This is a genomic window from Methanobacterium congolense (assembly GCF_900095295.1).
Classification (GTDB): Archaea; Methanobacteriota; Methanobacteria; order Methanobacteriales; family Methanobacteriaceae; genus Methanobacterium_C; species Methanobacterium_C congolense.
The window spans coordinates 1-57,671 of the sequence record NZ_LT607756.1 but is presented as its reverse complement, the minus strand read 5'-3'; the positions used below and the strand labels follow the sequence as shown (position 1 = coordinate 57,671).

The 57,671-nt window shown below is 40.0% G+C and carries 59 protein-coding genes, 1 tRNA gene and 2 pseudogenes (1 of these 62 running past the window's edge); 34 read left to right on the top strand and 28 right to left on the bottom strand.

Annotated elements, in window-relative coordinates:
* The 7 genes from MCBB_RS00295 to MCBB_RS00265 form a co-directional block, all read left to right on the top strand.
* Nucleotides 1–382, top strand: partial view of a sugar phosphate nucleotidyltransferase gene (locus MCBB_RS00295; protein ID WP_071905734.1) — the end only. 626 nt of this gene lie to the left of the window's left edge; 382 of the gene's 1,008 nt are visible here — the last part of the coding sequence; its start codon lies off the left edge, out of view; its stop codon occupies nt 380–382.
* Nucleotides 383–482: 100 nt separating this feature from the next.
* Nucleotides 483–1,091, top strand: coding sequence for an imidazole glycerol phosphate synthase subunit HisH (hisH, locus tag MCBB_RS00290; RefSeq protein WP_071905733.1), 609 nt, complete (start codon nt 483–485; stop codon nt 1,089–1,091).
* 279 nt (nt 1,092–1,370) lie between these two features.
* Nucleotides 1,371–2,732, top strand: a complete 1,362-nt coding sequence (locus MCBB_RS00285; RefSeq protein ID WP_071905732.1) for an AIR synthase-related protein — start codon at nt 1,371–1,373, stop codon at nt 2,730–2,732.
* A gap of 166 nt (nt 2,733–2,898) precedes the next feature.
* On the top strand, nt 2,899–3,336 hold the full coding sequence (locus tag MCBB_RS00280) for a hypothetical protein (protein WP_071905731.1): 438 nt from the start codon (nt 2,899–2,901) through the stop codon (nt 3,334–3,336).
* Nucleotides 3,337–3,500: 164 nt separating this feature from the next.
* Nucleotides 3,501–4,166 (top strand): PAP2 family protein, encoded by a 666-nt coding sequence (locus MCBB_RS00275; protein ID WP_231916375.1) that lies wholly within the window; start codon nt 3,501–3,503, stop codon nt 4,164–4,166.
* 48 nt (nt 4,167–4,214) lie between these two features.
* Nucleotides 4,215–4,679 carry an HIT family protein gene (locus MCBB_RS00270; protein ID WP_071905729.1) on the top strand — a complete coding sequence of 155 codons (465 nt, stop codon included), beginning with the start codon at nt 4,215–4,217 and terminating at the stop codon, nt 4,677–4,679.
* Nucleotides 4,680–4,841: 162 nt separating this feature from the next.
* Nucleotides 4,842–4,913: transfer RNA gene (locus MCBB_RS00265), tRNA-Arg, on the top strand.
* A gap of 87 nt (nt 4,914–5,000) precedes the next feature.
* On the opposite strand, the pseudogene MCBB_RS00260 reads toward MCBB_RS00265, so the two are convergent.
* The 3 genes and pseudogenes from MCBB_RS00260 to tfrA all read right to left on the bottom strand — a co-directional run.
* Nucleotides 5,001–5,522: pseudogene (locus MCBB_RS00260) on the bottom strand (DUF1697 domain-containing protein); the annotation flags it as partial.
* Between the two features lie 157 nt (nt 5,523–5,679).
* Entirely contained in the window at nt 5,680–6,714 is a 1,035-nt protein-coding gene (locus MCBB_RS00255; protein WP_071905727.1) for a geranylgeranyl reductase family protein, read from the bottom strand.
* Nucleotides 6,715–6,905: 191 nt separating this feature from the next.
* Nucleotides 6,906–8,579, bottom strand: coding sequence for a fumarate reductase (CoM/CoB) subunit TfrA (gene tfrA / locus MCBB_RS00250; RefSeq protein ID WP_071905726.1), 1,674 nt, complete (start codon nt 8,577–8,579; stop codon nt 6,906–6,908).
* Nucleotides 8,580–8,800: 221 nt separating this feature from the next.
* On the opposite strand from tfrA, the gene sepS reads away from it, so the two are divergent.
* The 3 genes from sepS to ribB all read left to right on the top strand — a co-directional run bounded on the left by sepS (nt 8,801) and on the right by ribB (nt 12,088).
* Nucleotides 8,801–10,399, top strand: coding sequence for an O-phosphoserine--tRNA ligase (sepS, locus tag MCBB_RS00245; RefSeq protein ID WP_071905725.1), 1,599 nt, complete (start codon nt 8,801–8,803; stop codon nt 10,397–10,399).
* A gap of 425 nt (nt 10,400–10,824) precedes the next feature.
* Nucleotides 10,825–11,202, top strand: coding sequence for a DUF120 domain-containing protein (locus MCBB_RS00240; RefSeq protein ID WP_071905724.1), 378 nt, complete (start codon nt 10,825–10,827; stop codon nt 11,200–11,202).
* A 190-nt stretch (nt 11,203–11,392) separates the two neighbouring features.
* A complete protein-coding gene (ribB, locus tag MCBB_RS00235) occupies nt 11,393–12,088 on the top strand; it encodes a 3,4-dihydroxy-2-butanone-4-phosphate synthase (protein ID WP_071905723.1) in 696 nt (231 codons plus the stop codon).
* 114 nt (nt 12,089–12,202) lie between these two features.
* Here ribB and MCBB_RS00230 read toward each other — a convergent pair whose 3' ends face one another.
* From MCBB_RS00230 to MCBB_RS12220, 6 genes are all read right to left on the bottom strand, one after another.
* On the bottom strand, nt 12,203–13,693 hold the full coding sequence (locus tag MCBB_RS00230) for a nucleotide-binding protein (protein ID WP_071905722.1): 1,491 nt from the start codon (nt 13,691–13,693) through the stop codon (nt 12,203–12,205).
* A gap of 322 nt (nt 13,694–14,015) precedes the next feature.
* The gene (gene gatA, locus MCBB_RS00225; RefSeq protein ID WP_071905721.1) at nt 14,016–15,404 is read right to left on the bottom strand and encodes an Asp-tRNA(Asn)/Glu-tRNA(Gln) amidotransferase subunit GatA; all 1,389 of its coding nucleotides are present in this window, start codon (nt 15,402–15,404) and stop codon (nt 14,016–14,018) included.
* 210 nt (nt 15,405–15,614) lie between these two features.
* Entirely contained in the window at nt 15,615–16,115 is a 501-nt protein-coding gene (locus tag MCBB_RS00220) for a hypothetical protein (protein ID WP_071905720.1), read from the bottom strand.
* 156 nt (nt 16,116–16,271) lie between these two features.
* Nucleotides 16,272–16,412 (bottom strand): hypothetical protein, encoded by a 141-nt coding sequence (locus MCBB_RS12005; protein WP_171899050.1) that lies wholly within the window; start codon nt 16,410–16,412, stop codon nt 16,272–16,274.
* Between the two features lie 88 nt (nt 16,413–16,500).
* A complete protein-coding gene (locus MCBB_RS00215; protein ID WP_071905719.1) occupies nt 16,501–16,983 on the bottom strand; it encodes a hypothetical protein in 483 nt (160 codons plus the stop codon).
* 150 nt (nt 16,984–17,133) lie between these two features.
* Entirely contained in the window at nt 17,134–17,505 is a 372-nt protein-coding gene (locus tag MCBB_RS12220) for a DUF4013 domain-containing protein (RefSeq protein WP_231916441.1), read from the bottom strand.
* Here MCBB_RS12220 and MCBB_RS12215 point away from each other — a divergent pair.
* Entirely contained in the window at nt 17,447–17,698 is a 252-nt protein-coding gene (locus MCBB_RS12215) for a hypothetical protein (protein WP_231916448.1), read from the top strand. The genes MCBB_RS12220 and MCBB_RS12215 overlap by 59 nt on opposite strands.
* A 90-nt stretch (nt 17,699–17,788) precedes the next feature.
* Here the strand turns inward: MCBB_RS12215 and MCBB_RS00205 are convergent, their stop codons facing one another.
* From MCBB_RS00205 to MCBB_RS00195, 3 genes are all read right to left on the bottom strand, one after another.
* Nucleotides 17,789–18,607, bottom strand: a complete 819-nt coding sequence (locus tag MCBB_RS00205) for a DUF4013 domain-containing protein (protein WP_071905717.1) — start codon at nt 18,605–18,607, stop codon at nt 17,789–17,791.
* Between the two features lie 174 nt (nt 18,608–18,781).
* Nucleotides 18,782–19,546 carry a heparan-alpha-glucosaminide N-acetyltransferase gene (locus MCBB_RS00200; RefSeq protein ID WP_071905716.1) on the bottom strand — a complete coding sequence of 255 codons (765 nt, stop codon included), beginning with the start codon at nt 19,544–19,546 and terminating at the stop codon, nt 18,782–18,784.
* 61 nt (nt 19,547–19,607) lie between these two features.
* On the bottom strand, nt 19,608–20,243 hold the full coding sequence (locus MCBB_RS00195; RefSeq protein WP_071905715.1) for a VTT domain-containing protein: 636 nt from the start codon (nt 20,241–20,243) through the stop codon (nt 19,608–19,610).
* 217 nt (nt 20,244–20,460) lie between these two features.
* Here MCBB_RS00195 and ala point away from each other — a divergent pair, with 217 nt between their 5' ends.
* The 3 genes from ala (at nt 20,461) to MCBB_RS00185 (ending at nt 22,524) form a co-directional block, all read left to right on the top strand.
* Nucleotides 20,461–21,453, top strand: a complete 993-nt coding sequence (gene ala, locus MCBB_RS00190) for an alanine dehydrogenase (RefSeq protein WP_071905714.1) — start codon at nt 20,461–20,463, stop codon at nt 21,451–21,453.
* Between the two features lie 52 nt (nt 21,454–21,505).
* Nucleotides 21,506–21,682 (top strand): hypothetical protein, encoded by a 177-nt coding sequence (locus tag MCBB_RS12000; RefSeq protein ID WP_171899048.1) that lies wholly within the window; start codon nt 21,506–21,508, stop codon nt 21,680–21,682.
* A gap of 209 nt (nt 21,683–21,891) precedes the next feature.
* Nucleotides 21,892–22,524 carry a LysE family transporter gene (locus MCBB_RS00185; RefSeq protein ID WP_071905713.1) on the top strand — a complete coding sequence of 211 codons (633 nt, stop codon included), beginning with the start codon at nt 21,892–21,894 and terminating at the stop codon, nt 22,522–22,524.
* Nucleotides 22,525–22,610: 86 nt separating this feature from the next.
* Here MCBB_RS00185 and MCBB_RS00180 read toward each other — a convergent pair whose 3' ends face one another.
* Nucleotides 22,611–23,138 (bottom strand): hypothetical protein, encoded by a 528-nt coding sequence (locus MCBB_RS00180; RefSeq protein WP_071905712.1) that lies wholly within the window; start codon nt 23,136–23,138, stop codon nt 22,611–22,613.
* Between the two features lie 363 nt (nt 23,139–23,501).
* On the opposite strand from MCBB_RS00180, the gene MCBB_RS00175 reads away from it, so the two are divergent.
* Nucleotides 23,502–24,290, top strand: coding sequence for an HAD family hydrolase (locus MCBB_RS00175; protein WP_071905711.1), 789 nt, complete (start codon nt 23,502–23,504; stop codon nt 24,288–24,290).
* Nucleotides 24,291–24,562: 272 nt separating this feature from the next.
* On the opposite strand, the gene MCBB_RS00170 is transcribed toward MCBB_RS00175, so the two are convergent.
* On the bottom strand, nt 24,563–25,669 hold the full coding sequence (locus MCBB_RS00170) for a DUF362 domain-containing protein (protein WP_071905710.1): 1,107 nt from the start codon (nt 25,667–25,669) through the stop codon (nt 24,563–24,565).
* Nucleotides 25,670–25,757: 88 nt separating this feature from the next.
* Nucleotides 25,758–26,504: a sugar phosphate isomerase/epimerase family protein gene (locus MCBB_RS00165; protein WP_331709809.1), complete on the bottom strand. Its 747-nt coding sequence runs from the start codon at nt 26,502–26,504 to the stop codon at nt 25,758–25,760.
* Nucleotides 26,505–26,766: 262 nt separating this feature from the next.
* On the opposite strand from MCBB_RS00165, the gene MCBB_RS00160 reads away from it, so the two are divergent.
* From MCBB_RS00160 to MCBB_RS00140, 5 genes are all read left to right on the top strand, one after another.
* Nucleotides 26,767–27,036: a hypothetical protein gene (locus tag MCBB_RS00160; protein WP_071905708.1), complete on the top strand. Its 270-nt coding sequence runs from the start codon at nt 26,767–26,769 to the stop codon at nt 27,034–27,036.
* 496 nt (nt 27,037–27,532) lie between these two features.
* Entirely contained in the window at nt 27,533–27,961 is a 429-nt protein-coding gene (locus tag MCBB_RS00155; protein ID WP_231916373.1) for a PadR family transcriptional regulator, read from the top strand.
* A gap of 2 nt (nt 27,962–27,963) precedes the next feature.
* Entirely contained in the window at nt 27,964–29,037 is a 1,074-nt protein-coding gene (locus tag MCBB_RS00150; protein WP_071905707.1) for an ATP-binding cassette domain-containing protein, read from the top strand.
* Nucleotides 29,038–29,056: 19 nt separating this feature from the next.
* Nucleotides 29,057–30,229, top strand: coding sequence for an ABC transporter permease (locus tag MCBB_RS00145; RefSeq protein WP_071907933.1), 1,173 nt, complete (start codon nt 29,057–29,059; stop codon nt 30,227–30,229).
* A 126-nt stretch (nt 30,230–30,355) separates the two neighbouring features.
* The gene (locus tag MCBB_RS00140) at nt 30,356–31,594 is read left to right on the top strand and encodes a beta-alanine-activating enzyme beta-propeller domain-containing protein (protein WP_071905706.1); all 1,239 of its coding nucleotides are present in this window, start codon (nt 30,356–30,358) and stop codon (nt 31,592–31,594) included.
* Nucleotides 31,595–31,959: 365 nt separating this feature from the next.
* Here MCBB_RS00140 and albA read toward each other — a convergent pair whose 3' ends face one another.
* The 6 genes from albA to MCBB_RS00110 form a co-directional block, all read right to left on the bottom strand.
* Entirely contained in the window at nt 31,960–32,235 is a 276-nt protein-coding gene (gene albA / locus MCBB_RS00135; RefSeq protein WP_071905705.1) for a DNA-binding protein Alba, read from the bottom strand.
* A gap of 318 nt (nt 32,236–32,553) precedes the next feature.
* Entirely contained in the window at nt 32,554–33,300 is a 747-nt protein-coding gene (locus tag MCBB_RS00130) for an ATP-binding response regulator (protein WP_145975974.1), read from the bottom strand.
* A 75-nt stretch (nt 33,301–33,375) separates the two neighbouring features.
* Nucleotides 33,376–34,893 (bottom strand): 2-isopropylmalate synthase, encoded by a 1,518-nt coding sequence (locus tag MCBB_RS00125; protein ID WP_071905703.1) that lies wholly within the window; start codon nt 34,891–34,893, stop codon nt 33,376–33,378.
* A 67-nt stretch (nt 34,894–34,960) separates the two neighbouring features.
* On the bottom strand, nt 34,961–35,746 hold the full coding sequence (locus MCBB_RS00120; protein ID WP_071905702.1) for a DUF63 family protein: 786 nt from the start codon (nt 35,744–35,746) through the stop codon (nt 34,961–34,963).
* Between the two features lie 84 nt (nt 35,747–35,830).
* Nucleotides 35,831–36,478, bottom strand: coding sequence for a PHP domain-containing protein (locus MCBB_RS00115; protein WP_071905701.1), 648 nt, complete (start codon nt 36,476–36,478; stop codon nt 35,831–35,833).
* A 200-nt stretch (nt 36,479–36,678) separates the two neighbouring features.
* Nucleotides 36,679–37,704, bottom strand: coding sequence for a DUF1786 domain-containing protein (locus MCBB_RS00110; protein WP_071905700.1), 1,026 nt, complete (start codon nt 37,702–37,704; stop codon nt 36,679–36,681).
* A gap of 311 nt (nt 37,705–38,015) precedes the next feature.
* Between MCBB_RS00110 and MCBB_RS00105 the strand changes: the two genes are divergently transcribed.
* From MCBB_RS00105 to MCBB_RS00080, 6 genes are all read left to right on the top strand, one after another.
* Nucleotides 38,016–39,308, top strand: coding sequence for a TrpB-like pyridoxal phosphate-dependent enzyme (locus MCBB_RS00105; protein WP_071905699.1), 1,293 nt, complete (start codon nt 38,016–38,018; stop codon nt 39,306–39,308).
* A 175-nt stretch (nt 39,309–39,483) separates the two neighbouring features.
* Complete coding sequence (locus MCBB_RS00100) at nt 39,484–40,704, top strand: bifunctional 5,6,7,8-tetrahydromethanopterin hydro-lyase/3-hexulose-6-phosphate synthase (RefSeq protein WP_071905698.1); 1,221 nt, start codon at nt 39,484–39,486, stop codon at nt 40,702–40,704.
* Between the two features lie 317 nt (nt 40,705–41,021).
* The gene (locus MCBB_RS00095) at nt 41,022–41,720 is read left to right on the top strand and encodes a nucleotidyltransferase domain-containing protein (protein WP_197668941.1); all 699 of its coding nucleotides are present in this window, start codon (nt 41,022–41,024) and stop codon (nt 41,718–41,720) included.
* A 343-nt stretch (nt 41,721–42,063) separates the two neighbouring features.
* Entirely contained in the window at nt 42,064–42,789 is a 726-nt protein-coding gene (locus tag MCBB_RS00090; protein ID WP_071905697.1) for an SAM-dependent methyltransferase, read from the top strand.
* A 279-nt stretch (nt 42,790–43,068) separates the two neighbouring features.
* Nucleotides 43,069–43,395, top strand: coding sequence for a YbjQ family protein (locus tag MCBB_RS00085; RefSeq protein ID WP_071905696.1), 327 nt, complete (start codon nt 43,069–43,071; stop codon nt 43,393–43,395).
* A 28-nt stretch (nt 43,396–43,423) separates the two neighbouring features.
* Entirely contained in the window at nt 43,424–44,251 is an 828-nt protein-coding gene (locus MCBB_RS00080; protein WP_231916372.1) for a YbjQ family protein, read from the top strand.
* Nucleotides 44,252–44,329: 78 nt separating this feature from the next.
* On the opposite strand, the gene MCBB_RS00075 is transcribed toward MCBB_RS00080, so the two are convergent.
* The 4 genes and pseudogenes from MCBB_RS00075 to MCBB_RS00060 all read right to left on the bottom strand — a co-directional run.
* Nucleotides 44,330–44,800 (bottom strand): hypothetical protein, encoded by a 471-nt coding sequence (locus MCBB_RS00075; RefSeq protein WP_071905695.1) that lies wholly within the window; start codon nt 44,798–44,800, stop codon nt 44,330–44,332.
* 413 nt (nt 44,801–45,213) lie between these two features.
* Complete coding sequence (locus MCBB_RS00070; protein ID WP_071905694.1) at nt 45,214–45,999, bottom strand: tetratricopeptide repeat protein; 786 nt, start codon at nt 45,997–45,999, stop codon at nt 45,214–45,216.
* A 147-nt stretch (nt 46,000–46,146) separates the two neighbouring features.
* Nucleotides 46,147–46,995, bottom strand: coding sequence for a tetratricopeptide repeat protein (locus tag MCBB_RS00065; RefSeq protein WP_071905693.1), 849 nt, complete (start codon nt 46,993–46,995; stop codon nt 46,147–46,149).
* A gap of 48 nt (nt 46,996–47,043) precedes the next feature.
* Nucleotides 47,044–48,081 (bottom strand): annotated as a pseudogene (locus MCBB_RS00060) (right-handed parallel beta-helix repeat-containing protein); the annotation flags it as partial.
* A gap of 146 nt (nt 48,082–48,227) precedes the next feature.
* On the opposite strand from MCBB_RS00060, the gene MCBB_RS00055 reads away from it, so the two are divergent.
* The 8 genes from MCBB_RS00055 to MCBB_RS00020 all read left to right on the top strand — a co-directional run bounded on the left by MCBB_RS00055 (nt 48,228) and on the right by MCBB_RS00020 (nt 53,690).
* The gene (locus MCBB_RS00055) at nt 48,228–48,812 is read left to right on the top strand and encodes a flavodoxin family protein (protein WP_071905691.1); all 585 of its coding nucleotides are present in this window, start codon (nt 48,228–48,230) and stop codon (nt 48,810–48,812) included.
* Between the two features lie 315 nt (nt 48,813–49,127).
* Nucleotides 49,128–49,823: a TOBE domain-containing protein gene (locus MCBB_RS00050; RefSeq protein ID WP_071905690.1), complete on the top strand. Its 696-nt coding sequence runs from the start codon at nt 49,128–49,130 to the stop codon at nt 49,821–49,823.
* A gap of 173 nt (nt 49,824–49,996) precedes the next feature.
* Nucleotides 49,997–50,230 carry a 4Fe-4S binding protein gene (locus MCBB_RS00045; RefSeq protein WP_071905689.1) on the top strand — a complete coding sequence of 78 codons (234 nt, stop codon included), beginning with the start codon at nt 49,997–49,999 and terminating at the stop codon, nt 50,228–50,230.
* On the top strand, nt 50,196–50,771 hold the full coding sequence (gene hisB / locus MCBB_RS00040) for an imidazoleglycerol-phosphate dehydratase HisB (protein WP_071905688.1): 576 nt from the start codon (nt 50,196–50,198) through the stop codon (nt 50,769–50,771). Before MCBB_RS00045 ends, hisB begins: the two co-directional genes overlap by 35 nt.
* 58 nt (nt 50,772–50,829) lie before the next feature.
* Nucleotides 50,830–51,645, top strand: a complete 816-nt coding sequence (locus MCBB_RS00035; RefSeq protein WP_071905687.1) for a potassium channel family protein — start codon at nt 50,830–50,832, stop codon at nt 51,643–51,645.
* 127 nt (nt 51,646–51,772) lie between these two features.
* Complete coding sequence (locus tag MCBB_RS00030) at nt 51,773–52,252, top strand: flavodoxin family protein (RefSeq protein ID WP_231916371.1); 480 nt, start codon at nt 51,773–51,775, stop codon at nt 52,250–52,252.
* A 28-nt stretch (nt 52,253–52,280) separates the two neighbouring features.
* Nucleotides 52,281–53,027: an MBL fold metallo-hydrolase gene (locus MCBB_RS00025; protein ID WP_145975973.1), complete on the top strand. Its 747-nt coding sequence runs from the start codon at nt 52,281–52,283 to the stop codon at nt 53,025–53,027.
* 339 nt (nt 53,028–53,366) lie between these two features.
* A complete protein-coding gene (locus MCBB_RS00020) occupies nt 53,367–53,690 on the top strand; it encodes a hypothetical protein (RefSeq protein ID WP_145975972.1) in 324 nt (107 codons plus the stop codon).
* Nucleotides 53,691–53,777: 87 nt separating this feature from the next.
* Here the strand turns inward: MCBB_RS00020 and MCBB_RS00015 are convergent, their stop codons facing one another.
* From MCBB_RS00015 to cfbB, 3 genes are all read right to left on the bottom strand, one after another.
* Complete coding sequence (locus MCBB_RS00015) at nt 53,778–55,007, bottom strand: HD domain-containing protein (RefSeq protein ID WP_084789717.1); 1,230 nt, start codon at nt 55,005–55,007, stop codon at nt 53,778–53,780.
* Nucleotides 55,008–55,217: 210 nt separating this feature from the next.
* Nucleotides 55,218–56,048 carry a F420-dependent methylenetetrahydromethanopterin dehydrogenase gene (locus MCBB_RS00010; protein WP_071905684.1) on the bottom strand — a complete coding sequence of 277 codons (831 nt, stop codon included), beginning with the start codon at nt 56,046–56,048 and terminating at the stop codon, nt 55,218–55,220.
* 252 nt (nt 56,049–56,300) lie between these two features.
* The gene (gene cfbB / locus MCBB_RS00005) at nt 56,301–57,671 is read right to left on the bottom strand and encodes a Ni-sirohydrochlorin a,c-diamide synthase (protein ID WP_071905683.1); all 1,371 of its coding nucleotides are present in this window, start codon (nt 57,669–57,671) and stop codon (nt 56,301–56,303) included.

Sequence of the window (57,671 nt, the reverse complement as noted above, 5' to 3'; positions counted from 1 at the left end):
CTTCTGGATGGCAATAGACACTACCAAGGAACTTGAGCAGATAAGGAAGGAGTACCAGAACCGTGAGGACAAACCATGGGGATACGAGAAGATTTTAATAAACACCGAGAAGTACCTGACCAAGGAGCTCTTCATACGTGAGGGGTACCAGACATCCTTCCACTACCACGAGAAGAAGGATGAAACCATGTACATAGTAAGCGGTGCAGGCTACATCGAATTCGAGGACCGTAAGGAGTACTTCGGTAAAAACGACACCATAAGAATAGAGCCTGGTGAGGTTCACTCCATAGTGGCCATGGAAAACACAGTGCTCCACGAGGTTTCAACCCCACACCTTCAGGACACAGTGAGGGTCAAGGATTACTACCCTGCAAGGTAGATCCTTTAAAACTTTTTTTTATCAATTGATATCCGTTCATTTTACATATAATCAAATAATATAAATTTAAACAATAAATAAATCCCAGTTGAGGCATCAAATGATAACCATAATAGACTACGGCTCAGGAAACCTTAAAAGTATTAAGAACGGCTTTTTGAAGGTGGGTGCAGAGGTTTCCATCTCCAGTAACGTGGATGAGATGAGGGATGCTGAAGCACTTGTTCTTCCAGGGGTTGGTGCCTTTGGAAATGCCATGACCCAACTTAAAGAGTATCGTGAAGTCATAAACAAACATGTAGAGGATGAAAAACCTTTTTTAGGCGTTTGTCTTGGACTTCAAGTTCTCTTCGGAGAAAGCCAGGAGAGTCCTGGTGTTGAAGGATTAGGTGTTTTTGAGGGGGATGTTCTGCACTTTCCAGATTCCATGAAAGCCCAGGGACTTAAAATACCACATATGGGCTGGAACAAACTTCAGATGGAAAATCCCTGCCCATTGTTTGAAGGGGTTGGCCCTGAGTACATGTACTTCGTGCACTCCTACTACGTGAACCCCAGTGACAGGAACATCATAGCTGCAACGGTTGACTATGGAGTTGAGGTTCCAGCTGCAGTCTGCAGGGGTAACACATTTGCAACCCAGTTCCACCCTGAAAAAAGCGGCGAACCCGGACTTAAAATCCTTAAAAACTTTGTTGAATTGATTTAAGCTCTAATTCATCCAGAATTTGAATAGAATTGGAACTTATCTAATAATTATAATTAATTTGAATCAACATTTTTTTGTTGTTAATTTTTTTATTTCTTTTTTAAATGCAAAAAATCATTGATTTTAATCATTATTAATCTTAACTCAAAAAGTATTAATAACTGTGGCGGTCAAAATATGATCAAGCTTATACCTCCAGCCCACGCATATTAATACAATAACTTCTAGGGAAATCTTAAACCTAATTGAAATTAACAGATGAAAAAAAAGGTGTATCACGTGGACATAGAAGGCTTTGTAAGGCGCTCAATGAAGGAACAAGACGAAAAATCCATTCAAGAGGACCTTAAAAACAAAATACTTGAATACAAAGAAATAAACCCTGAAAGAGCCGGTCAGATGGCTCAGGCAGTGATTGAAGAGGTTAAAAACACCCTGAAAATCGATGAATGCAGTGATGAATCATTGAAGGACATCATAAAGTACCCTCAATCCAACGTAGGAATGGGTGAGATAGGCGTTGGATCAAGGGGTGCAGGAGACTTCTTCGTTCACAGGAAGATTGCAGAGATAGTTTCAAGCACCAAAAGCAGTGCACTCATAAATCCAACAGCCCAGGACGATGGAGGTGTTGTCAGGGCCAACGTTGGATCCGACGACGTCTACATAACAACTGCAGTGGACGGAATACACTCACGCCTCAGTGAATATCCATTTCTTGGAGGTTTCCATGTTGCAAGAGCCACCCTCCGTGATGTATGCGTCATGGGAGCAGATCCAGTTGCAATGCTCAGTGACCTACACCTTGCAGATGATGGAGACGTTGGAAAACTCTTCGACTTCACTGCAGGGGTCTGCGCAGTTTCAGAACTCGTTGATGTGCCCCTAGTGGCTGGAAGCACCCTCAGGGTTGGTGGAGACATGGTTCTTGGGGACAGGCTTGTGAGTGCAGTGGGTGCCGTTGGAGTGTCCAAGTACCCACCAACAGCAAGGAAACGGGCAGAATCAGGCGACGTTATACTCCTCACAGAGGGTTCTGGAGGAGGTACCATAAGCACCACAGCCCTCTACCACGGACTCTTCGATGTTGTCTGGGAAACCATGGACATAAGCTTTATAAAATCCTCAGAAGCAATATTCCAGGCAGGACTGCTTCCAGAGGTTCATGCAATGACCGATGTAACCAACGGCGGACTCAGGGGAGATGCCCATGAAATATCCAAAACAACAGGTCTGGGACTGACCTTCTACGACGACAAGATACGTGGCATGGTGAACCCCAAGGTGCTTGAAATGCTTGAAAACCTTGACATAGACCCACTGGGCGTTTCAGTGGACTCACTGATGATCATAGCACCTGAAGACGTTGCATCAAAGGTTAAAAAGGCAGTGTCAGGTGTTGGTGTTGCCATAGATGAGATAGGTTACGTTGATGAAAGTGGTAAATCCAAACTCGTGAAGGATGGGGTTGAAGAGGAGCTGAAACCACTCTTCAGGGAAGCAGCCTACACCAAGATAAAGAAGATAGTTGGGGATATTGAACCTGAAGACTTTGAAATCATGAAGGAGAAGGTTGAAAAAGCTGCGCTGGATGCAATAGATAAGAAGGACAGGGTTGTGGATATGGTTAGGGGAAGATGACCTTTAAGGTGATCCCATTCCTTCCATGATTTTTATCAACCATCCCCAATTAAAAACTTAAAAATTTAATTCTACAGCTTCTCTTTTTTTCATCCATGATTCTTACGTTCATGCATGACTTATGGTCTTCAAATTTATCTTCTAAAACAAGAATTTGAGGGATAAAATGGATGAAAATGGAGTCATATTCAGCTGGGATGCAGTTTTAGCATTGATTCCACTTTTTGTGGTGATCATGGCTATTTTTAATGTTAACTACTCTGCACTTGAAGATCAAAACCAGGATATTCGCCTGTCACACATGGCCGAGGATTCCATAAATGCCATGGCCAGTTCCAGACAAAACAATGGTTTGAGTCTGCTTGAAACTATTTCAAACACCCTACTGGAACACAACAACGACGGCACCGGTATCAAGGAGGCTAAAAAAATCGCGACCCCCTTCCTGGACAAAACTCTTCAAGGAGTTAATTACAGATTGACAGAGGAGAATCAGATCAACAAGACCATTACGGCATCTGCAGATTTTAAAGGTGCTGAAAACGTTGAAGTTTCAAGCAGGAGCTATGGAGGCTACATTTTCAAGCTCTGGGTCTGGGAATGATGTTTAGAATTTTTTATCTGATTTTATTTGAGGAATTAAGTTTAATCTTTATTATTAAACATCTAATGTAAATCAGAACATCCATTTATGAGAAGGATCCATAATATAAATAAAGGCTTAGTGATATTTTATCAAGATCCTGAAGTACCAACTCCAGATTATCAATGACTGCAACTGGAAGGTACTGGGCCATAATTAGTCCTTTAATTGAAAGATCGTGGCTGTGTTTGATTATGGAAACTCATATCACATCAAAATATGGTGTTGGTTCTGCAAAGGTTATATCAGCCATCACCCATCCACCTATTGTTTCTTTACCAACGTTTGCACTTCTGAATTATTTTTTCCTCAGTTTCAATGATTTTTTACTTGTGACTTTAATATGTGTAGTTTTTGCAACGATATTACCAATTACAACGGTTACACTGTGGATAAATAGAGAAGGAATAGACGTGGATATAACTGACAGGAAAAAAAGAAAGTTACCCCTCGTTTTTGCAATATCATCCTATTTAATGGGTTTTTTAATCCTGTATGCCATTGGGGCTCCATTTCTAACCACCGCCCTCATGTTCTGCTACTTCTCAAACACACTGATCGTGCTTTTTATAACCTTTTACTGGAAGATCAGCCTACACGCCATGGGCGTTGCAGGTCCCACAGCAGCCATAATATATGCCTTCGGTTATCCAGGAATCTTATTCGGACTGATCATACCAATAGTCATGTGGAGCAGGGTAAAACTCAAAAAACACAGTATAAGTCAGGTGATTGGAGGTGCCGCCTATGGACTGGTTGTTACCATGATACAACTTCATATTTTACTGTAAATCCTGAAAATCAGGTTTTTACTCCCTAAATTAAATGAAGGTGATGGAATGGAAGTGGAATTCCTTGAAAGAATAGAGAAAAATGACTATGGAGACCTGATAACTGAGGGTGAACACTGGCTCATCTTCCTGGCCCCTGACCAGAAAAACCTGGGCACATGTGTTGTGGCCCTCAAAAGACCAGAAAAGGAATTATCAGGTCTGAACCATGATGAATGGTCAGAATTCTTCAAGGTAGTTGTACAGATGGAATCAACCATTAAAATGGCGTTCAATGCAACCATGTTCAACTGGGGAAGTCTCATGAACGCATCCTACCTTCAACATCCCCCAGATCCACATCTGCACTGGCATTTCATACCCCGTTACAGAGAGCCAGTTGAGTTCAGGGGCAGAATCTTCAAAGATCCATGTTTTGGTAAGAGCACAATCAACATCCAGGAAAAACTGCACCTTCCCAGTTCAGAACGTGAAGATCTCATGGCACATATTCTGAAATTCTTGGAACTCTGAAAATTTATGGATAAGCATGAAAAATCAGTATATTCAGGGGATTTCATCATGCATTTTTTAGCATCCAGCACCAAAACTTAAATAGAACAAAATCTTAACTAGAATATACTGAAGTTAATTTATTGAAATTATTGAACTTACTCGATTTTTCAGTATTGAACTGCCCTGATAGTGTAGCGGATATCACTTAGGATTGCGGATCCTATAACCCGGGTTCAAATCCCGGTCAGGGCATGCTTATTTTAAAACACTACCCCCTTTTGAACCTATGATTTTATTGAGGATAATGTAAAGTTTTAGGATAGTTTTAAAGTTTTCACATCATTGTTTAGATAATTCCAACAGTTTATTCGTTGTTTTCCAATTTCTAGTTGTTGCTGCAGTATTTAACTTCTTTTCAAACAGATCATTCTTTAATTTAGTCCTTGCATACCCATTAGGGCAATAAAGGTATACTTCTCCACCCCTGATTTCAAATTTTTCATTTTCAACTTTGTCCATATCCAAATTTAGAGTAGATTTCAGTTCAGGTACATCAGAAAAGAAGATTACATGCAGTTTATCCAACTCAACATCACTATATCTAACAAAAGGGTTGCTTTTAATAACGTTTTCCAGTTCATGTTCACTTCGAATGATCACCTTTACAGAAAAAGAGAATGTTTGCTTTATTTTTCTTTCAATGCACTTGGCTATTTTAGCTGCATCAGTTGAGTCACTCTCAAAGCTAACGTTACCACTTTGAAGGTAGGTTATTACATTTTTAAAACCCAATGATTCAAAGGTATCTACTAAATCAACCATTTTTATTCTTTTGTTACGGCCAACGTTGATTCCTCGAAGTAAAGCTAGGTATACATAGCTTTTAGTTTTTTCCTAACTTTATATATAAAATCAGTTAAGTGAATTAAAAGGAGTTCCTCTAAAATATAAATAAAGACTTTGAATGACTGAAAAACTTTCTTTATCAAATTTTCCAAACCTAATTCAAATTCTAATATTAATCACTGTTTAAATAAGAAAATCTGGAAGAAAGATTAGTTAGAAATTTCCACTGTCTTATCATGTACTCCTTTTCATCTGCAACCCTGTTTTTATAGAGATCCACCAAATTATGTATATTTAAATTATCTTCAAAAAGCGATACTGCAGATTCTGCAGCCATGGCTCCAGTTATCAATGCACTTGATATGCCTTCTCCCATAGGATTAAGAAAATTGGCCGCTTCACCTGCAAACAAAACCCTTCCCTCCCCCAGATCAGTGTTATATCCATTCATTATGTAAGGGAGTATTCCAATTTCTCCCCTAACAGAGGATTGAATTTTGGCATTGAACTCTGAAGCCAAAAACGAAAGAAACCTTGAATGATAATCTTTTATAAGAGCTGCTTCTTTTACACCAACACCAAAAACAAGAAAATCATCTTTCACATTGAACCATGCATCGTACTGGGAAAACTTTGGGTCTAAAAAAGCATAGAAAAAACTACCGTCAAGATCTATCGTTCCCCTACAGAAGGTTTGATAGGTGAGGATTTGATTTGTTTGATCCTTCCTTAAACTACGTTTAATTTTACTCGTTGCACCATCACAGGCTATCAAAACCTTAGCTTTTTCATAGTACGTCCCATTACATTGTAATTTGACAACAACATGATTTTCCTTTTCTTCATATGAAATAGCCGAAGTTGACTGTCTCACCTCAACTCCTGACTCTTCAGCCACCGAACTTAACCATTGATCGAAGGAACTTCTCCATACGTTGAGTCCCTCACTTTCAAATTTAAACTGCTTATTTTTTTCATTTGTAATTATAATACCCTTATTCTTTGTTTTACACGGTAAATTGTGGGGTATTTTTCCAAATTCTTTTTGCACGGAATTGATGGATTTTTTTATCAAAATACCCGAACATGATTTTTCCCTTGGCAGCTGCATCTTCTCAACTAACAAAACTTTACAGCCTGCATCAGCTGCTTTTTTTGCAGCCATAGAACCTGCAGGTCCTGCTCCCACCACTATAACATCATACATCTTATTTTTCCTCTTGAAATGAATTGAAAACATGAATTTAGATTAAAATTTAGGATATCACCAATATATTCATAATACATCCAAAATAATTATTATATCAAAAAAGAAGAAAATAATTTCCAATTTATTAGTTGCATTTTAAATATGGAAATTTAAGGAAATTTTGGATTGAAAAGGTATCACTGGAGATTTTAATTGAATCTGCACGTTGACAATCCACGTTTTATGTACCTGAAATCCGTGTTCTTGTTGAGGATTATGCTCCTTGCCCATTTATCATTGGTCTCAGGGTAATCCTCCCTGTAATGTGCTCCACGGCTTTCACGACGCAGAAGCGCTGATTCTGTTACCAACATTGCAACGGTGATGATGTTCTCGATTTCAATGGCGTCCTGAAGGTTTTTGTTGAAGCCCGAGCCCTCTGGAACCTTCATGTTCCTTGATTTCTCCCTGAGTTCATCGAGTTTGACTATTGCAGATTTCAATCCTTCCTCATTCCTTATTATTGCAACGTCCTCCCACATGATTTCCTTGAGCTCCCTCTTGATCTGGTGGGGGTAATATTCACCGTCCTTAACCAAACCATGAACCCTCTCCTCCTCTGCACGGACGTAGGCAGGGTTAGAACTCAGATCGTTTTCAAGGGCATTTTTGGCTGCTGATGCACCTGCACGTTTACCAAATACCTGAGTATCTGCAAGAGCATTTCCACCCAGCCTGTTTGCACCGTGAACCCCTCCTGTAACTTCACCTGCTGCGTATAAATTTTTTACCGTTGTTTCTCCCCTTGGATTTATCTTGGCACCACCCATGAAGTGGTGTGCAGTTGGAGCTACCTCCATTGGCTCTTTTCGGATGTCCACACCCACGTCCTGGAACTGGAGGAGCATGGTTTCGAGTTTTTCCTCGATGAGTTCTGGAGGAAGGTGGGTGACGTCTAGGTAAACGCCTCCATTCTCTGTTCCCCTTCCCCCACGTATTTCATTGTAGATTGCCCTTGCAACAACGTCTCTGGTTGCAAGTTCTCCCCTTGGGTCGTAGTTTTTCATGAAACGTTCACCCTCGGAGTTTATGAGTTTTCCACCTTCACCACGCACTGCCTCTGTCACGAGAACTCCTCTCCTTGATTCTGGGTAGACCATACCTGTGGGGTGGAACTGAACCTGTTCCATGTCCAGAAGATCTGCACCTGCATTGTATGCCAATGAAAATCCATCACCGGTTTTCTGGACTGCATTGGAGGTTACAGGGTAGAGCCAACCCCCACCACCAGTTGAAAGTACCGTTGATTTTGCCCTGAACTCTATGAATCTGGAGTCCTGAAGGGATACTCCAAATGCCCCTATCACTGCATCCTCTGCTTCGTTTAGGGTTAGGGAGGTTATCATGACCTCATCCATGGTCTGAATTCCCTGTTTTATGACCTCCTCCTTGAGGGCCATCATCATCTCATGACCTGTTCTGTCTCCCTGGAAACAGGTACGCCTGTAGGTCTGGCCTCCGAATGGTCTCTGGTTGAGTTTTCCAGATTCCTGCCTGTCGAAAAGGGCTCCGAAATCTTCAAGTTCAGTTAACCTGTCCTTGGCCTCGTTCACAAGCACTCTGACAAGGGTTAAATCGTTGAGGTAGGCACCTCCCTTTATTGTATCGTTGAAGTGTGCATCAACACTGTCCTCGGAATCAACGTATCCAAAGGCAGCGTTGTATCCTCCCTCTGCAAGTGTTGTGCAGCCTGATTTGAATGATAATCCTTTTGAAACTATTAAAACGTTTAAATCATGTTTACGGGCCTCTATGGCAGCTCTGCATCCTGCACCGCCTGAGCCTATGACCAGTACATCGCATTCAACTATCTCATTTACCATGCTATTGAGTTGGTGATGTGACTTATTTAATTTTATGATCGTGATAGGATTGAATAACATGGGATGTTAGCGATGGTCTGAAGGTTTCGCATAGGATCGAAGATCCCAACTTCCATATCCAACCAGTTATAAAATAAATATAAAAAGGATCATAACAAAAAAATAGTTGTATAACGATTAAAACTATTATCAACGCATATCACAATTAACGGGGGCATAATTTGAAAAAAAATGAGATAGTAAGACTTGCAAAGAGAGATTTTGAGAAGGCATGGGTTGAAACTGCTAAAACTCTCAAAAAACCCCATCATGACCGTGAATATCCTCGGCTGCACTTCAAAACAGGTCAGAGCCACATGCTCTACGACACCATAGCCGAGCTCAGGCAGGCCTACATGAAGCTTGGATTCGATGAAACAGTGAACCCTGTTTTTATAGACGAAGAACAGATCTACAAACAGTTCGGACCCGAGGCACCAGCAGTTCTTGACCGTTGTTTTTACCTTGCAGGACTTCCAAGACCGGACATAGGTATTGGTATGGATAAGATTGAACGGATTGAGGGGCTTGGAGTTGAAATGACAGAGGATAAGGTTCAAGGACTTCAGGATGTTTTCAGAGGGTACAAGAAGGGAGATACCAGCGGTGACGACCTTGTACTTGAGGTTTCAGCTGCCCTTGATGTTGCAAACAACCTGGGACTCAGGGTTCTTGAAAGGGTCTTCCCGGAGCTCAAGGAACTGACACCGGTTGCAAACCAGACCACTCTACGCTCCCACATGACCTCAGGATGGTTCATGACCCTCAGTTCAGCGTACAATAAAACCAAACTCCCGTTGAAGCTCTTCTCCATTGACAGGTGTTTCAGAAGGGAGCAGCGTGAGGATGCAAGTCACCTCATGACCTACCATTCAGCTTCATGTGTCTGGATGGATGATGAGGTCTCCCTTGACGTGGGTATGGCTGTTTCTGAGAGTCTTCTAGAGCACTTCGGATTTGAGAAGTTCCGTTTCCAGCCGGATGACAAAAAATCCAAGTACTACATACCCGGAACCCAGACTGAGGTTTACGGTTACCATCCCAAGCTCAGGGAGTGGGTTGAGGTTGCAACCTTTGGAATGTACTCACCCATAGCCCTTGCCAAGTACGGAATAGACAAGGACGTTATGAACCTGGGAGTTGGAGCCGAGAGGATAGCTATGATACTCCACAACCAGCCAGATGTTCGTGAAATGGTTTACCCCCAGACCTACGGAAGCTGGAAGTTCACGGACAGGGAACTTGCAACCATGCTCAGGATAAACTACTACCCAGCAACCAGCCATGGCAGGGTATTGATGGACAGCATCCTTGAAACCTGGATAAAACACGGTGATGCAGACTCTCCATGTGAATTCACAGCTTTCAAGGGTGAATTCCTGGGCAAAGATATAGAGGTTGTGGCTGTGGAACCTGAATCAGGCACGAAGTTACTTGGACCTGCATCCATGAACTCCATCTACATCCACAACGGCAACATCATGGGTGTTCCTGAAGGTGGAGACGTTAAGGATGAAGCTGCACTCAAGGCTGTGGAAAATGGTGTTAAAACAAACATCAGATACGTGGATGGACTTGCAGCCAATGCAGCCTACAAGATCGAGGAGATGGTTGTGAGTGGGGCTGAAGAAGTCAGCCTGAGAACCACCATATCCAGATCGATCTCGGACATAAATTTAAGGCTTGATGAGGTTGCACTTAACTATATAACAAGTGAAAATAAGGTTATAGATGTCAGGGGACCTACATTTTCAACTTTAAACTGCAGAATCACCGAATGATACTTATCCAGTTTTATTCGATGCCAAAAAGCCTGAAATAAATATTTTCAATTTTTTTAAGAATTATTAATGGACATACTTTAAATTTCAAAGAATTCTGTATTGATCCCTTAATAAAAGTAGAATCAACAGTACATATCAAATTTATAATAATTATGAACCTTCTTTGGCTTTTAAAGTCTTTTAGATGCATGTATCAAAATCCTGCAAAAAGGTTAAACTTAGTAAATACATAACCCCAATTACTTCTTCAAATGTTACATTATGAGAACAGAAAAATCATTGCTGAATACTTAAAAGGCTTTTTAAAGGTGTATAATCGATTGTTTTAAAATTAATTGCATGTCTTAAGTATTTCAGGAAATATTGAAAATTTTTGAATTTACTGTACATCAAGATAATCTAAACGTTTAAAAGTGATTTAAATGGAGATTAAAGGAATTATAGTTTCAGGAATGGGAAAAGGAACATATTTCATGTCACAGGATATTTACAGGGAACAGTTCAAGGAAAAACTGGATTTTAAACCCTTCGTAGGTACCCTCAATATCGGGATAGCTGTGAACAACATCAAGCTCATCAATTGTATACCCAATGAAAAATTCGTTATGATCAGTGGGAAGGACAAATTTGGTGATGTTAAAGCATTGAAAGCCACTTTGAATAATGAAGTTGAAGGGGCACTTGTTTTTCCTGTAAAAACAAAGCATCCTCAGGATGTACTTGAATTCATAGCCGAGACAAACCTCAGAAAGACTTTGAAGCTTGAAGATGGTGATGTTGTTACCCTGAACATTGAATAGGATAAAAATTAGCCTATCCAACAAAGTTATAAGCATGGATCATAGAACTAGAACTGAAGTAAAAATTATGGATTGAAGTGATTTTTGAACCAAGATTAAAATGAATTAAAGGGATTTAAACACACTGGATGTTTAATCCATTTAATTGATTCTGTTAAGTTTTACATTTAAACTAAGAAGTTGTGATTTAATGATAAACAAAGCACTTGAAGCATTGAAAAACGGAGAAATCGTTTTAATATTTGACAACGACAACAGGGAAAGGGAAACAGATATGATAGTTGCAGCGGAGTTCATGACCCCTGAGCACATGACCCAGATGAGGAACGATGCAGGGGGTCTTTTCTGTGTCCCTGTATCTGCTGAGAACATGGAAAAACTTGGGGTTCCATTCATGACAGACATAATGGAAGAGGCAAGTGATAAGTACCCTGTTCTTACCGAGCTCTCACCAAACGACATCCCATACGATGAAAAATCTGCATTCTCCATAACCATCAACCACAGGAAGACCTTCACAGGCATAACAGACAACGACAGGGCTATGACCATCAAGGAACTGGCACTCCTCTGCAAGGAAGGAAAACAGGCCGAATTCGGTAAGTACTTCCGGGCTCCTGGTCACGTCACCATGCTGAAGGCTGCAGATAAACACGTTCTTGAGAGGAAGGGTCACACAGAGATGAGCATAGCCCTAACAGAGATGTGCGGTTTAACCCAGGTTGCTGTGTGCTGTGAAATGATGGACGATGAAACAGGCGGTTCCCTGCCAACGGATAAGGCAAAGGCATACGCTGAAGAACACAGCCTGGTTTTCATGAGTGGTGATGATGTTATAACCGCTTACAAAGAGTTTGCAGCTAAAAACGAGCGAAAAATTAACTGAATTGTTACCTCTTTACTCTTAATTTTTTATTCTTAATTCTTTTTCAACGATGGGTTTTTCAATAATTCTTTTTCAATAATCAGATCGTTCTTCAACTCAGCAAAAAAAGTTATTTCATTTAAAAACCTTCAAGATATCCTCAAAGGAATTATAACCCTTAAATTCTATTTCTTCAGCCATTCGGATTATCATGTCAACGTCCAGGTTTTCCTCAACCGTTTTCATTGCGTTGAGGCAGAAATCCTCAAGTTTCAGTTCAACCTCAGGGGTGTTGCCCCTCTCAGCGAGTTTGACCTTTGGAATAGATTCAACGAAGTCCAGTCCCGTCCTGTTTTTTATGAATGAGGTTGCAGCGTCTGCTATGCCATCATCGTAAACCTTGTTCAGAATGACTCCCCTGGTCTTCAGGCCGAGTTTGCCCATGATCTCGGTGTGGCCCACAAGATCAACTGCAGCAGTTTCAATTCCACCTTTGTTGCATCCGGACACAAGTATGACGGGAATATCAGCAGATTTTGCTATCTCAGCCCCTGAAAATGGGGTTTTTTCATTGAGCAGCCCTGTGAATATGCTCATAACACCTTCTATGAGAATAAAATCGTAGCTTTGGGATTTTACATCCTGCAATATTTCCTTCAGATCCTTCCATCCCAGTTCCCCTATTTTTATGGATGAGTAAGGCTGCATTTTCTCCTTGTTGAGGTAGAGTGCAGGTACTATGTCCCGGGTGTCAGGGCCAACCTTCAGGACGCAGACCCTGTAGCCACGTTTCTTGAGAACCCCTGCAAGACCAGTCGTGAGGAAAGTTTTACCTGAATCTGAGCCTGTGCTTGCGATCATGACTGCCCTTGGAGATTTGGAGTGACCGGTTCTGTAATCAGCATGAATCCCTGTGTTCACACCTATTTCCTTTCTTATTTCACTTAAAAGAGTTTTATTGGCATCATGGATCTCTTTAACATCCTCTTCAGTTGCATCTATGAATTTAAGGATGTTTTGAGTAAGTTTAGGGTTTTCATCCAGGGCACCGTGGACCATGGTCCCAACAACGTTTCCATCATCATTTTTAACCCCTGAAATTATTCTACAAGGGTTGTCCCGGTAGTTCATCCTTTTAAGTGTGGATTCAATTATGGAGGGTGCATCTCCCCTTATCTCACCGTAGGTGTGGCAGTGAAACCCTGTTATCTTCTCACCAATCAGTCCTTCTGTTAAGAACGAATTTCCAGTGATCTCTGCTTCAACCCTATCTGTACCGATCATTGGGTGGAATGTAACATCAAGAAGTCCCAGTCCCTCCTTTTCAACCGGACAGGGCGATTTTCTGCCTATGTCCGTTTTGTTTGCTAGTACCTGGAATCCTGAGCACATTCCAAATATGAACTTACCATCCCTGTCGAGGAGGCGTACCTCCCTTTCAAGATCCTTTGTGAGGCTCTGGGACTCAACTATACTGCCTCCGGGGATTATAAGGCCGTTAAGTTCCCTGTGAGCAGGTAAACCGTTCACCAGCCCATTTTCCTTCAAGAGGTGGGTTGGAAGGTGTCCGAAGTCTTCAAATCCAGGTACAGCACCCTTTACATATAAAAATCCGATTTTTTTCATGTTTACCAGTTCCAGATTTACCTTTTAAAGTTTCCAATTTACCTTTAAATGTATATCCCTCAGGAAGATTTCATTGCATATCCTCCTAGAACATTTCATTGGGATATTGGAAGCAATTGAATAAAAATTTTTTTAAAATGAATTGTTCTTTTAGTGAATATTTTTTAAATAAAACAATTGAAACAAGAAAAATAATCGAAAAAAATAATTAAAATTGATTTTTAATTTATTAATTAGTATTAATTAATTTTAATGAAATTTAGACGATTCAAAATAAAAGAATTTAAAATAAAAAATTAAAGGACGTTCCCCCGCTTCAGTCTTACTGGATGGCTTCAAGTGCAGCCATGAACTCCATGATCTTGGCATCATCCAATGGTTTTGCCTGGAACTGCAGCCCCACAGGTACTCCGTTCACGTCTCCTGCAGGCATGCTTGCAGCTGGTATTCCTGCAAGGTTTGCAATTACTGTCAGGACGTCGTAAGCGTACATTTCCATTGTTTCAAGGGATGTTCCTGTTTTATGAGGTAGTTTTGGAACCGTTGGTCCGCATATGGCATCAACATCCTTGAGGAGTTTGTTCATCTCCTTCCTTATGAGAGACCTTGCCTGGAGGGCTTTTTTGTAGTACTTGCCGCTGAACTCCTGCTGGCTTATGTACGCACCCATGTTGATCCTTCTAAGGACCTCTTCACCGCAGACTTCCTCGATCCTCTCACCGTACTTACGGCCATCGTACTTCCTTGTTGCTGAGAAGAACTCAACGTAGTTTATGAGGTAGTAGGTAGGTAGGCACATATCTATGTGATCGAAGCTTAATTCAACAACTTCTGCCCCTGCATCCTCCATTTTATTGATGCTCTCTTCGATTATATTAACGATCTTCTCATCTGACACGTCCTGGAACTGCTTGACCACCCCCAGTTTAACACCTTTGAATGAACTTTCTGGATCAGCCCCTGCCTTCGCTGCAAGGGATGTGAAATCTGGAACCTCCCATGCAAGGGATGTGCACTCGGTTGGGTCGTTTCCTGCTATAACATCCAGCATCATGGCCGTGCCTGCAGCATCCTTTGAGAAGGGTCCGATCTGGTCGAAGCTCATTGCAAGGTCAAGGAGGCCCTGCCTTGAAACTGCTCCATAGGTTGGTTTGAATCCAAAAACTCCACAGTGGGATGCAGGGTTTCTTATGGAACCGCCTGTGTCTGATCCTATGCTCAGGTCGCACATATCCGCTGCAACTGCTGCTGCACTTCCACCACTGGAACCACCAGGGATTCTGCCCGGGGCTGCAGGGTTGTCTGTTGCTCCAAATGCGGAGGTTTCTGTGGAACTTCCAGCTGCAAACTCGTCCATGTTGGTCATTCCAATGATGATACCATCTTCTGCCTTTATCCTCTTTATGACAGTTGCGTCGTAACTTCCAAGGTAGTTTTCAAGGGTCCTGGAAGCTGCTGTGATGTGGAAGTCCTCAACGTTGATGTTGCTTTTAACCCCTACAACGAGTCCTGCAAGTTTCCCTGTTTTCTCACCACTTTGGATCTTCTTGTCAATGCCCTCTGCAAGAGCCCTTGCCTCATCAATTTTAACCTCTAAAAAAGCGTTTATTTTAGGGTTGTCCCTTTCTATTGTTTCATAAAACTTTTCAAGATTATCTAATGCCGTGATTTCATGATTTTTAATTGATACTGCCTTATCTGAAACTTTCATGGTCGCACCTGATTTTCCAACATGAGTCGGTGTTTTGGATTATTCCCATTAAAATGATGATTTACCTATAATTTTTATAGTAACTATTAGATTCAATTTGTTTTAATTCACTTTTATATTTAAGTTCACAGAGCTGATCTTATAATCTAAAATAGTATGATGAAAATTATAATGAAATTCATAGATAAATGAAAAAAGATGGTCGGTACCTTAAATCCTTTCAAAACCCATGTCCTTCAGTCCCTTCTCATAATCCTTTATCCATATCAGTTCCTTTAGTATGAGATCTCCAGGCCCCTTGGGATCCTTTTGTATCTGGAACCTCCTGTCATCTGGCAGTACCTTCAGAAGAAGCTCCCAGTCCCCCATATCATCATAAACGTCCTTTTTAACCCTGTAAACATTGTACTCAAAGGATACAAGGACGCGGTCCAGATCCTCACCCTCCTCAAGCAGGTTGATGTGCTGGTCCAGAACCTCGGGCATGGCCCTTGCAACATTTAACTGGGAGATGATGTAGACTTCACCTGCATCATCAGGATTAAGGGGTTTCAAATCATTTTTAGAGTTTTTTAAAGTTTTTACGCTGCCATTTTTAGATTTATGGAAGTTCTGAAGCTTTTCAAGGAGTTCAGCTTCACTGGCCTTGAGGGATTTTCTGTATTTCCTGAACTTTTTCAGGGTCTGGGTTCTTTCCTTTTCAGATTCCATTGGTTGGACTTCCAGTTTCAGTTATTTGTAACATAAACTATTTTATTTTGATTCTTTTAATTTTTATTTAAAAAGATAAAAAAGTATTTATGCAGCTCTTCCATTCAAATAGCTCATCTGAAGCAACAACTTTTCCTTGGTGAAGTTAACACGACCTCATATTCCACCAGAAGCAGATCCTGAAATGGAACCTCCTGTGGAAACATTTATTGGCATCATGATCATCACCAAAATTATGATTATTGCCAAGATTATTCCAATTCCCATTATCCCTATTGAAATTACTTTTTTATCCATGTTATCCCCCATAATTTAAATATAAGCCATATTCTCCTTAAAATAAAGGAAAAATCCAAATTTTAACAGTTAATTTTCTTCCAAGGGATTATACAGTTGTTCCATTCAGAAAAATGCAATCAGCTGAAGCAACAACTTCGCCCTTCTTTGGAGTTAGGATCACCGTGTACTGTGAAGTTTCATTAGCTTTAATTTTAGCAATTAAGCCTTCCTTTTCAGTGATTTCATTTCCGTTTACATCGTATCCCATTACAAGAATCTCAACGTTTATGTAATCACTGTCTGCGTAGCTTCTCATTAATCCAGTTACCTGATAAGAACCATTTTTTAAATCAGTTACAACAGGAGTTGTATTTTCATCTGGAGTTATTGGTATTGTTGTATTTTCGGATACAACGGTACCTCCATAAGATTCAGTAGTTATTGGTGCAAATGGTACCATCAAGACTACCAAGATCATTCCCAAGACCCCGATTACTCCAATTATACCCATTGAAATTATTTTTTTATCCCACTTATCCCTATCCACATGTGCATTGTAAAAAAGTCCTAAAGATCTGGCAAGGTACATGTAAAAGTACGTGGCTAAAATCACTGCGATCAACACAAGTCCCAATTTTAGGGTTATCAAATTACTAAGTAAAAAGGCCATTCCTATGTCTGTAACAAGTAGGATTAAAAATGGAATTCCAACGGTTATATACCATAATAGAAGGTTTTTTCATCCTATTTCCCTGATTTTACTGAAGAGTTCATGGAACCTGAAGGCCGATCGGAGTTTGCTGTCGTTGCGGGCCATGTTTGCCAGTGCCAGCAACGTTATTGGAACAATTAGGACCACATATAAAATTGCAACAAGAAGTAGAAAGTCTATACCAAATCCATACGTTGCTGAAGTTGATAATGTGCCTCCCAAATTCAGTATTAGGTTCCCAAAAATTTCCAGGAGGAATAATCCAAGAATTACAATGAGGAAAAATGGGATTATTAAATAAACAAGTCCCACTAATAAGACTTTGATACCATCCTTGAACATGCCTCCCCAAGCGTTAAATTTAGGGGGCTCTTCTCCAGAGGTCTTGGATGATTTTATGATTCTAAAGAGGTATCCTTTTGCCAGGAATCCAATTATAAATCCTGAAACTAATGAACCAAATGCTAATGTAAGATCATCTGTAAACAAAGAAATGATACTGAACATATTAGTAAAAACTAAGATGATTCCAAAAATCAAAAATTTCTTCCAATCAGAGAAGGGATACTTGAGAGAATCCTTCATTATATGAGTAATATTCATTTTCACGCCCCCACCAATTAAACACGACCAAATTATAACTTTCATTTCCAATGTACAGTTATAGAAATAATTTACGATTTTAGTCCGGCATGTAGAATAAAGCCACTCCCCGGGCATAATAGATGTATAAGTATGGGATTAAAGTCAGTAACAGCAAAATTGATACTAAAATAGAGTTCAAAAAGTCAAATAAGTAACTCATAATGTTTAATATGATATAAGGAATTAAAAATAGAATTCCTGTTGTCAGGTACCATTTTATAAGATTGGCCCAACCTATACATCCTATTTCATCAAGTATTTCATGTAATCTGAAGGCTGCACTGAATTCACCTTCATAAGCCATGTGTGCTACTGCCATTAAGAATATTGGAGTTATTATGAACACAACTAATAGAACCAACAGTGCCAGCTCCGTGAAGATGCCATAGGAAATTCCAAGGAAATTCATTATTGCTGGAAAAATTTCTGATGTTACCAGGTACAATGGATTTATTCCCCAAGTTCCCCAAATTGACGTGAAAAATGTTAAATCAAGTCCCATGAGAGATATTAGAAGGAGTAATATAATCACAGGAAGAACGATTAAATAGGCTACGAAAGTTGTGAACACTTTAAAACCATCATAAAACATTGAAATCCATTTATTAAACTTTGGAAGTTCATTATGACCATCCAGAGATGATTTTGCGATTCTAAATAGGTAACCATTTACTAAAAGTCCAATTAAGAATCCCACAACAACTAAAAAGGGTATTAAATCTTTGTTTGTTACACCTAACGATTGGAAAACGGACAATACATCACTGATCACTATGATAAGCCCCAATATCAGAATTTTCTTCCAATCAGAAAGAGGATACCTCAGAGAATCCTTTATTATAGCAGTAAGATCCATGGTTTTACAACTCCAGTCTTAAATCACTGATAAAGATTGTAAGTTTCAACTATCAAGTATTAATGTCATATTCCAATTTATAGAAGTAATATTTAATGATTTTGATTTAAATCAAATTTTTATAGAAGATAATGAATTAAAAATTATAAAAAGATAATCAAATGTATATAATATTTAAAATAAGCTTCCAACCTGCAAAACCCCCATAAAATAAAGAATAAATATCAAAATGGGTTGATGTACCAGATAAATCAGAAGAGAATGCCTGCCCAGCAAACCCATCACCCTGACAGGCCAGGTTCTTGAAAGATCCGGCATATGGAAGTTCCTTTTGTAGCCCCCGTAAAGAACTTCCCCAGCGAAGGTTCCAAAGAGAACCACTCCAAACCATGGGAGAAGCGGGAAGTAGTCAACTGTGTGAATGGTTGAGGGAACGAATCCCAGCCACATGAGCCCTGTGAAGTCGAAGTAGATCGTCTGGAGGTAGATTCCCGCTGCCAGACAGATAATTCCAACCACCAGATTGGTGTACCTGCGCTTCAGGAAGGGGTAGGAAAGGATGATCGCCACGCCTATGAAGTGCAGAACCCCAAATATAATGAAATCTGCCCTTATGAATATCCATGTCATCACTGTTATTCCAAGGCCCCATGCAAATATCTTAAGCCCCCGCTTCAGGTACTTCATGAAAAATTCCCCGTCACTGCTGTAGAAGTTCAACTTCTCTGCCCTTGAATGGCTGAGCTTCAGGGAAACGCCCACAAGGAATATGAATACGGCAGCAGTAATGCGTGCGAAGTACCAGAAAAAGCCCGAATTCACGTTTAAATCCAGCACGTTGAAGTAGCTGAGATCGAAGAGGAAATGGTAGGTTACCATCATAACGATGGCAATTCCCCTTACCGAATCCACCTCCCAGAACCTCTGGTTCAAATCCATGGTACCAACCACATGAACTCATATATCATAGATTTTCTTTTTCTAAGCCCTAAATTCAAAATCAGTTCTTATTCCTCAGTTTATAGATTATAAAGAGTATAAATCCTATAACTATTACTACAAGGACTCCTTCTTCAAGATAAGATATTTGCTGTGCTGCATCCTGGTAAAGGTTTCCGAACTGCCATCCTATAAATCCAAGAATTAAAGTGCGCACAATAGTTCCAAAGAAGGTTATTGAAAGATATCTTTTAATTTCGTATCTTATAACTCCGCAGAATGCATTTATAATAACGCTTGGAACTACTGGTAACGCCCTCAAGAGGAAGAGTATGAGCTCATCTGAACGGCTTTCCTCAAATCTCTTCTCAAGCCCCTCCACATTGCTCCAGGAAACTCCAAAGTATTTACCCCACCGTTCTATCACGGGTTTTCCTGCGTAGTAGGTTATGGAGTACAGGAAAAGCGACCCCAGGGTGACTCCCACTGCTGCAGGGATCACAACATTTAAAAAAAGTGTTCCAAAGGATCCTAATGAAATTGCAGAACCTTTCATTATGAGAAAACTGGATCCCATCACAACCAGGGTTGATGGTATGGGTGCAACGATCTCCTCGAGTATACTTCCAATGAGGATACCCCATGCACCGTACAGAGCCATTATCTGTTCAAGGGATACTACAAGGCCTTCAAACATATTAAACTATTTCACAGGAGTTACTATTTAATCTTTGTACATTATGATAAAAGCCCAAACTATAAATGGGATAGAAAGAGCCTGTTCATAGATTCCATGGATTGTACCACCACACCCATTAGTTCCTAAAAAGTGAATATCTGTTTACAAATAGCAATATTTAAGTAACAAACAAGCTTATTGAAGCATGCGTAAATTAGTATGAGAGGTGCATTCAATGTCTGAAACCATTCTGTTGAAACAAAGCGAAATAAAGGAACTCATAACCATGAAGGAAGTTATTGAATCTGTTGAAACAGCCTATGCAGAACACGCCCGCCACAGGGTTCAAATGCCTGCAAAGAAGTATCTCTTCTTCAAAGAGCAGAAGGGAGATCTCAGGATAATGCCATGCTTCATGAGGGGGATGAATGAAGCCGGCGTGAAATGTGTGAACGTGCACCCTGAAAACCCGGTTAAACATGGTTTACCAACTGTTATGGGAGTTATTGAACTTGTTGACCCTAAAACAGGATTTCCAGTTGCGGTGATGGATGGAACCTGGATAACCAACATGAGAACAGGGGCTGCAGCAGGAGTAGCAACCCGTTACATGGCACGGAAGGATTCAAAAACCCTGGGAATCATAGGGGCAGGTAACCAGGCCTACACCCAGCTCATGGCAATAAACGAGGTCATGGACATTGAATGTGTCAAGGTGTTCTGCAGAACATGTAAATCAAGAGAAGACTTTGCAAAAAGGGCATCAACGGCATTTGGAGTTGATGTTAAGGCCGTTACAAATGCAAGGGAAGCTGTTGAGGATATGGATGTTCTCGTAACCACAACCCCCTCCACGAGTCCAGTTGTGATGGAGGAATGGGTCTCCCCTGGAACCCATATAAACGCCATGGGTGCAGATGCCCCTGGAAAACAGGAACTGGAAAGCGGAATATTAACAAAATCTGGAGTCATAATAGACTGCTGGGAACAGGCCCGGCACAGTGGCGAGATAAACGTTCCAGTGGCTCAGGGTGTCCTAACAAGGCAGGACATAAGGGGCAAGATCGGTGACGTTGTTGTTGGTCGTATGAATGGAAGGGAATCTGATGAGGAGATCACTGTCTTCGATTCAACTGGACTTGCAGTTCAGGACGTTGTAACCGCATGGAAAGTTTATGAAATGGCCAAAAGAATGGAATTAGGAGAGAAAATCAACTTCCTTGAATGAACCTTGCATTAAATTTATTAAGGTGGAATAACAACCTATAAATGGTGATTTGATGTATCAAAAAAAGAATCATGGTAAAATATACAGTACAGATGTCCTGAACAAGATGGGCCATGTTTTTGAACGCTTCAGATTCCTGATCCGATCCAGATCCCTGAGTCAGAAGGATATGGAAACCATTGATTATCACCTCACTGAGATAATGAAGGTTCTCAATAACTGTAATTAGCTGGAAAACTTTTTACAAACTTAATTCAACATTTTTTAAATTTTAAATGGAATTTTTAAAGTATTTTATATAATAATCAGTGAAAGTAATCAATTATAAAATAAAAACCTGTAACGAAATAGAAACTGTTTTTGGATTTTCATAAACTTAATTAATCTTTTTGTTTGGGCTCTGAAACTGTTTAAATCTGAAAATTGATCGTGATTCATGTGATTGAAGTTATTCTCTTTGCAGCAACATCCTTCGCAGTTGGATTGTCCGGGGCCGTGGTTCCAGGACCCATGCTCACGGTTACAATATCAGACTCAATGAAAAAAGGATTTATAGCCGGGCCAATGGTGGTTTCGGGCCATATAATAGCTGAGATAATCTTGATAATCTTGATATTCGCAGGACTTGGCTGGTTGATAGGATCTCCAAGGGCGTCCTTCATAATAGGAACCCTTGGAGGTATCATGCTCATACTAATGGGTTACAATATCACAAGGTCCTCACAGCCAGTACCAGAAGTTTCAGAGGATGAAGAAGTCACCAGGTACGGACCCATGCTCAAGGGTTTCATGACCAGCGTTTCAAATCCCTACTTCTTCATATGGTGGGCAACGGTTGGCTGCGCATTCATGTACAAGGGCCTAGAACTTGCAGGTGCAGTTGGAGTTTTAGGATTCATATTAGGGCACTGGGCTTCAGATCTGGGATGGTTCAGCACGGTGTCATTCTTAACAAGTCGTGGATCTGGGATAATGAATGAAAAACACTACAAAAGAATAATGATCATATGTGGAGCTTTTCTAATAATTTTAGGGTGCTATTTCATCTTAAATGCCCAGAAAATAATTTAAAAAAAGTAAAGAGAATTGGAAGAACCTTCATCAGTCCATGTACTCTTCTAAACTCCCAGTCTCAGTTCATTTAATCATGTCCAGATTCATGCTGGTGCAGTTGCATCCAGCACTGAGGTCAGGTACACAGTTGCAGTGTAAGTATCCGGGGCTGTTCCGTATGGAACACTCATGTAAAGATCTAAGCTGATCTTTCCATCTCCATCAGCATGAGGGTTTTGATCTCCTGCTTTAACGTAACCATTGCTGAAATTTGTTTTTCCATTAGCACCAGGTACTGCGAACTTTAAATTTGAAAGTTCAAGTGAATTTGTTGTTTTTGTGCCTCTGAAGTCTCCACTAGCTCTGACCCAGAGCTGGGTATTGCTGTTGGAGCAGCTTTGAACATAAAGGTTGCCAATAGGTGTTTCCGTGTTATCAGGTGAAACATCCATTGCTTCCATCTGAGAATCCCCTGAAGTACCGTATCCCGTTGAAATCGCATTGGTTTTAGGCACCCGTATTGTTACCGTTTGTGTTGAAACTGGTGAACTCACTGCACAGGCTGGAAACACCCCTAAAATCAATATTAAACCCGTTAAAAGTGTTATCAGAATTTTTTTCAGGCTTATCATTTTCATCACAGCTTCCCATTTTTGTCACCCCTCATTCCATGTTATTACAATGATTGTCACAAACGCATAAAGTTTGGAAAGGATTTTTGTGAGCATTGTCACAAAAAATATTTTTCAAAAAGAGTTTAAATTAGTTTTAATTCAAAAATAAGATTTATTATTGGTTTTATAGATAATTAAAAATAATATAAAGGAATATAAATATTTTTGAATAATTTAAATTGTTAATATTAAATTTAAAAGATTTTAACAGTTTTAAATATTTTTAAGGTTTATCATACTTTCTATGGAATTTTCAATACTACCTGAGTTAGCACCACAAATTTAATGTATTAAACCAACAACATTATTTCAGTTGATAGTATGAAAGCCGTTGTCTTCGATAACTCAGGAACACTTATTAAAAGGTACAAGGCCATCAAGAACCTTAAAAATGGTGTTATATGCCACGACGTGAGTTCAATTGATGTTGTGGACTACGATCATGAGAGGGCCCTGGTGGTGCTCCAGACCGATCCATTAAATTGCATAGTCAGGGCCAGACCTGACCAGACCATACACGATTTCCTTAAGAAACATGATGTCAAGTTCGATGTGAGTTACTCATCCAGGGACGTTGCAAATGAGGACCTTCTTGAGGCCATAAAAAATGATAAAGGACGTGTTAAGGATATAGTGGACACACTGGATGCAGTTGTTGAGAGAAAGTACAACGTTCAGATATGCAGTGGATCAGGATTTATAGTGAACCTTGAAAGGGGTGAAGTTGAGTTTACAATAACCGCTGGCGGGAAACTCTTCAACGAAGTTCCTGATGTTATTCAAGAGCTTAAAAATAGAGGTACAGATATCTTCGTTGCATCTGGAGACAGGACAGGATCCCTTGAGGAACTTGCACGGTTCATAAATATTCCAAAGGAGAATGTATTTGGCACAGCCAACTCCAAGAGGAAGAAAGAGATCGTGGCGGAGCTGAAAGAGAACTACAAGGTTATGATGGTTGGAAACAGCGCAAACGACATTCTTGCACTTGAAGAGGCAGATGTTGGAGTTCTGACTGTGCAGCAGGGTGACGAAACACCCCAGAGGGTTTTTGACGCTGCAGACGTGGTTGTGGAGAACATCAGGGACATACTGGAAATTGATTTCTAACTTCTTTAGCCCACTATACTCTTTATAAAGATTTAAATTGAGTTTTAATGGATTTTTGTTCATTTTTAAAGATTTTCCATGTGATCCTTTCAGTTCAATTTTCTACTGTAGAAATTAGGGTTTCAGGCAGGGGTTCTGAACTCTTATGTGAAACCATGATTTGAAAGAAAATATTTCTACTGTAGAAAAAATTCGGAGGGTCGAAATCTTCCATTAACCATTAAAATATTGCATTAAGAATTAAAAATAAGTAATTAAAGATAAAAATGTATTTAAGGTAGTTTTATCAGTTCGTAGTCTGCAGTTCCAAGTCCAACTGCTTCACCGTACTGGATCTGCACCCTTCCATCCACTTCATCCCAAACACCCTGGAACTTGTCTCCACCGTGCTGATGATTCTTGTGGAGGTGGGAGTTTTCAAAGCCATTCTCCTGATTTACGAGGTCATAGCTTGCAGCATCAAGTGCAACGGGATCTGATGAAGCCAGTATCCCTATATCTGGCACTATTGGTCTGTCGCTCCATGGGAGGCAGTCACAGTCTGGAGTTATGTTCATGAGGAAGTTAATGTATCCAACTTTACCTTTCTTGTTTTTAACGGCTCCGTAGGCGTATTCAACCATTCTCTCCATGAAGGTTTCCATTTCATCCCATGGAAGATCTATTGCCATCTCAGGGCAGTTGTCCACACAGTTGTTGCATCCTATACAGCCCCCATAGTCTATAATCGCCATTTGATCTTCAAGGATCATCGCATCAACTGGACAGAGCTGGATGCACGTTCCACAGCCAGTGCAGAGTTCGTTGATAAGTGGCTTGGCACATTCGTGCTGTTCTATTTTTCCAGGGGCTGCGGCACAGCCCATTGCAAGGTTCTTTATGGCCCCTCCAAATCCGCTCATTCCATGGCCCTTGAAGTGGGATAGAACCATCATGCTGTCGGAATCTTCAATATCCCCTGCAATTTTAACCCTTTTGAAGTGTTTAAGTTCCACTTCCACGTGCCTCCAGTTACCTCCCCTGAGCCCATCAGCTATTATCAGGGGCGCCCCTGCAACAGCGAAGTCAAATCCATGGAGCACCGCTGTTTTTGTGTGCCCAACAGAGTCGTGCCTGCTTCCATAGTAAAGGGTGTTGGTGTCTGTTAAGAATGGTTTGGCACCGGTTTCAGCTATTTTATCAACAACTTGCCTTACAAAAACAGGATTGATATAGGAATCGTTTCCCTCCTCACCGAAGTGCAGCTTAACCCCAGTTATGTCATCTTCCCGGAGCATTTCTGCAAATCCCGCAGCTTCAAAAAGCCTTCTTATCTTATTCACCTTACTGTCCTCAGGAGTCCTTGACCTGAAATCCGTGAAGTAAACCTTGCTCGCCATTTTTTTATCCCCCGATCAGTATAATAAAGAAATGCCTTTAATTTGCTTACATTCCTTTATTTTTAACTTTAAATTAAATTTAAAAACTTTAAAAATTCTTTAAAAGAACTTCCCTGCTTTTTAAAACGTTCTGATAGTTGTTGAGTTCAATTATGATATTGTCCAGGCCGTGAAGTACCTTCAAATCCAGTGTTCCCTCCCCCAGGGCAAGGTGCTGATCCCTCTCTCCATCGTTGTCACTCAGGTGGTGGTAGAATATTCCATCAAGTTCAAGAAACTTTCCAGGGTCACCAAAGGTGTTGGCATGGCCTATGTCAACAGTTGCACGGCAACCACATTCATCCAGGAAGTACTGGTGTTCATCGGGACTGTTGCAGAAGTAGGCGTACCTTGCAGGCATGTTCTCCAAAGAGAGTATCACTCCCCTATCCTCTGCATATTTTACTGCCTCCTGAAGGGTTTCAATGGCCAGTTTCATCCCCATATCCCTAACTCTATCTTCAAGACGATGAATTAAACCAGGATGTGTTGTTATGGCAATGGCATCGATTTCAACCGCCATATCAATGGTTTCCTTGATCTGGCGCAGGGTTTCCTCCCTGATTCCTGTGTTCAGACTTGCAGGGTTCATGTCTATGGTCGGGGCGTGGAGGTAAACATCCACATCGTAGGATCTGAATATCTGTAGGTCATCCCTGTAAAGGTTCAGGGCGTTTCTTGGCCAGGTCCACGGTCCTTCGCACAGGATCTCCATCATGCTGAATCCATCCTTCTCTGCAGTCTGAAGCCATTCCTCAAAGGACTTTACAAAAAGTGCAAGCGTTGAGAATCCGATTTTAATGTTATCAAACCCCTTAAAACGTTTCCAGAAAATTTATTAGTATTTAAGAGTTTATGTTCCTACCTAATTTATTATTTTTCAATTCTTGTTATGATGATGGGATATTATATACTGATGTGGGAAGGATATCTTAACAACCAATGGAGATCAAAGATATGGATAAATCTTAGATCAGGATAAGAGATTAATTATGGAATTATTAAATTATGGAATTAAGAGAGGAGTATACATTTATTAAGTTCAGTAGCGTGATAGAATGGATAGAAAAGTGATTCTAGGAATCGTACTCGGAGCCATCACCTTCGTGGTTGTAACATTCCTTGCATGGGAGGTACTGCTCTGGATGGGTTACTCTGTAGGCACCAAGATGCCTGGACAAAACTTCCAGAAGGCCATTGCAGTTTTATTCGGAGCTGTGGGAGCTTCATTTGCCTACACATTAATCAACGGCCATAAAAATCCCCCAAAACCTGAGGATAAACTGGATGTCGTTGAGATGATGAAAGATTTCGGTAAAAAGATGTGAAATCTTCTAATTTATTTTTTGATGAGTTTTTATTTGTTTAATTTAAATTTTGATTTAAAAAATTGGATATAGAGGAATCCTGTTTTGTTTGAAGGATTTTTTAGAAAAGGATTTTTTAGAAATTTTTTTAGAGATTAATCTTCTTTTTCAAATTTTAGATTTACCTCTTAACTCAATTCACTCTTTTTTTCCAGTATGCACAAATTTTATATATGAAAAAAATGTTAGGTTTACCTAATTAGGGTTACCTAAGATTTTAAGTGGGGTGCTTCGATCTTCAGTTGCTAAGGATAACAATTAGGGGAAGCATTGGATTTAAAATAGAAAAAAAGTTCGCATGTTGGGGATTGAACCTGCGATCCTCTGAAGGTCTGCACCCAACCCTTTATATACTACGTAAGACTACGTTAGATGTATCAAATTTTGATATATCTAAAATTCAACTATTGAATGAAAGATCCTACAAGGGATTTTTAGCCCTTAAAGGAGGAATTGAGTGAGTTCTGAAGACAATGATAAAGTTTTAAATTGTGATGATTTGAAGGAGCTTTTGAACTACGATAAAAAAATTTTGAAAGGGGTAATGAGGGGATTCAGTAAACTGTTCATACTGTGGATAATCGGCAAAGAGAGACAGCATGGATACGAAATAATGAGCAAAATAAACGATTTTTCCCATTCAAATGCTGGAAAAGTGAGTGGCCCAAGTACCATATATCCGGTACTCCATGAACTTGAAGGTAAAGGACTTATAAAAGGTACATGGGAATCTCAGGGTAAAAGAAAGATAAAATATTACGAAATCACTGAAAATGGTGAAGCAACCCTCGTTAGACTGAAAAAAATTTTTAAATGTCATTTAACACCGTATAAAGAAGAATTTTTAGGTGATATGTTCATCAAGAAGGAAGAGGAGGACTTTTAATTATGAAATACGCTATAGAAACCTTCGATCTTACCAAGAGATACAAGGACTTTTTAGCAGTTGATGCCTTGAATTTGAAGGTTAAGGACAAGAGCATATTTGGATTTTTAGGCCCAAATGGGGCGGGAAAAACAACCACCATAAAGATGCTTAACTGTCTCATTCAGCCCACTTCTGGAACCGCCCAGGTATCTGGATACGATGTTGTCAAAAATCCAAATGAAGTAAGGCAGAAGATCGGTATGGTTCCACAGCTTGTGAGTCTCTACGGTGATTTAACCGTCAGGGAGAACGTGGAAATGTGTGCAGATTACTATGGAATCGATGAAGACATCAAGGAAGACAGAATAGTGGACCTGATGGAACTTGTTGATATCAAGTACGCTGAGAAGAAGCTTGTGAAACAGCTTTCTGGAGGTCAGAAGCAGAAGGTTTCAGTTGTTGCAAGCCTTGTTCACCAGCCAGACATTCTCTTCCTGGACGAACCAACCATTGGACTTGATCCAACAACCAAAAGAGTTCTTTGGGACCTTATAGAGGAGCTGAACAACAAGGGCCATACCATAATCCTTTGCTCCCACGATATGTACGAAGTTGAGATGCTCTGCGACAACGTGGGTATCATAAACGCAGGTAAACTGGCTGCATTCGACACCCCACAGGGACTTAAGGATACCATGATGAGAGAGAAGGATGCTGAAGGTGATGCGAACATCAGCCAGATCATGAAGGACCTTGAAAGTGAAAGTTCCATGAAAGAAACAGATTCATTCGGAAAACTTAAAGAAGCCATGTCAACGTATGAAAAAGAAAATACACGAGAAATAAGTGTTATGATGAGTAATTTAAGTCCAGAAATAATGAAAACCATTGAAGAACTTCCATACGTCTTTGAAATGTACAAGGACCATTCTGAAAGGGTAACCCTGTCCATAAGCAAGACAGATGACAGTATCACGGATCTGATAGCCACCATAATAGAACACGGCGGAAAGATAACATCCATACACACGAAGGATCCATCCCTTGAGGACGTGTTCATGAGTGTTACCTCTAAAAAAATGGAAGGTGAGTAATTTGGAAACCAAGAAGATAATGTGGATGATCAAGAAGGACATACTGGTCCTCTGGAGACATAAACCACGTTTAATATCATTGTTCCTATTTCCCATACTCATGATAGCTCTCTTCGGCTATGGAATGGGGGGAGAAATTAAAAACATTCCTGTGGTTGTTGTTACACAGAGCAACGGCACAGTGACTGATGCTACACTGAATGCAATTAAAGGTGTGGATCTGTACGATGTAAAGGGGATAATAACGGATCCCAATGAAGGAAAACGTATGGTTGAAACTGGGAAGGTTAAGGCTGCCATAATCCTGCCGAGTGATTATGAGAACATGACGAGTCAACAGCCAAAGACGGTGATCACCTACGTTGATTCGTCGGATCAGATGGCAACCCAGTCCCTCGTACCTACAACCCAGGCGCTTTTCACCCAGATATCAAACCAGATCGGTATGCAGAAGATCTCAGCTGCGACTGGTAGTTCCCAGTTACAGGTGCAGTCAACAGGCGTCAACGCATCCAGTTCAGGATTAAGCACTTTAAGCATCCAGAATATGATGAACTCCGTTAACTTCGAGATAAACAAGCTTTACGGTGATATTAAATACATAGACTTCCTTGTACCAGCTATACTGGCCATGACGGTCATGTTCTCAGCCATGATGGGTATGGGAGAATCAATAGCCGGTGAACGTGAGAGAGGAGAACTTGCAAGACTTTTCATGACCCCTACAAGTGTTGCAAGTGTTATTGGTGGTAAAATCATATCCAAGCTCACAATAGAAACCTTTAGAGCGCTGATACTAATAGTGGCAGCAATGGTTCTCTTCAGCATTACCATTAACGGAAGCATATTGCTTACACTACTGATACTGGTCCTGTCGGTGCTGTGTTTCGTTGGATTTGGAATAATGATATCTGCAAGGGTGAACAGTCAGGAGGACTACATTCAGATCGTCATGCCATTCACAATGCCAATGATGTTCGTTTCAGGGGTTTTCTATCCAATAGAAACGATGCCATGGGTATTCCAGAAGATAGCATACATATTCCCACTGACCTATGCAAACGATGCAATGAGGGCAGTTATGCTTAAGGGAGTGGGTATTGGAGGAGTATGGATCGACATAGCTGTTCTGCTCGGTTTCACACTGCTCTTCTTCGCACTGGGAGTTAGAAGGTTCAACAGGGATGTTTGATCCCTGTACGATCTAACTTTGAATGTGAAAAAACCAGTTCAATGATTTAAAAATGAATTAAAATGATTAAGTACAGTTGTAACTGAAAAAAATAGTTACAATTAATATTACAGGAGTACAATTGATATGCTTGAAAAAAAGAGTATTTTAATAGGATTTCTCATGGTATGTGTCTTAGCAGGTACCGCTTCAGCTGCACCTGCTGCAGCTTCTGACTGGACCATGTTCCATGAAAATTTGCTGCACACAGGTTCCGTTGCACAGCCTGCTGATTTTTCCCCGAACACATGGATCTTCAATGCAAAATCAGCAATACAATCATCTCCAGCCATACTCAACAAGATAATCTACTTTGGATCGCTGGATGGAACAGTTCATGCAGTTTACCTTGTGAATGGTACAAGTAACTGGACCTATAAAACAGGGGGAAAGGTTTTATCATCCCCTGCAGTAGCTAACAGCACCCTTTACATCGGTTCAATGGACGGGTACCTTTACGCCGAGTACACTGCAAACGGTACTGTTAAATGGAAGTATAAAACCGATGATGGTATAGAATCCTCCCCTGCAGTGGACGGTTCAAATGTTTACGTAGGATCCAATGATGGAAAGGTATACGCACTCGATTCTGAAGATGGAAACCTTTTATGGAGCTTTAAAACTGGAGATGCAGTTACATCATCACCCACAATATTAAATGGAACTCTCTACGTTGGATCAGACGACGGTAAGGTTTACGCCATAAACACCAAAAATGGAAGCGAAGAATGGGATTTCACAACTGGAGATAATGTTAAATCATCACCTGCACTTTCAAATGGAACTCTCTACGTTGGATCCGATGATGGAACCCTTTACGCATTGAATGCAACCGATGGATCCCTTGAATGGACCTACGATATGGGCAAATCAGTTGAATCTTCCCCAACCATCGATGAAAGGGACAACAGTTTATTTGTAGGCGCCGATAATGGTGAAGTTGCATGCCTTGACACCAGGGATGGAACTGAAAAATGGACCTACAATGCCACAGGTGCTGTTAAAACAACCCCTGCACTCTACTCAAACAGGATCATGTTTGGATCAGATGGTGGAACCGTTTACGTTCTGAACAAGTACACAGGTAATGAGGAGTGGAGCTATGAACCAGGATACTACCTTTTAAACTCTCCAATCCGTTCATCCCCTGTTACCTATGGTAACATGGCTTACATGGGTAGTAATGATGGATACCTTTACGCTCTGAACATCGACAAGGAGAGTGCCCCAACATCGATCTTCGCATACTACATAGTGGGTGGAGCAATCGTGTTGATAGCTGTACTCATTGTTTTGAGGAAGCTTGGAGGAAGGAAGAAGAAATAGAGGTTTTTAAACCTCTTAATTTTTTTATTTTTATATAACTAAAATGAAATCCATTTTATGGTTTTTAAAATAGGATAAACAAACATTAAAACGGCAAACGCTTCTAAAATTCCCATTTTAATCTTTAAAAATTGTTTAAAGTGTTAAGTTTCTTCAAATTATTTTTAAAACTTGATTAATGCGTGAAGATTTAAGTTAGTGAAAAAGTGAAATTTGAAGGGCGTATTTGTTTTTTTAACGTGTATTCAGTTGTATGTGCCCTAAAAGGAGAATTTCAAAAAACAGCACACGAATTATGGAGATTGAATCTTCAACTTTAAAAAAAATGAAACCTGATGGTTTCATTGGGGGTTTCTTACACTGATTTAGTTCTTGCAAAGCTGTATTTCAATGGCAGAAACGTTTGTGGATGATCCTTCGTTGTTAAGGATTTCCTCAGTACATATGTCTATGGTTCCAATATCTACGTCGGTTATGAACCTGTTCCTTACAATCTCAGCAACGTCAACTGCCCTGCTTATGGCTCGTCCCCTGGCTTTTAAAATAACCTCTGTAGTTCCGCCATTCATCTGGGTTACGACTGCTAAAACATAGTTCATTACCGGTTTGTTTCCAATGTATACAACATTTTCCTCTGACATCACTTTAACCTCCAAAGAATACACTACTTTCTTTAATCTTTTTAATATTATATATATCTTGTGTTATGTCTTTTGTTCAGCATGTATAGGTGCTCAGGGAATGTAAAAAGAGATGGATTTTCTGGAGAGCTATTTAAATCAATCACCATCCAATTTTAAAGCTCAAGAATGAAATATTCCATGAAAACTATGCAAGGTGAAAAATTGAATAAAAAAAGTCCATTAAGGGGAAATATTATTTTTGAAGGATTAAGGCTGATGATCCCTCCTTTAAAGGGAGTGTAGAATAATCTTTTTGTGGGTGAAAAAAGATTCTGCCTAGGACCTGCTGAAGGTTACGATGAACCCATCTTCTTCTCCATTTTCATCCTTTATAACTGCCACTTTTCCCTTAAGAGACACTTTGGATCCGTCTTTGGATACCACTTCAATGTTCTTAAATTCTGCCCCATCGTTTGAAGAGACTTTTTCCTTAAAGGATGTTAAGTCATTAAAATCTTCTAAAAAATCCTTCAAATCCTTACCAACTACTTCAGATTCCTTCCATCCAATTAGAGATTCAGCATTCTCATTCACCAGTTTGATCCTGCCATCTGAATCCGTTGCTATGATACCCTGGTTTATACTTCCAAGCATTGCAGAGAAGAGCCTGTCATGATCCTTCTCTATCTTGTGCCTGTACAGGGTTATTTCTATGGCCGTGTGAAGCTCACTTTCCTCAAATGGCTTCTTTATCAACCCAGTTCTCTCTTTGAGTATGTATCCTGAGGGTTCTGTTACCTTGGCTCGTTGAACAGTAGTTTCATCTGAATAGGCAGTGAGGTATATAACTGGAATGTCGTAGCGCACCCTTATCTGACCTGCAGCTTCGATTCCATCCATTTCTCCCTTTAACTTTATGTCCATGAGCACGAGGTCGGGTTTCAGTTCCCCTGCCTTTTCTATGGCATCTTCACCTGATGAAACGATTGCAGGAACAGTGTACCCTGCAAATTCAAGCCCGCTCTTTATGTCTTCTGCTGTAATAAGTTCATCCTCAACAACCAAAATCTTTGCATCACCCAACTGCATCCCCTCTCAATTTTTTAAATGACTACTGAAATCTATTGTAACATTTTATTTAAGAGTGTTCTTATTTAATTATCGTTCAACAAGGATCTTGTTTATGGAATCCAGAACAGCTTCCACGCTGGCCATTACCACGTCGTCAACTGTTGATCTTCCTGTTGCTTTGTTACCCTTTTTATCACCCATTATAACGAAAACTTCAGCCAGTGCATTTGTACCACCGGTTATGGCTTCAATGTGGTACTCCTTGAGTTCTATGTCTGCACTTTCACTTACAAGGCTTTGTATTGCATTTATGGCTGCATCAACAGGGCCAACTCCAGTTTTTGCAGCGGTTTTTGTTTGTCCGCCTATGTTGAGCTTGACTGTTGCAGTTGGAAGCACGTTGTCCCCTGTCATCACTGAGAATCCTTCAAGTTTCACTATCTCTTTCTTGGCTTTTCCAAGGACTGTTTGAGCCATTGCCTTCAGATCAGCATCTGTAATACATTTACCCTTATCTCCAAGACTTTTAACCTGATTGAAAACCCTTTCGAACTGTTCCTCGTTTAGTTCTATTCCGTATTCATCGAGTTTTGCCCTTATTGCATTTGCACCTGTGTGTTTTCCCAGAACTATTCTCCTTGTGTGTCCGACCATTTCAGGGGTTATTGGCTCGTATGTTTCAGCTTTTTGGAGCACTCCATGGACGTGGATACCTGCCTCATGTGCGAATGCATTTTCTCCAACGATGGCCTTGTTTGGAGGCATCTTTATACCCGTGATCCTGGATACGAATTCTGACATGTCAACCAGGAGTTCGGTCTGGATGTTGGTCTTGATATTGTACCGGGTTGTGAGTGCCATTACAAGTTCTTCAAGGGATGCGTTTCCTGCACGTTCCCCCAGTCCGTTGATGGTTGCGTGCACCTGCTGGGCACCTGCTTCAACTGCAGCCAGGGAGTTTGCAACTGCCAGTCCGAAGTCATCATGACAGTGCACACTTATGGGAATGTTGATCTCCTGCTTAAGCTCAGATATGAGGTAGTTCATTGAGGTTGGTATCATGACACCAACTGTGTCAGGCACGTTTATACAGTCTGCACCTGCATCCTCCACTGCAGTGTAGATCTCCTTCAAGTAGTCGAATTCTGTTCTTGTGGCATCTTCAGCTGAAAATTCTGCTGTTATACCATGATCCTTTATGTATTCAACCCCTTCAACAGCTTTGTTAAGGATCTCTTCCTTGCTCATTTTGAGCTTGTACTCCCTGTGGAGGGGGGAGGTTCCTATGAAGGTGTGTATGTAGTCAACTCCACAGTCAATGGCTGCATCTAAATCTTTCTTCAGGGGTCTTGCCAAACCGCAGATACTGGAGTTTAAATCTAGTTTAAGTATTTCACGTGCTGCTTTTCGTTCACCAGGTGATGAAACTGGAAATCCCACTTCTATTGTGTCAACGCCCAGTTTGTCCAATTTTTTTGCAATTCTTATCTTTTCATCAACTGTTATTGCAACACCGGGTGTTTGTTCTCCATCTCTTAGAGTTGTATCGAATATTCTTACCTTTTCAGGTAGATTCATTGTCTTTTTTACCGTTTCTATATACATTAAAAGACCTCATTTGGTTTGACATTAGTATTATATTGATCGTAGCTCCTAGATAAAAAAATTGTTGTTAGAAGGTTCCCATGCTGAGGCTCAGGAAATTTCTCAAACCAGGAGCAAGACCCAAAATGAATATTGCAAGCTTCAACATGTTCCTTATGGTTTTATCCTCAATGTAAGTATCTATAACATACAGTGCAGATATTATAATGACTATCTTCAACGGGTACATCACGAAAGCTGTTCCTGTAAGCTGGGTGAGGGCATTTGGGAGTACGTGCTGCTCTCCGTATCCATAGAAGTCAACTGCAATGTAGGTGGAACTTGCATCAAAGATATGGGCCAAAAGTATGCCCAGATTAAATTTATCTTTGATTAAGGACCATTTATTCCTTAGAAGTACAAATGGTGCTGATATGAGCGCCCATATACCTATAACCTGGAAGAACGCCGTGAAGTTAATTGGTCCCATGTAAAAGATGTTGGGCACGCACATCAAAGCCCCAACTGTGAATATTGTGTACCTGTAATCAATATTCGTCTTTTTTTCTATGTAAACCGATGCAAGCACCGTTGCAATAGCTGTGAATCCTGTTAAAAAGTAGATTCCCGGGGTGACAAGGATGTAGGTTAATGGGTAGATTCCATTGTCAACCAGGGCCCTTGCACCTGAACCAAAGAATATGAATGGTATTAAAGGTATGAAAAGGTCTTCTGGATCCTTTTTTATGTGCTGGAACATTTTTATAATCAGAATAACGAATATGCCAAGTATTATCCCGAATACAACTGTGTTCAGAACTGTGTAGCCAGGGTGCAGGTAGATGAAGTATTCCCTTATGAAATCAAGGATCATGGATAAATGTTGGTGGTCTATCGTATTAAGCCTAACCATCAACTGAAATTATTAAAAATGGAGGTGTTTGATGGAACCTGATCCTTAAAGCTTCTTGATCTTCTTGTTTATAACTTCCTTGACTATGAGTGGAAGAGGAGTCCTATCACCGAATACATTGGTTTTTCCAGCTTTTATGGCTTTTAGTACTTCACTTTCAGATGGATCAGAATCAACATCGGTTATGCAGCTTCCTATTGCCCCCAGGAAATGTGCATCGCTTGAACCTATCTGGGGAAGTTCCCTTTTGGCTGCAAGGTTTTTAGCACGCCAGTTTGAGTATCCAAAAACGTAACGGGAGTTCATGGTCTCTATAGCATCTATGTCAAGCTTCTTCACATGATCACATAGCCCGTCCCTGTACTTGACGAATGGGTGTGCAGCAACTGCAATACCCCCAAGGTCGCGAATGGCTTCAACTGTTTTTTCGGGGGACATTCCCCTTTCAACATCTTCCCTTATGCCCAGTGCAACAATGTGCCCCTTGCTGGAGGTTACCTCTGCTGCAGGTATCACAAGGATGTCTTTGAAATCCTTCGACTCTTCTAGGGCAGCAAGCCCACCTTTGGTTGTGTCGTGGTCTGCCACTGCAATTGCATCCAGCCCTATGGTGATTGCCCTCTTGATTATGTCCCTGGGCTTTGCTGTGGAATCCTTTGAATATGTGCTGTGTATGTGGGGGTCCAGTATCATGTTACCATCCTGAATGAATTAATATCTTTAATTTTAACTATTTTATTTATTTTAAGTGAAATTTGTAATTTAAATATATTTTAAGTCAGTATTATGGATTTATTTCTTTTATTAATTAGACCTTTTTAATTTATATTTTAATTTTAAGAAAATTTGATTTACTTCTTGATTTACTTCAAATAGACTTGCTTTGAGATTAATTAGACCTGCTTTGAGAGTATGGTTTTTATGAGGCCTGCAGGTCCAGTCATCATAACGTCCCCTGCTGGGGCTGCGTAGTGAACCTTGAAATCAGCGTTCTGAAGGATCTTCCTCCTCGGTCCGGTTGCAACCACACATTCAAAGTCTCCAATTGCATCGTTGATGAGTGCTCCATGGCCTCCATCTGCATGAACCTCCTCATGGGTCAGGGTTCCATCTGCAAGTTTCTTAAGGAGGTAATCCAGTTTTTCAGGTGTCAGTGCACTGGTGTGATGTTCAAACACTCCGAACATCTTTTCTCCATCGAATGCAGCTGCAAGTGTGTGGCCATTTCCAACGTCCATTACTATGAACTTCTCCATAGATTCAACCTGTTCGTCGCAGGTTGCACCGCAGATGGATGCAAATTTGGAGTCCATCACGGTTGTTTTGTAGCCTTTAAGTGTCCTGAAAACAGCATTCATCCTTGTGAAGTATTCAGGTGCCTCATTGAAGTAGGCGAATTCTTCAGGGCCACGTGGAACATCCAGTTTTTCCCTTATCTTCATGAATCTGAAGTTTCTATCCCCAACACCCTCCATGTATCCATGATCCTGAACTGCAACTCCAATGTAATCGAATTCCAGTTCAACATCGAAGTTGGATAGTGCTGAACCTATTGCCTCAAGATCTATATCCTTAAATTCCATTTTAGCTATTTCAGGGTGTTTCTCCCCCTCCGGGACCACTTCAATGCCCATGGCCTTCACGCGGTTCAGGTCGTCCCTGACTGTTCTTGCTGCGTTCTCGGTCATGATCACCCTGTAACCCTTATCAAGGTGGTTCTTTATTGCGGTGTTTATTGGGCCGCCTCCCATTGTTTCACCCTTTATGAAGAGATCGTTCCTGTGTTTTCTTATCCTTTCTGCAAATATCCGCGTCGGTGACGGCATAACCAGTTTAACAGAGTTTTCAATGGGTTCGGAGGTGTCGTAAAGCATTATGTCCTGGGTTCCTGCACCCACATCGATGGTTAAGATCTTCATGGGGATCTATCTGTACCTAATTCAATATTAAATCATGGAATTTAAAATCATGAAAACTGGGATCATGGACACATTTAAATATTTCCCCCTCTAAAATTCACTCATTATTATGTGTTATGACGTGACCAGCCATTCCAATAGATGGCTGTGTGAAAGAATTAATGTACATATATGTACAATAAAGATTTAAATAATACATTTTGTTATATATTTAGTTTAGATAAGGAGATGGAAGAATAGTTTATAAAATGATTCATGAAGAGAGTCTTAATAGGACTTTGTGAAGATTCCATCCCTAAAAAGGTGATTTTATGTACAGAATCATGTTAGATGAAAAGGATGTTCCAAAAAAATGGTACAACATGGCCGCAGACCTGCCTGTGGAGCTTCCAGCACCAACACAGACAGAAGAAGGTCGTCAGCTTGAAAACTTACCAAAAATATTCTCTAAGGGCGTTTTAGAACAGGAAATGTCCACAGAAAGATGGATAGAGATTCCAAAAGAGGTTCGTGAAGTTTACAAAAAAGTGGGCAGGCCAAATCCGCTCTACAGGGCAAAGGGCCTTGAAGATTACCTGGACACCCCTGCGAAGATCTACTACAAACGTGAAGATCTTTCCCCAACAGGAAGCCACAAACTCAACAGTGCCATAGCACAGGCATACTACGCTAAAAAAGATGGTATAGAACGGCTAACAACAGAAACTGGTGCAGGACAATGGGGTACAGCTTTATCCCTTGCATGTTCCCTTATGGGACTTGATTGTACAGTTTACATGGTCAAAGTTTCCTTCCAGCAGAAACCTTACAGGAAAACTATAATGCAGCTCTACGATGGAGAAGTTCTGGCTTCCCCAACTGATAAAACATCATTCGGAAGGAAGGTACTTGCAGAAAATCCAAACACCCCAGGTTCACTTGGAATAGCTATATCTGAAGCTGTTGAGGATGCTTTAAGTGATGAAAAAACCTACTACTCCCTTGGAAGCGTTTTGAACCATGTACTGCTTCATCAGACCATCATAGGGCTTGAAACCAAGAAACAGTTTGAATCTATCGATGAAACACCTGACGTACTCGTTGGATGCGTTGGTGGAGGCAGTAACTTCGGTGGTGCAGCCTTCCCATTCATGAAGGACAAAATATCCGGAGACCTGGACTGTGAGTTCCTGGCTGTGGAACCTGCATCATGCCCAACACTCACCCAGGGAGAATACAGATACGACTACGGTGACACAGAAGGTTTAACACCTCTAATGAAGATGTACACACTGGGCCATGACTTCATACCACCATCAGTACACGCCGGAGGATTACGTTACCATGGAATGTCTCCTCTGGTTGCATTACTCGTGCACGAGGGACTCGTGAAGGGACGTACAGTCAAACAGACAGAAGTGTTCCAGACAGGACAGACCTTTGCAAAATGTGAGGGAGTTGTACCTGCACCTGAAACCTGCCACGCCATAAAAGTAGGAATGGACGAAGCAATTAAATGCAGGAAAACCGGAGAAGAGAAGAACATTCTCATCAACTTCTCAGGCCATGGAATGCTTGACCTTCAGGGCTACGGAGACTTCCTTGAAGGTAAATTAGAGGATTAAATCCTCTTAATTATTTTTTTTATTAATTCTAATTTTTGAGTTCATCCCAAATTCCTGAGCCAGGTAAATTAGGACTTTTTTAAAATTCAGATTGAGTTGAAATGGGTAGTTGAAATATTTATTTATACTCATGGGATCATAGATTATTTTAGACTATAAAAGGAGGATAATGAATATGTATCAAATAGGGGAAGCCTTAATTGGAAATGGCAATGAATTAGCTCACGTTGATTTAGTAATTGGAAATAAAAACAGCCCTGTTGGCGCTGCATTCGTCAACAACATGGCAGACATGTCCCTGGGACACACACCACTTTTATCTGTTATTAGACCGAACTTAATGACCAAACCAGCAACCTTGATAGTACCAAAGGTAACTGTAAGGGGTCTTGGAGATGCAGACAAAATATTCGGCCCAGCCCAGACTGCTGTAGGTAGGGCTGTTGCTGATTCCGTTGCAGAAGGAGTAATACCAGAAGAAGATGCAGAAGACCTTGTGATAATTGCAAACGTCTTCATACACCCAGAAGCAGAGGACTACCGTAAGATCTACCAGTACAACTACGGAGCAACAAAACTCGCAATAAAAAGGGCAATGGAGAACTATCCATCAATCAAGAAGGTCCTTGCAGAGAAGGACAGAGGAACCCATCCAGTAATGGGATTCAAAGTCAACAGACTCTGGAACCCACCTTACCTGCAGGTTGCACTTGACCTTGACAACATGAACGAGATGGAACGTATAATAAACACCCTCCCTGACAGGGAGAGAATATTAATAGAAGCTGGAACTCCTCTGGTTAAAAAATTCGGCGTTGGAATCATCGGCAAGATCAGAGAACTTAAACGTGACGCATTCATAATAGCAGACCTTAAAACCCTTGATGTCGGTAGGATTGAGGTTAAAATGGCTGCAGATGAAACAGCAGATGCAATTGCAATCTCTGGACTTGGAACAGTTGAATCCATTGAAAAAGCCATCCACGAAGCACAGAAACAGGGAATATACTCCATACTTGACATGATGAACGTTGAAAAGTTCGTTGAAAAGCTTGAATCCCTAAGCTACAAACCTGACATCGTTCTTCTCCACAGGAACGTGGACCTTGAAACCATGAAGGCAGAACGTGGAGAAAAACTGGGTGAAGTAACAGAATGGGGTAACATCAACCAGATCAAGGAAATTCTCGGTAAAGGAAAACTCGTTGCAGTTGCAGGCGGTATAACACCTGAGAGAGTGGATAAAGCCCTTGAAAACAAAGCAGACATCATAGTTGTAGGCCGTTACATCATAGGTTCAAGAGATGTGCGCCGTGCAGCTCAGGACTTCCTTGACCGCATGCCACAGGACCCTGACACCATGAGACTTGCAATGGATGAAGATGAATCCATCTAAAATCCATTAAAAAGATTTTTTTTAGAAGTTTTAATCTTTTTAATTCTTTAAAACTTCATATTCCTATTTTTAAACTAGTTTTATGAAATCTCTGATTATGATCTTTTTTGAAATTCCCCCCTGGTTTTGGAATAGCCCTACAAAGCCCAGAGTAACCTGCAAAAGTTATATTAATTTATAGATGCATAATTATCATAACTGAATATAAAGCAGATTCTGCCAAAGAATCCAATGCCAATAGACGAACTTCGTTTATTCAATAAATTCCTATGATGAGCATAATGAGAAGTGTAAAGTTCCGGTTTAACAGAGGGACTATGAAGCCAAAGGAGCAAAGAATGGATTTTAATATAAACACTTGGATGAAAGGATATTTGGACGGGTTAAAAGCTCTGTTCGCCTCTCGCCTACAGTTTGTCGGGCTTCAGGGAAGTTATTGTCGGGGCGAGGCAACAGTCAACAGCGACATTGACGCGGTTGTCATACTGGATCAGGTAACTCCAGGCGATCTGAAAGCCTACGGCGCTATGCTGGACACGCTTCCGAACCGGGAAAAGGTGTGTGGATTTATCTCCGGCCGACAGGAGCTGCTGAATTGGGAACGCTCCGATCTGTTCCAGTTTTATCATGATACTACTCCAGTTTTAGGAAGCATTGATTTTCTGCTGCCGCAAATCGATCATGAGGATATTCACCGCGCCATACGCATCGGGGCCTGCAACATCTACCATCTGTGTGGACATAACATGGTGCATGAGAAAGACGTGGATATATTGAAAAACCTTTATAAATCAGCTGCTTTTACCGTACAGGCGGTCTATTATGACCAAACCCGCGCATACCTAAAGCAAAAGGAGGAGCTGATCCCCTTGCTGCAACCCCCGGAACGGGAGATTTTGCAGACCGTCATCAACCTTAAGCAGCAGCCGAATATGGCGCAGACTGAGTTTGAGCAATTTTCTGCGCTCCTGTTTAATTGGGCGGCGGGATTGATCATTGAGTACAAGACTGAGTGAAATTGAGCGAAAATTAGGAATTTGTTGGACAGTTTGAACTGCCGATTATATAATCGGAAATCCGCAATAGCGTGATAAGGCAAATTTATTACATTGATATCATGATAATGTCATGTATAGTAAGTTAACAAACGAGGGAGTGTATTGATGTCGGTCATTCTGTAAGGATTATAGGTTAAGCGCATGAAATGAGCAGTTGTTCTGCTCTTGTTTGTGTTATCAGAAACTGCCTTACAGGTTGAACGAGCATCCATTTTTATAATGGTGTAGTTTGTAGCGCAGTTGCATACTGTGCTTTTTTTGTTTTCTTTCTGTAAGGCTAAAAACGGAAAGGAAGAATATCATGTATACATTTACAAACAAATTTATTTCCAGTCAGAGTACCATGGAATTTTTGAAGGCTGCCATGATGGGGCCTAATGCCTTGAGAGTATCTGAGGAACTTGCTTCATATTTGGAAATTCACAGCGATATGAAAATACTTGACCTCGGCTGTGGGTGTGGTCTTTCCACGCTCTTGCTGACACAAAAATTCAGCGCAAAAGTTTTCGCCGCTGACCTGTGGATTTCACCGACTGAAAACTATGAGCGTTTCAAATCTATTGGGATTGACGATAAAGCCGTTCCGATTTCAGTGGACGCAACCAAAGGATTGCCTTTCGCAAACGGATATTTTGACCTATTGTTTACCGTGGACGCTTACCATTATTTCGGTGATACGGCGGAAATGCTCCCGTCGCTCATTCCGTTTGTGAAAAAGGGAGGCTATATCGCCGTGGCTATTCCCGGATTGAAATACGAATTTGGGAAAAATGTTCCCGATGAAATGCAACCGTTTTGGAATAGCGAGGTGGAAAGAACCCTGCACTCTCTTGACTGGTGGAAAGATTTATGGAGCCAAGAAAAGGGTATTGAAATCATCGACTGTCGTGAAATGGCTTGCTGCAAGCAGGCGTGGAGCGAATGGCTAACTGGATATCATCCTGTAGTTGCAAATGATATAAAAATGATGGAGGCTGAGGGTGGAAAGTACTTTAATCTTGTTCAGTTGATTGCTAAAGTACTCTGAATATCTTTGATATTTAGTTATTCACCTTCTCAGCAAAATGTGAATCTATCAAATTCCAATTTGTAGGTGGAGCAGATGAAAGACTTGAAAAATATGAGCTTGGAAGAGTTATGGAAGCTAGTCCCCATCATTTTAAAAGAGCATAACCCGGAATATAAATATGGTATGAAGAAGAAAATGACAAACTAACAGCCATTCTAAGAGATTAGGGTATCCACAAAATGGATGAAATTCAAGGGACATACATATAAGAAATAGTGTGTTGCAGGGGGAAATTTGATGCTGATAGTAACCACACCAACCATTGAAGGGAAAGAAATAGAAGAATATTATGGTTTAGTAACTGGAGACTCCCTCCTTGGAGCAAATCTCTACAAGGATATGTTTTCAGGGGTGAGGGATGTTGTAGGTGGAAGAACATCCAAATATGAAGAAGAACTTAAAAATGCCAGGAAGTTAGCTCTAGAAGTCATGGAAAAAAAAGCAGCACAAAAGGGTGCCAACGCCATAATAGGAACCCGTGTGGCCTACCACAACCTTGGGGGTACCATGGGGAACACCATAATGGTAACAATGTCTGGAACTGCAGTTTCACTCAAGGAATAGTTGATTTAAACCCTGAAAGGTGAATATTTTGACCGATTCTAAGAAAAACCATCTCATGGAAAAACGATGGGCATTGGCAGCCATAGGCCTTGGATTTTTAGTGGGATTCGTGTCTGCCTTCCTCTGTGTGGCATTGCATTTGGTTATCTTTGGATTCAACATCATGTACATAGTGTCCCCACTGCTTGCAGGATTTGTTGAAACCTTCATAGCCCGTAAAAAGTATGGTAGAAGCACAGGTGCTATCAGCGCCCTGTTAACATTCTTACTCATCAACATCTATGGCTGGTTCCTACCAGGTTGGTATTATCCAAAAGAACCTGTTACACTCAGTTTTATTACATTAATTGCTATAATACTGACCATTCAGGCTGCATTCCCCATACTGGTAAATTACATTCTTTTTGTAGTTGTTATGGACACATTCAGAAGGGTTGTGGAACTTCCCTCCAGGTTAGGTAGAAAACCACAGGACGTTGAAGGGGAGAAAATTGGGGTACCATCTGCCGATGAACCCTTCCTCGATGAACTGGACAACCCACTACTATCTGTTCCAGATTTAGAAGGAAGGAAAATAAATAGATATGTGGGTTTGGTGGGTGGGGAAGCCGTAGCCCCTGAAAAAGAATCAGAAAAGTTGATTTCAAAGATTTCAAGTATAGTAGAGCCAGTACAGTTGGAGGGCATGGAGTTAGGAGAGGCTAAAAAATTGGCAATATCCAGGATGCTGGATGAAGCCAGGTCAATTGGAGCAAACACCGTTACGGATGTTTTGATTGACTACGTGTCCATGGGAGGGTTGCAGGGCAGTGCACTCATTGTAACTGCCACAGGAACTGCAGTCGTGTGCGAATAATTAAAATCACTTATTTTTATTTTTTGGAAATTCATAGCAATTTAAAAGAAAAAAAAGAGTTTGTTGGGGTTTTATATTTTAATCCTTCTGGAACAACATCAATATTCCCATGATCAAAAGCCATAAACCAATTAGTACTCCTAAATATATTGGGTTGGAACCTAAAAACAGCAACAGCAAACCGAGTATAATTGCTACGATTCCATTAGCTCTGCTGTTGCCTTCTTTTGAGATTATACCCATTAACCCTGCAATGATCAGGAACAGACCAACTATATAAATTAAAAAGCCTGCCACTGAAGCGAACAGGGCCGGGCTGAATATGAAGCCAAGGCCAAGAATCAGGGCTATTACACCCAGTAAGATCTCCAGAACCCCCAGGCCTGCACTTTCACCCAATTCGATTATTCCACCTAAAAGCAGTCCTATACCTAAAATCAGGACTAAAAATCCTGTTATTAATGCTACAGGGAGAATTCCTAAAATAGGGACGGCCATTACAATTAAACCAAGAATAATGAGAATTATTGCACTGATCATTTTCTGCATATCTCAACCTCCTTATTCCCCTAACAAACTCTTAATCCTGTTATAATTTTTATTAATGATTGGTTTTAAATTTTTTTATAATTATATGAATTGAGTTATCGAACAAAAAAAAATCTTTTCTGCAGTTATCCTGAAAATAATATCAACAAGAACCATCATAGTTAATATCTAGGATAACTTATGAAATGAAGCATAACTAAAATTTGGAGAGTTATCGATGATACTGGGAATATGTGAACCAATAACTCCACATTATTATCCTTTTTAACATAGTTTTCAAATTAAAATTATTACTTATCTTAGCAAGAAAGAATGGGGATTAAACACAACTAACCGCTTTTCAATGAAAAAAAATCATCTGCAAAAAAAAATATGTTGATAACTTTCAGGAAAAACCCTTGAAATAATAATGCCTAACTAAATTCGCCTTGTGCCAGTTTTTCTTTAAGTTTTCTTGCAGGTTCAAAATCTGGATCCACTTCTAAGGCTTTATTCAGACAGTTTAAAGCTTTTTCATGTTCTCCTAACTGTATAAAAACAGCCCCTTTACCATACCACGAACGAGTCTCATTAGGATCCAGCTCTAAAACCTTATTAAAGCAATCTAACGCTTTTTTATTTTTATTGAGAGTCCCATAAATCGATCCCATATTGTTCCATACACTTGAATTTTCAGGATTCAACTCTAAAACGCGATTATAACACCCCAACGCTTCTTCATACTTTTTCAAAACCTTTAAAATTACGGCTTTATTATAAAGAGCATTTTCGAATTTATCATCTAACTCAACCGCCTTATCAAAACAATCAATTGCTTCGTTGAAGTTACCCAATTTTCTAAGAGCATTCCCCTTATTATACCAGGCCCGGGAAAAACTGGGATTTAAATCTAAAGCCTTATTATAACAAGAAAGGGCTTGGTCATTTCTATCAAGATCAATAAGAGCATTCCCTTTATTGTACCATACTTCGGGCAAACTTGAATCTAACTCCAAAGCTTTATCATAACAAACAATAGACTCTTCATATTTTCCAAGCTTTTTAAGAACAATCCCTTTAAGACTTAATGCTTTGAAATAATGAGGATCCATCTCTATAATCTCATTAAGAAGTGCTAAAGCTTCTTGATAATTACCCTGATCTTCACAATCATCAGCCTTTTTAAATAACTTTCTCTTCTTAAAATCGCCAAATACCATCATAACCACCTTAAAATAATATTATATTCAAGTATTAAAAGTTATTATTTAACTTAAAAAGAATAATATGTAAAGTAATCAGTTATAAATTGCTAAATTTTTCACTGATTTAAAAATTTAGAAGTTTTTTAAAACTTCTTGAGGTTCTTAATAATTTTTATTACTTTCAAGTTTTAAAGCCTTTTTAAAGCATTCTAACGCTTTTTCATTATCTCCACGTTTTTCATAGATAATGCCTTTGTTATACCACACATTTGCATTATTAAGATCCAGATTTAAAATTTCCGCGAAAGAATTCAGCGCATCATCATATTTTTCAAGTTCCATAAAAGTAATAGCTTGATTAAATCTAGCCTGAATATTTTTAGGATTTAATTTTAATGCCCTATTTAGGCATTCCAGCTCTTCAGAGTATCTTTTAAGTTTTCCAAGTGCAACACCTTTATTAACTAAAGCATTAAAGTATTGAGGATCTAATTCTAAAGTTTTATCATAATACTTAAGTGATTCTTTATCTTTACCAAGTCTCTGAAATATGAGGCCTTTATTATACCATGCATCTACATACATTGGATTTACTTCTAAAGCTTCATCAAAACATTTAAGTGCTTCCAAATATTTTTCAAAGCCCATAAAAAAAATACCCTTATTAAATAATGCTTTAAAATGTTTTGAATCCAACTTCAAAGCAATATTCAAAGATTCTAATTGTTCTTCATATCTTCCAAGCTTTCCCAGTGCAAAGGCTTTATCATTCCATGCATCCACATCTTCAGGATTAATATTCAATGCTTTTTGTAAACAATTTAACTCTTCATCATATTTTCCAATCCTTCCCAAGGAAATACCCTTATTATACAAAGCCAAAAAATGATCTGAATCCAAATCTAGAACTTTATCATAAAATTTAATGGCATCCACATCTTCACCTTTAGAAGCCAGATTTACCCCTTTCTGAAGCAAAAAGTTTTTATTCTTCTCTTTTTTAAAGAACATCAATCAAATACCGCCTTAACTATTATTTCACTGCATTATTCGTGGTTTTTAAGTTCTACCAGTCATTTTATTGTAATAATCAACTATCACTTCACCTGTAACGGCTAATGGATATGTACCGGTTTCAATACTTAAAATTAGACCGTTTTCAGCTGCACTACCCACGTCTCCTCTTTTTAAAGCATTGACAAATTCATCCCAATCTTCATGAATCTTTTCACCCCAATTTTTATAGTCGTCATTAGTCCGAGGATCGCCAGGGATTCCACCTAACCCTGCTACATTATCAATTATATCTTGTACACCATTGAAATCTCCTTTTTCAGCTTTTTCTTTTATTTCTTTTCTTATATCTTTATAATCTTCAGAATCAGATATTTCAATTATCAGATTAACTCCTTTCCAATAATCTTCTTGGAGTCTTTCTGGTGTTAATGGGTTTCCATCACCATGTAAAACTGATTGAAGAGTATAAATTGTTAGGGGAAGTAATTCTGGAGAAATTAAGGTACCTTCTAGCGTGTAAACTGTTTGAGGATATTCATTAGGATATTTCACTGTTAAATATACGCCAACCAGAGCCACAGCAACAGCTAAACCAACAACTCCTGCCCTACTCACAGTTAACTCAATAGCCGCAAAGTCAGCTACAAACGCGTCAATAACACCATCAGCAGCAGCTAAAACAGAATCAATCGTTACTGGAACACCTTCTCCAAGATTAATAGTACCATATTGAGAGAGTAAACCAAGTAAAGCAGGGCCTGAAACAAGTAACCCATTATATGTTCCATTTCCAATGACTTCTCCATTGACCAGTATTCCAGCATGTCCATTGTAGTCCACATCGTTGCCTGTGACGTTACTATTGGCTCCGTTGACGATTATTCCCGAACCCACATTGTAAAGTACAGTGTTCCCTGTGATTGTTGCACCATCACCAGTCACGCAGATTCCGTTACCATAATTACCTGCTACGGTGTTATTAGTGACAGTTGGATTGTTACCACTAATTGCTATTCCAATTCCGCCGTTATCATAAACATCAAGACCTGCGAGTGTTATGTTGTTTCCATGCACCCAGAGTCCAGTTCCACCATAGGATGTATAACATTATCACTCGTAATGATTGGTTTTTTAATATAACTATCACTAAAAATATCCATAATGACTCCCATATCAATACCTTAATAGGTATTATGTAATTCCAATCACAATATGGAGTCACTAAAATGTTGGTACTGGGAATATGCGGAAGTCCAAGGAAACAGTCAACTGACTATGTTTTAAGGGAAGCCCTGACTATGATGGAAGAAAAGGGGTTTGAAACGGAATTTTTTGGTGTTCGGGGGAAAAACCTGAGTCCATGCAGACACTGCGATTACTGCATCCGGAACAAGGAGTGTGTTGTGAAGGATGACATGTACGAGGTTTACCCCCTAATAAAGGAGGCAGATGGTCTTATAATGGCCACTCCAATTTACAACGGTGGGTTGAGTGCCCAGCTGAAAACTGTTATGGACCGGTGCCGGGCCCTTGGGGCTGAAGATGTTGATTACCTTCGCTACAAGGTTGGTATGGGAATAACAGTGGGTGGAGATAGATCTGGAGGTCAGGAACTTGCAATGCAACAGATAATCACATATTACATTCTGAGTGGTGCCATACCTGTTGGTGGAGGTTCCTTCGGCGCAAACATAGGCGCAAACTTCTGGTCCCAGGACAGTCTCCAGGGAGTTAAGGATGATGAAGAAGGTTGGAGAAGCCTTAGAAAAACTGTGAAACACTTTTCAGACTTTCTTGATGTCTACAAATAGTTCAAAATTAAAAACAAGCCAATAGAATCCTAAAATTAAATACTTCTTTTTACTATCAACCCATTTTTAATCAATAATTTGATATAAGAAATGTTATTAATAATTACAATAATAACCGAGCACTGAAACTCTGAAGTTAATTTTAAACCATTTCGAGTTAGATGCATTTTTATAAAAAACAATTGTTGGTTTAAATTGCTTAAGGATAGTGATAAAACTCACAGTTTTGAGTTTTAAAAGGAACGCACTAAAAATTAGTTAAGTTTATAGAATAATTCATGCCATAATTAATCAAGAGTTAGTGGAGTGTGTCTTATGACTGATTCAATTGAAGGCCAAGAATACCTGTTGAAAATAGGGAATAAATCCATTGCATTGGATTACAAAAGGTTCATGCTTTTAAAAGGTACCCAAGAGTATGGTTCCATAACCAAATCAGCGAAAGAAATAGGCATTCCATACCGTACTGCCCTTAAATATATAGAAAATCTTGAAAAAGAAGTTGGAGAATCGGTTGTTGCAAGTAAACGAGGCGGAAAAGGAGGCGGAGGTAGCAGTCAACTCACAAAGGTGGGTAAAATGATCATAAGAGAGTACACCAAATTCAGCATCATCCTTAAGAAACATTCCGATGTGAACGAGGTTGAGGGGAAGGTTGCAGAGATAGATTCAGATAACAGGATCATGAAGATATCCCTGTACAAAAAAATTGTTATTCTCCCAATAATCGAAGATCTGAATATTGGAGACGAAGTTCTGCTTCTAATAAGCCCCGAAGAAATATTTGTAATGCTTGAACCCCATGAATCCAGTGTTAGAAACATATTTGAAGGTAAGATAATAGAAATGGGATTCCAAAATGAGATGGTGAGGGTTAAAATAAACATAGATGAGGATATAAGTTTATTTGCAGATATCACAGAATATTCTCGTGATAAACTGGGTTTAAATTTAGGTAGCAATATTTTCATAGGATTTAAGGCCACTTCAGTACCTGTGATAAAGCTATGAAGTATAAGTTATAAGGTAAAAGTTATAACTTATAAGTTATAATTAAAACCGCGTTAAAATCATTTGAAGACCAAACAAACTGTATATGGATTTAATGTGAGAGAACATAGGAAAAAAAAGAAAGTTATAACTTAAAAGTTATAAGTTATAATTCACTATTGTGGGGCCCGAAAATGAAGGTAGTTGTGGACAAAGACAAATGTACTGGATGCGGTAAGTGCAGGGAAATGTGTCCTAAAGGATTTAAAATCTGGAACATAGGTCCTGACAAAAAGGCTGAAGCATCGAACTTAAGATTCTGCCACGTCTGCACCATATGCGCAGGTGTGTGCCCAACGAAGGCAATACAAGTAATAAGGGATAGGGAAGAAGATGAGAAAGAAGGAACTAATGAGAAAAACCTCTGAAACTGATGTAAAAATCTCTTTAAACCTGGATGGAAATGGAAGATCAGATGTGAGTACTGGAATTGAATTTTTCGACCACATGCTGAACTCCTTTGCAAGGCACAGCTTTTTCGACCTTGAAGTTAAAGCAGAGGGAGACACTGGAGTTGATGATCACCACACAGTTGAGGACGTGGGGATACTCCTTGGAGATGTGTTCAAAGAGGCAATTGGTGATAAGAGAGGTATTAAAAGAATGTCCCATGCAATCGTGCCAATGGACGATGCCCTTGCAACTGTGGCCGTGGATGTAAGTGGCAGGAGTTACTCTGTAATGAATTTCAAGTTCAAAAAATCCAAAGTGGGTGATTTAAGCACTGAAAACGTTGAACACTTCTTCGAGTCCTTTGCAAACTCTGCCAGGATAAACATCAACGCCAGGGTAGAAGGAGAAAACGATCATCACCAGATAGAAGCACTTTTCAAGGCATTTGCACGGGCTTTAAGTGATGCATCACGTGTGGAACATGATACCATACCCAGCACCAAGGGAGTGCTTTAGGTCTTAACTTAGGTTTGAATTTGATCGAACAATTTTAACTCATTAAAAGGTTATGCAAATGAATGGTGCTTTGAAAACAAACCTCAGTAAATTGTTTCAAGTTATAATAACCCTTTTAATAATTCTTATAGTCGTTGACATTATAATGCTCCTTGCATTAACCTTTTTCAGCCTTAAAAGCAGTACAACGCATTTAATACTGAGGTTCGACCTACTGGTTTCTGCATTGACATTTTTAGTATTTTTAATAAGTTTAAATAACTTTGCAGATAAAAGGGCATTTTTAAAGGAAAATTGGATATTGCTTTTAACCTCTTTTCCTGTTTTATTCATACTTTGGGCTTTTCAAGGACTTTACATTGTCGTGTATGTTCTGCCAGTCTTCAACATAGTTAAGATTTACTCCATGGTAAGAACCATTAATAAAATAGGTAGTAAATTCCTTAAATTCTCAAAGGAAACTGGACTTGGTTATGGAATAATCATAGTCACCTCTGTATACTTTCTTGGTTCTATAGCTTTCTTCTTAGTAGAGAATGGAGTGAACCCGAACTTAAATGGATTTGAGGGTGCTCTATGGTTCATGATGGCAAGCATGACAACAACTGGATATGGTGACATAGTCCCCGTAACCGGAATAGGCAGAATAATAGGCAGCATAGCCATGCTCACGGGTGTTGGATTTGCAAGTTACGCAACAGCATCCGTCGCAAGCGTGATATTCCATCAGCTCAGGGAAGAAAGGGATAAAGAAGCTGAACAGCTTAAAGAACTGACCACAAAATTTCGGGGCGAAAGAAAAGCTGATGATGAGGAGATAAAGGAACTTCTGAGGAATATACTCCAAAGGATGGATGAAAAGGAGGAAAAATAAGTTTCAGTGGAAGTCATACTGCATTCTAATAGTTGAAGTAATTGCTTGCTCGGAATTATAAATACCAGCAACTACATAGAAAATTGATCGTTAATTGAATGATTTGGATCGTTAAAAAGGAGATGAATTGAAATTGAAAGTCTTAATCGCATGTTACTCCTACAGTGGCAACACCTTGAAGGTTGCCAAGGAGCTTAAAGAAAGTTTAAGCGCAGATTTAACAAAAATAGAACCTGTAAAAGATAGATTTTACCTTTTAAAGGGTTGGGGTGCTTTGAGAGAGCAACGTGCAGCAATCAAACCATGCACAACTGACCTTCATGATTACGATGCACTGGTGGTTTGCTGTCCTATATGGGCTGGAAAATCACCTGCAGGACTCAACCAGTACCTTGATGAACTTCAAAACGTTAAAGGTAAAAAATTAGGGGCCTTCGTGACCATGGGAGGTAATGGGAATCAAAAAGCTACCATGCAGATAAGGGAAGCCCTTTCAGAAAGGGGAATGGAATTTCTGGGCCAAATGAAGATCGCAAGTAAGGATCTGAAGTCAGGTGCTTACACTGAGATGGTTGAAACCTTTGCAAAAAAGTTTCAGGACTCTTAAAACCATAAACCATGGATTGGGGAATTTTATGAATCCCATCTTCAAACCCATATTTTCAATTTTTGAGCCTCCAAAGGCCAGGATAATGCCTAAATTGAGGAACGATACTGGTAAAACTCTCATCCAAACCGTTAGTAAGTCCAGTTTCACTCCTTCAAACTCTTACATCATCACATCAAGGGATGGAACTGTGATAGTGGCTGATCCAACAGCAATGCCAACAGAAGATGAGCTGGACCTGAGGCCAGACGTTATAACTGTGACACATCCACATTCAGACCACATCGACCCGGATTTCCTTGACAGACACAACTGCAGAAAGTCCATCTCCAGGGTGGAAAGTTTTGATGTGGCAGATGTGCATATATACAGTGTAGGATCATCCCACCGTGGCAGTCACATCAGCGTTAAATCTCCTTCAAATGTTATCTACGTGTTCGAGGTTGATGGACTGCGCATTGCACATATGGGCGATATAGGGCAGGACCACCTCACAGTGAAACAGCTGGAGTCCCTTGGAAGGATCGATGTTGCATTCATGCAGTTTTCCAATCCATTCTCAGGAATGTTCTATTCAGAGAAGGGTTTCAACGTTATTGAGGAGCTTAAGCCCCAGATCATTATCCCCACCCATTCAAATCCGCGTTCAACCCGTAAAATCGGTAAAATGCTTGGTAAACTGGAGATTCTTGAGAACTGCTTCGCTGTCAGCCCTGACGATCTGGCTGGTGGGCAGAGGAAGGTTGTTTGGTTGAAGAACACCTTGAAGTATTGAATCTTTTGGTTACTTCATCCATTAATTCTATCCACAAATGTATTTAAAATGCTATTTTAAAGGATTTTTCCTTAATGAGTAATGTAAATCCATTAAATATTTTTTTTTAGTAGTTAAAATCTGATTTGTTATAATGGATTTTTAGAAAAAAATTGGTAATTTGAACATGCTTATTTGGTAATAACTTATTTATTTTTATTTCAACATAGAAAGTAACAAGTCATTTCTGTAAGGTGGATGGTTTGATGAATTGCAAAGGCAGTTCTGCTCTCGTGAGTATATTTTTAGGGTCAAACAGGCCTGAAAATTATGGGAGTGATTGATTTTTGGATTTGAGTTGTGATACAAGTAGAAGGAGGTGAAGACGTGCCAATCTTTACTGTTCATATGATGCATTCTGTTGAATCATGCCCTGTATACAACGAGGGTACCAAGAAGAAACTTAAAGAACTTTCCAGTAAAAGGAAAGAAGCAGCTCTAGAACATCAGATCAACATTTTAACAGCAGTTTTTTCTCAACTGGAACATTTAATAATATACGTAATGGAAGCACCCAGTCATAAGGCTGTGGAAAGGTATTTGAGGGATGTTGGATTTTCAATCTACAACAAAATTGAAATACGAGAGGTTGAATTTGTGGAGGATGCTTTAAAAACCCTTTAATTCCCATCCAAAGATCTTACAGTTAGATCCTAATACAAACAACAAAACAAATAAAAAAAATATTTTTTATTTTTTTCTATTAAAAGATTAAAAATCAATTTTAAAGGATTTTCTCTTGAAGTGGTCAAATATCAGTCCAAAATCTGTTCCAGAGACCTTTTTAGATTTAAAATCGTCATAGATATTTTTTCTTCCTTCTTCAAGATGCTTTGAGGTTATACTATGTTTTATGGATAGATCGGCTTCAATGAATGCTGCCAGTTTATCACAGGCCTTTATGAGTTTTCCATCAACTGGACTGAACTCATCAGAATTGTATTTAGTGTTCAATTCCCTGAAATCAATCCCTTTCAGTAATTCTCCCTTGATCTTGACCTTGTTCTCAAATTCATTTTCAGTGAAGTAACGCATCTCACGTCTCCAGGAGTGTGGCAGTAATGGTAAAAGCTTCGTGTTCATCTGATTCTCCTCATATTCCTTTATTATATCTTCCAAACCTTCTACTGAACGTTTTACTGGAGATATTATGTCCTTGGTCATTACTTCAGGCAGATCATGGAAGAGTCCTGCGAAGAAGTTGTTGTAAAGCCTTTTGGGACATGCTCCATTCTCGAGGGAGAAAAGGTAGGCATTTATTGCCACGATGTACATGTGACCCAGAACTGAGGTTTTTGGAATTCTGGGAGAATGGGCCCATCTCTCCTGGAATCTGAGCTGGCCGCAGAGATCCACGAATCCATAGGATTTCTTCTCGAGGGACAGCTTCTGAACCCCAATGAGATCGTAGTGATCCTCGATCTGATTCTCTATTGCAGCTCTTGTCTCTTCTATCCCATATATGAAGGGTGCGGTGTGGTATATTATCTTGAACTCCCAGTTGGTTGCAAGGTAATGTGCTGCCTGAAGTATCCTCTTCTCAAACTTGGCATAGCTTGGTTCGAAGAAGTAGCTCTCAAAGTTTTCCCTAAATTCCCTGTTAATTCCCTTGAAATCTTCTTCAAGCTGCTTTAAGACGTGTTTGTTCAGGTCTTCCTCCTTCTCATCCATCATCTTGTGGAAGACAGGGGGTTTGAGATCAGTGAGCACGGTCCTGTGGAGAAACTCAAATATGCCCCCTTCTATGAGTTTTTTCCAGTCCACATCTGCATCCCTATCCTTTTCCTCAAATTTAGCTATCACATATGCTATGACCATTTTATGGGCCTGTTTGTCCAGTTCTGTAAGTTCTACTGGGCGTATGTGGTCGTTCCAGCGCTGCATACTAGCTGCTTCGTAGAATCTTTCAATGAGCTTTGCCATACTGGTTTCTTTTTTCATCGTTACACCTGATTCAATAAAAATCACTTGATTTACATTAACTTTAATATTAAATCATATGTATTTTATTAAAGTGCTGCGAATTGATGAGAATCCATATGTAAAAAGAGTTCGTATTAGAATAGAAAAATGATGTTAATTGTGGTTCAAATTGGCAGAATTAAAAACAAAAAAATAAGCAGTCCTTTCGGACCGCTTGGTTGAACAAACTTACTGTGGTTTGTCCATTAAAGCTGTTTTGGATACTGTCTGGCCCTGTGCACCGTGTGGTGTCCTTAAGACAGTGTCATTTGCTTTTTCGATTTCCCTTGCTTCTACAGCGAGTTTTGCTGCTGCGGAGAGCATTTCGTGAGCTGATGCAACTATTGGTATGTATTTTTCAGCTTCTTTGGTCATGAAGCATCCTTTAACATCTACGTCAGCTACTTTTTCAGCTATTGTGTATGCTGCAAGTGCTTTTGCTTTTGCGTATGGGTTTGCGAAGCCAGCTGCGTCAACTGCTTTTTCAGCGCTGATGACAACTTTTGGTAATTCTATGTCGTTACCTGCTTCTGCTGCAGCTATTACAGCATCGAGTGTGCTCTGAACAACCCTGTATGCACCTGTTGCTGCGAGTACTTTTAGCACGTCGGAGTTGAATGATGCCATTTCAGTTGGGTCGAGGAGCTCTCTCCTTGCACCGATCATTGGGTCAGCTTTCACGAGTATGTAACCGAGGCCCTGTTCATCCATTTCGTCTTTAGCTCTGATACCTGGAGCGTCACCGACTATGATTGCTGGGATGTCCATTGCAGAGAGTAATTCTCTTGCTTTAGCTGGGCCTGGAGCACCAGGGTTAGGGCTGATGAATACAACGAATTCTGGGTCAAAGTCAGCTATTTTTGGTACTGCGTCTTCGATCTGTTCTGGGTTCATCTTTGCGCCGGAACCCACGGTTCTTACATCTATGTTAGGTCTGTCTGCCCTCTCATCAAGTACTAAGTCAATTACAGGAGAGGTACCTATGTTACCGCATTTAATAACTCCTATTTTCACAACCATTATATCACCAAAGATGCTATCCCGATAATCAAATAAGTATTTTTTGATTTAATTTTTTAGGGGTAAGTTTTTATACTATGTGAAAAAGGGAGGATAAAAAGAGGATTGTTCCTATTTTAAAGCATTATTAAAATCTATTTTTTATATTAAAAACTATTTACAGAATTATAAAAATAAAAAATATTTTTAAGGGATTTAAAAATGGATATGATTTGGGGATTTAAATCCGAAGTTTAGGGGATTCATAATCATTTAAAGTTGTTTGGATTCATCCTCAAACTCCAGAGCAGATATGGTTAAGTTGGATGCAAATCCCTGACATGCAGCAACGTGGGTGTGCACGTAGCTTGCAACTGTATTCTTGATCATCATCCCATCCTCTGAACCTGTGATTCCACGGCCCCTGTGCATTTTAAAGGCAAATTCCGGTTTTCCATCTGTGATATCCACCTTCGAGTAGTGGAATTCATGTCCCCTGAATATTTCGCCCTTTTTAAGGGTTGGACTGTCCCTTGTAGCCTCTGCGATGGTGTAGCTGAGCCCCTGAACACGTGGAGTCATGTAAGATGGGTATGGGAAAACTCCACACATGGAACTTTTGTCTATGGATCTTGTGAGGTACATGAGTCCTCCGCATTCGGCGTAAACTGGTCTTCCATCTTGGCAGAACTTTTTAACCGATGTTCTCATTGAATGGTTAGATTCAAGCTCTTTTTTGAATATTTCTGGGTAGCCCCCACCTATGTAGATTGCATCAACGTCTGGAACTTCCGCATCGTGAAGTGGGCTGAAGTACACGAGTTGCGCACCGTTGGCTTCCAGGGCCTCGAGGTTTTCAGCGTAGTAGAAGGTGAATACTTCATCCATTGCAACACCAATTTTAACCTTCCTCTTATTTTCAGTTCGCCAGAGCTCTTCCCTGCCCTCTGGAATTTTAGAAGAATCCTTCATTATGGAAACAAGTGCATCGAGGTCTATGTTTTCCTCCATAACTTCTCCCCAGTGTTCTATTGATCTGAGGATGTTTTCACGTTCCACTGCAGGCACCAGGCCCAAATGTCTGGATTCAACACTTATTTCATCATCCCTTGGTATCCCCCCAATGACTGGAGTTTCTGTGAGGGTTTCAATGGCTTCCTTGGCCTTAAGGTAGTGGTTTTTACCCTTAACCTGGTTGAGTATAACACCTTGAACATTTATATCTGGATCCAGGGCTTTGAATCCAAGAACAACCGCTGCAGCACTCCTAACAAGACTCCTAGCATTCAGTATCAGAATAACAGGAGCGTTAAGGGTTTTTGCAATGGAAGCCGTGCTGCCAACATCATCCACAGCACTCATACCCTCATAAAGTCCCCTTACACCCTCTATGATCCCAAATTCAGATTTAGATCGCCCCAACCCTTCTTCAAAAGCTGTTTTTATCTGACCATCTGACATGAAGAATGAATCAAGGTTTCTGGACCTTTTACCTGTTGCAAGGGTGTGGTAGGTTGGATCTATGTAGTCCGGGCCAACCTTAAATGGCTGTACTTTGTACTCAGTTGATAATGCCTTCATTATGCCTGTTGAGATGGTTGTTTTCCCAACTGCACTTCCTGTTCCTGCAAGGACTAATCTCAT

What these genes read in the sequence shown, in the direction of transcription:
- hisH (WP_071905733.1), top strand. Translation starts at nt 483, where the DNA reads ATGATAACCATAATAGACTACGGCTCAGGAAACCTTAAAAGTATTAAG.
- MCBB_RS00280 (WP_071905731.1), top strand. Translation starts at nt 2,899, where the DNA reads ATGGATGAAAATGGAGTCATATTCAGCTGGGATGCAGTTTTAGCATTG.
- MCBB_RS00275 (WP_231916375.1), top strand. Translation starts at nt 3,501, where the DNA reads ATGACTGCAACTGGAAGGTACTGGGCCATAATTAGTCCTTTAATTGAA.
- MCBB_RS00270 (WP_071905729.1), top strand. Translation starts at nt 4,215, where the DNA reads ATGGAAGTGGAATTCCTTGAAAGAATAGAGAAAAATGACTATGGAGAC.
- MCBB_RS00255 (WP_071905727.1), bottom strand. Translation starts at nt 6,714, where the DNA reads ATGTATGATGTTATAGTGGTGGGAGCAGGACCTGCAGGTTCTATGGCT.
- tfrA (WP_071905726.1), bottom strand. Translation starts at nt 8,579, where the DNA reads ATGGTAAATGAGATAGTTGAATGCGATGTACTGGTCATAGGCTCAGGC.
- MCBB_RS00240 (WP_071905724.1), top strand. Translation starts at nt 10,825, where the DNA reads ATGGAGATTAAAGGAATTATAGTTTCAGGAATGGGAAAAGGAACATAT.
- ribB (WP_071905723.1), top strand. Translation starts at nt 11,393, where the DNA reads ATGATAAACAAAGCACTTGAAGCATTGAAAAACGGAGAAATCGTTTTA.
- MCBB_RS00230 (WP_071905722.1), bottom strand. Translation starts at nt 13,693, where the DNA reads ATGAAAAAAATCGGATTTTTATATGTAAAGGGTGCTGTACCTGGATTT.
- gatA (WP_071905721.1), bottom strand. Translation starts at nt 15,404, where the DNA reads ATGAAAGTTTCAGATAAGGCAGTATCAATTAAAAATCATGAAATCACG.
- MCBB_RS00220 (WP_071905720.1), bottom strand. Translation starts at nt 16,115, where the DNA reads ATGGAATCTGAAAAGGAAAGAACCCAGACCCTGAAAAAGTTCAGGAAA.
- MCBB_RS12005 (WP_171899050.1), bottom strand. Translation starts at nt 16,412, where the DNA reads ATGGATAAAAAAGTAATTTCAATAGGGATAATGGGAATTGGAATAATC.
- MCBB_RS00215 (WP_071905719.1), bottom strand. Translation starts at nt 16,983, where the DNA reads ATGTACCTTGCCAGATCTTTAGGACTTTTTTACAATGCACATGTGGAT.
- MCBB_RS12215 (WP_231916448.1), top strand. Translation starts at nt 17,447, where the DNA reads ATGCCTCCCCAAGCGTTAAATTTAGGGGGCTCTTCTCCAGAGGTCTTG.
- MCBB_RS00205 (WP_071905717.1), bottom strand. Translation starts at nt 18,607, where the DNA reads ATGGATCTTACTGCTATAATAAAGGATTCTCTGAGGTATCCTCTTTCT.
- MCBB_RS00200 (WP_071905716.1), bottom strand. Translation starts at nt 19,546, where the DNA reads ATGGATTTGAACCAGAGGTTCTGGGAGGTGGATTCGGTAAGGGGAATT.
- MCBB_RS00195 (WP_071905715.1), bottom strand. Translation starts at nt 20,243, where the DNA reads ATGTTTGAAGGCCTTGTAGTATCCCTTGAACAGATAATGGCTCTGTAC.
- ala (WP_071905714.1), top strand. Translation starts at nt 20,461, where the DNA reads ATGTCTGAAACCATTCTGTTGAAACAAAGCGAAATAAAGGAACTCATA.
- MCBB_RS12000 (WP_171899048.1), top strand. Translation starts at nt 21,506, where the DNA reads ATGTATCAAAAAAAGAATCATGGTAAAATATACAGTACAGATGTCCTG.
- MCBB_RS00180 (WP_071905712.1), bottom strand. Translation starts at nt 23,138, where the DNA reads ATGATAAGCCTGAAAAAAATTCTGATAACACTTTTAACGGGTTTAATA.
- MCBB_RS00175 (WP_071905711.1), top strand. Translation starts at nt 23,502, where the DNA reads ATGAAAGCCGTTGTCTTCGATAACTCAGGAACACTTATTAAAAGGTAC.
- MCBB_RS00170 (WP_071905710.1), bottom strand. Translation starts at nt 25,669, where the DNA reads ATGGCGAGCAAGGTTTACTTCACGGATTTCAGGTCAAGGACTCCTGAG.
- MCBB_RS00160 (WP_071905708.1), top strand. Translation starts at nt 26,767, where the DNA reads ATGGATAGAAAAGTGATTCTAGGAATCGTACTCGGAGCCATCACCTTC.
- MCBB_RS00150 (WP_071905707.1), top strand. Translation starts at nt 27,964, where the DNA reads ATGAAATACGCTATAGAAACCTTCGATCTTACCAAGAGATACAAGGAC.
- MCBB_RS00145 (WP_071907933.1), top strand. Translation starts at nt 29,057, where the DNA reads ATGTGGATGATCAAGAAGGACATACTGGTCCTCTGGAGACATAAACCA.
- MCBB_RS00140 (WP_071905706.1), top strand. Translation starts at nt 30,356, where the DNA reads ATGCTTGAAAAAAAGAGTATTTTAATAGGATTTCTCATGGTATGTGTC.
- albA (WP_071905705.1), bottom strand. Translation starts at nt 32,235, where the DNA reads ATGTCAGAGGAAAATGTTGTATACATTGGAAACAAACCGGTAATGAAC.
- MCBB_RS00125 (WP_071905703.1), bottom strand. Translation starts at nt 34,893, where the DNA reads ATGTATATAGAAACGGTAAAAAAGACAATGAATCTACCTGAAAAGGTA.
- MCBB_RS00120 (WP_071905702.1), bottom strand. Translation starts at nt 35,746, where the DNA reads ATGATCCTTGATTTCATAAGGGAATACTTCATCTACCTGCACCCTGGC.
- MCBB_RS00115 (WP_071905701.1), bottom strand. Translation starts at nt 36,478, where the DNA reads ATGATACTGGACCCCCACATACACAGCACATATTCAAAGGATTCCACA.
- MCBB_RS00110 (WP_071905700.1), bottom strand. Translation starts at nt 37,704, where the DNA reads ATGAAGATCTTAACCATCGATGTGGGTGCAGGAACCCAGGACATAATG.
- MCBB_RS00105 (WP_071905699.1), top strand. Translation starts at nt 38,016, where the DNA reads ATGTACAGAATCATGTTAGATGAAAAGGATGTTCCAAAAAAATGGTAC.
- MCBB_RS00100 (WP_071905698.1), top strand. Translation starts at nt 39,484, where the DNA reads ATGTATCAAATAGGGGAAGCCTTAATTGGAAATGGCAATGAATTAGCT.
- MCBB_RS00095 (WP_197668941.1), top strand. Translation starts at nt 41,022, where the DNA reads ATGAAGCCAAAGGAGCAAAGAATGGATTTTAATATAAACACTTGGATG.
- MCBB_RS00090 (WP_071905697.1), top strand. Translation starts at nt 42,064, where the DNA reads ATGTATACATTTACAAACAAATTTATTTCCAGTCAGAGTACCATGGAA.
- MCBB_RS00085 (WP_071905696.1), top strand. Translation starts at nt 43,069, where the DNA reads ATGCTGATAGTAACCACACCAACCATTGAAGGGAAAGAAATAGAAGAA.
- MCBB_RS00075 (WP_071905695.1), bottom strand. Translation starts at nt 44,800, where the DNA reads ATGCAGAAAATGATCAGTGCAATAATTCTCATTATTCTTGGTTTAATT.
- MCBB_RS00070 (WP_071905694.1), bottom strand. Translation starts at nt 45,999, where the DNA reads ATGGTATTTGGCGATTTTAAGAAGAGAAAGTTATTTAAAAAGGCTGAT.
- MCBB_RS00065 (WP_071905693.1), bottom strand. Translation starts at nt 46,995, where the DNA reads ATGTTCTTTAAAAAAGAGAAGAATAAAAACTTTTTGCTTCAGAAAGGG.
- MCBB_RS00055 (WP_071905691.1), top strand. Translation starts at nt 48,228, where the DNA reads ATGTTGGTACTGGGAATATGCGGAAGTCCAAGGAAACAGTCAACTGAC.
- MCBB_RS00050 (WP_071905690.1), top strand. Translation starts at nt 49,128, where the DNA reads ATGACTGATTCAATTGAAGGCCAAGAATACCTGTTGAAAATAGGGAAT.
- MCBB_RS00045 (WP_071905689.1), top strand. Translation starts at nt 49,997, where the DNA reads ATGAAGGTAGTTGTGGACAAAGACAAATGTACTGGATGCGGTAAGTGC.
- hisB (WP_071905688.1), top strand. Translation starts at nt 50,196, where the DNA reads ATGAGAAAGAAGGAACTAATGAGAAAAACCTCTGAAACTGATGTAAAA.
- MCBB_RS00035 (WP_071905687.1), top strand. Translation starts at nt 50,830, where the DNA reads ATGAATGGTGCTTTGAAAACAAACCTCAGTAAATTGTTTCAAGTTATA.
- MCBB_RS00025 (WP_145975973.1), top strand. Translation starts at nt 52,281, where the DNA reads ATGAATCCCATCTTCAAACCCATATTTTCAATTTTTGAGCCTCCAAAG.
- MCBB_RS00015 (WP_084789717.1), bottom strand. Translation starts at nt 55,007, where the DNA reads ATGAAAAAAGAAACCAGTATGGCAAAGCTCATTGAAAGATTCTACGAA.
- MCBB_RS00010 (WP_071905684.1), bottom strand. Translation starts at nt 56,048, where the DNA reads ATGGTTGTGAAAATAGGAGTTATTAAATGCGGTAACATAGGTACCTCT.
- cfbB (WP_071905683.1), bottom strand. Translation starts at nt 57,671, where the DNA reads ATGAGATTAGTCCTTGCAGGAACAGGAAGTGCAGTTGGGAAAACAACC.